Origin of the sequence: Caballeronia sp. TF1N1 (assembly GCF_022878925.1) — a bacterium.
Taxonomy (GTDB): Bacteria; Pseudomonadota; Gammaproteobacteria; order Burkholderiales; family Burkholderiaceae; genus Caballeronia.
Map to the genome: position 1 here is coordinate 575590 of NZ_CP084629.1, position 56897 is coordinate 632486.

The 56897-nt window shown below is 62.6% G+C and carries 51 protein-coding genes (2 of these 51 only partly in view); 20 read left to right on the forward strand and 31 right to left on the reverse strand.

What is annotated here, in order from left to right:
• Positions 1-385, reverse strand: partial view of a GntR family transcriptional regulator gene (locus LDZ28_RS28770; RefSeq protein ID WP_244831156.1) — the 5' end (the start) only. It extends 458 nt beyond the left edge of the window; only the first 385 of its 843 coding nucleotides appear in the window; it begins with the start codon at positions 383-385; the stop codon falls past the left edge of the window.
• Positions 386-697: 312 nt separating this feature from the next.
• On the opposite strand from LDZ28_RS28770, the gene LDZ28_RS28775 reads away from it, so the two are divergent.
• From LDZ28_RS28775 to LDZ28_RS28815, 9 genes are all read left to right on the forward strand, one after another.
• Complete coding sequence (locus LDZ28_RS28775) at positions 698-1642, forward strand: glutamate cyclase domain-containing protein (protein ID WP_244831157.1); 945 nt, start codon at positions 698-700, stop codon at positions 1640-1642.
• An 11-nt stretch (positions 1643-1653) separates the two neighbouring features.
• On the forward strand, positions 1654-2316 hold the full coding sequence (locus LDZ28_RS28780; RefSeq protein ID WP_244831158.1) for an aspartate/glutamate racemase family protein: 663 nt from the start codon (positions 1654-1656) through the stop codon (positions 2314-2316).
• Between the two features lie 16 nt (positions 2317-2332).
• The gene (locus LDZ28_RS28785; protein ID WP_244831159.1) at positions 2333-3037 is read left to right on the forward strand and encodes a substrate-binding domain-containing protein; all 705 of its coding nucleotides are present in this window, start codon (positions 2333-2335) and stop codon (positions 3035-3037) included.
• Between the two features lie 27 nt (positions 3038-3064).
• Positions 3065-3757 carry an amino acid ABC transporter permease gene (locus tag LDZ28_RS28790; RefSeq protein WP_244831160.1) on the forward strand — a complete coding sequence of 231 codons (693 nt, stop codon included), beginning with the start codon at positions 3065-3067 and terminating at the stop codon, positions 3755-3757.
• Positions 3754-4428 (forward strand): amino acid ABC transporter permease, encoded by a 675-nt coding sequence (locus tag LDZ28_RS28795; protein ID WP_244831161.1) that lies wholly within the window; start codon positions 3754-3756, stop codon positions 4426-4428. Before LDZ28_RS28790 ends, LDZ28_RS28795 begins: the two co-directional genes overlap by 4 nt.
• Positions 4425-5153, forward strand: coding sequence for an amino acid ABC transporter ATP-binding protein (locus LDZ28_RS28800; protein ID WP_244831162.1), 729 nt, complete (start codon positions 4425-4427; stop codon positions 5151-5153). Before LDZ28_RS28795 ends, LDZ28_RS28800 begins: the two co-directional genes overlap by 4 nt.
• A gap of 75 nt (positions 5154-5228) precedes the next feature.
• The gene (locus tag LDZ28_RS28805; RefSeq protein WP_244831163.1) at positions 5229-5996 is read left to right on the forward strand and encodes a transporter substrate-binding domain-containing protein; all 768 of its coding nucleotides are present in this window, start codon (positions 5229-5231) and stop codon (positions 5994-5996) included.
• Positions 5997-6008: 12 nt separating this feature from the next.
• Positions 6009-6428 (forward strand): RidA family protein, encoded by a 420-nt coding sequence (locus LDZ28_RS28810; RefSeq protein ID WP_244831164.1) that lies wholly within the window; start codon positions 6009-6011, stop codon positions 6426-6428.
• Positions 6428-7237, forward strand: coding sequence for a hydroxypyruvate isomerase family protein (locus tag LDZ28_RS28815; RefSeq protein WP_244831165.1), 810 nt, complete (start codon positions 6428-6430; stop codon positions 7235-7237). Before LDZ28_RS28810 ends, LDZ28_RS28815 begins: the two co-directional genes overlap by 1 nt.
• On the opposite strand, the gene LDZ28_RS28820 is transcribed toward LDZ28_RS28815, so the two are convergent.
• The 17 genes from LDZ28_RS28820 to LDZ28_RS28900 form a co-directional block, all read right to left on the reverse strand.
• Complete coding sequence (locus tag LDZ28_RS28820) at positions 7234-7953, reverse strand: GntR family transcriptional regulator (protein WP_244831166.1); 720 nt, start codon at positions 7951-7953, stop codon at positions 7234-7236. The genes LDZ28_RS28815 and LDZ28_RS28820 overlap by 4 nt on opposite strands.
• A 71-nt stretch (positions 7954-8024) precedes the next feature.
• The gene (locus tag LDZ28_RS28825; RefSeq protein ID WP_244831167.1) at positions 8025-8927 is read right to left on the reverse strand and encodes a polysaccharide deacetylase family protein; all 903 of its coding nucleotides are present in this window, start codon (positions 8925-8927) and stop codon (positions 8025-8027) included.
• 47 nt (positions 8928-8974) lie between these two features.
• A complete protein-coding gene (locus LDZ28_RS28830) occupies positions 8975-9733 on the reverse strand; it encodes an SDR family NAD(P)-dependent oxidoreductase (RefSeq protein WP_244831168.1) in 759 nt (252 codons plus the stop codon).
• Between the two features lie 23 nt (positions 9734-9756).
• On the reverse strand, positions 9757-10683 hold the full coding sequence (locus LDZ28_RS28835; RefSeq protein WP_244831169.1) for an NAD(P)-dependent oxidoreductase: 927 nt from the start codon (positions 10681-10683) through the stop codon (positions 9757-9759).
• Positions 10680-12347 carry an ABC transporter ATP-binding protein gene (locus LDZ28_RS28840; protein ID WP_244831170.1) on the reverse strand — a complete coding sequence of 556 codons (1668 nt, stop codon included), beginning with the start codon at positions 12345-12347 and terminating at the stop codon, positions 10680-10682. Before LDZ28_RS28840 ends, LDZ28_RS28835 begins: the two co-directional genes overlap by 4 nt.
• On the reverse strand, positions 12344-13195 hold the full coding sequence (locus LDZ28_RS28845) for an ABC transporter permease (protein ID WP_244831171.1): 852 nt from the start codon (positions 13193-13195) through the stop codon (positions 12344-12346). The genes LDZ28_RS28840 and LDZ28_RS28845 overlap by 4 nt, the downstream gene beginning before the upstream one ends.
• Positions 13192-14232: an ABC transporter permease gene (locus LDZ28_RS28850; protein ID WP_244831172.1), complete on the reverse strand. Its 1041-nt coding sequence runs from the start codon at positions 14230-14232 to the stop codon at positions 13192-13194. The genes LDZ28_RS28845 and LDZ28_RS28850 overlap by 4 nt, the downstream gene beginning before the upstream one ends.
• Before the next feature lie 73 nt (positions 14233-14305).
• Complete coding sequence (locus LDZ28_RS28855) at positions 14306-15946, reverse strand: ABC transporter substrate-binding protein (RefSeq protein WP_244831173.1); 1641 nt, start codon at positions 15944-15946, stop codon at positions 14306-14308.
• An 80-nt stretch (positions 15947-16026) separates the two neighbouring features.
• Positions 16027-17472, reverse strand: coding sequence for a dihydropyrimidinase (gene hydA, locus LDZ28_RS28860; protein WP_244831174.1), 1446 nt, complete (start codon positions 17470-17472; stop codon positions 16027-16029).
• Positions 17473-17682: 210 nt separating this feature from the next.
• The gene (locus LDZ28_RS28865; RefSeq protein ID WP_244831175.1) at positions 17683-18417 is read right to left on the reverse strand and encodes an aspartate/glutamate racemase family protein; all 735 of its coding nucleotides are present in this window, start codon (positions 18415-18417) and stop codon (positions 17683-17685) included.
• A 31-nt stretch (positions 18418-18448) separates the two neighbouring features.
• Complete coding sequence (locus LDZ28_RS28870; protein ID WP_370652271.1) at positions 18449-19684, reverse strand: ArgE/DapE family deacylase; 1236 nt, start codon at positions 19682-19684, stop codon at positions 18449-18451.
• On the reverse strand, positions 19684-21231 hold the full coding sequence (locus tag LDZ28_RS28875; RefSeq protein WP_244831177.1) for an amidohydrolase family protein: 1548 nt from the start codon (positions 21229-21231) through the stop codon (positions 19684-19686). The genes LDZ28_RS28870 and LDZ28_RS28875 overlap by 1 nt, the downstream gene beginning before the upstream one ends.
• A 35-nt stretch (positions 21232-21266) precedes the next feature.
• Positions 21267-22142: a carbon-nitrogen hydrolase family protein gene (locus tag LDZ28_RS28880; protein ID WP_244831178.1), complete on the reverse strand. Its 876-nt coding sequence runs from the start codon at positions 22140-22142 to the stop codon at positions 21267-21269.
• Entirely contained in the window at positions 22139-22969 is an 831-nt protein-coding gene (locus tag LDZ28_RS28885; protein ID WP_244831179.1) for an ABC transporter ATP-binding protein, read from the reverse strand. Before LDZ28_RS28885 ends, LDZ28_RS28880 begins: the two co-directional genes overlap by 4 nt.
• Position 22970: 1 nt before the next feature.
• Positions 22971-23882, reverse strand: a complete 912-nt coding sequence (locus tag LDZ28_RS28890) for an ABC transporter permease (RefSeq protein ID WP_244831180.1) — start codon at positions 23880-23882, stop codon at positions 22971-22973.
• The gene (locus LDZ28_RS28895) at positions 23879-24940 is read right to left on the reverse strand and encodes an ABC transporter substrate-binding protein (RefSeq protein WP_244831181.1); all 1062 of its coding nucleotides are present in this window, start codon (positions 24938-24940) and stop codon (positions 23879-23881) included. Before LDZ28_RS28895 ends, LDZ28_RS28890 begins: the two co-directional genes overlap by 4 nt.
• A gap of 33 nt (positions 24941-24973) precedes the next feature.
• Complete coding sequence (locus tag LDZ28_RS28900) at positions 24974-25861, reverse strand: ABC transporter substrate-binding protein (protein WP_244831182.1); 888 nt, start codon at positions 25859-25861, stop codon at positions 24974-24976.
• A 382-nt stretch (positions 25862-26243) separates the two neighbouring features.
• On the opposite strand from LDZ28_RS28900, the gene LDZ28_RS28905 reads away from it, so the two are divergent.
• The 3 genes from LDZ28_RS28905 to LDZ28_RS28915 all read left to right on the forward strand — a co-directional run bounded on the left by LDZ28_RS28905 (position 26244) and on the right by LDZ28_RS28915 (position 28446).
• Positions 26244-26975 (forward strand): GntR family transcriptional regulator, encoded by a 732-nt coding sequence (locus tag LDZ28_RS28905; RefSeq protein WP_244831183.1) that lies wholly within the window; start codon positions 26244-26246, stop codon positions 26973-26975.
• A gap of 180 nt (positions 26976-27155) precedes the next feature.
• On the forward strand, positions 27156-27968 hold the full coding sequence (locus LDZ28_RS28910; RefSeq protein ID WP_244831184.1) for a transglutaminase family protein: 813 nt from the start codon (positions 27156-27158) through the stop codon (positions 27966-27968).
• 85 nt (positions 27969-28053) lie between these two features.
• Positions 28054-28446 (forward strand): response regulator, encoded by a 393-nt coding sequence (locus LDZ28_RS28915; protein WP_244831185.1) that lies wholly within the window; start codon positions 28054-28056, stop codon positions 28444-28446.
• 14 nt (positions 28447-28460) lie between these two features.
• On the opposite strand, the gene LDZ28_RS28920 is transcribed toward LDZ28_RS28915, so the two are convergent.
• A complete protein-coding gene (locus LDZ28_RS28920; RefSeq protein WP_244831186.1) occupies positions 28461-29588 on the reverse strand; it encodes a sensor histidine kinase KdpD in 1128 nt (375 codons plus the stop codon).
• Positions 29589-30158: 570 nt separating this feature from the next.
• On the opposite strand from LDZ28_RS28920, the gene LDZ28_RS28925 reads away from it, so the two are divergent.
• The gene (locus tag LDZ28_RS28925; RefSeq protein ID WP_244831187.1) at positions 30159-31382 is read left to right on the forward strand and encodes a GAF domain-containing sensor histidine kinase; all 1224 of its coding nucleotides are present in this window, start codon (positions 30159-30161) and stop codon (positions 31380-31382) included.
• A 5-nt stretch (positions 31383-31387) separates the two neighbouring features.
• Here the strand turns inward: LDZ28_RS28925 and LDZ28_RS28930 are convergent, their stop codons facing one another.
• The 3 genes from LDZ28_RS28930 to LDZ28_RS28940 are packed head-to-tail and all read right to left on the reverse strand — an operon-like array spanning position 31388 to position 35598.
• On the reverse strand, positions 31388-32890 hold the full coding sequence (locus LDZ28_RS28930) for an efflux transporter outer membrane subunit (RefSeq protein WP_244831188.1): 1503 nt from the start codon (positions 32888-32890) through the stop codon (positions 31388-31390).
• 19 nt (positions 32891-32909) lie between these two features.
• Positions 32910-34478 (reverse strand): MDR family MFS transporter, encoded by a 1569-nt coding sequence (locus LDZ28_RS28935; RefSeq protein WP_244831189.1) that lies wholly within the window; start codon positions 34476-34478, stop codon positions 32910-32912.
• Positions 34471-35598 (reverse strand): HlyD family secretion protein, encoded by a 1128-nt coding sequence (locus LDZ28_RS28940; RefSeq protein WP_244831190.1) that lies wholly within the window; start codon positions 35596-35598, stop codon positions 34471-34473. Before LDZ28_RS28940 ends, LDZ28_RS28935 begins: the two co-directional genes overlap by 8 nt.
• Before the next feature lie 141 nt (positions 35599-35739).
• Here LDZ28_RS28940 and LDZ28_RS28945 point away from each other — a divergent pair, with 141 nt between their 5' ends.
• On the forward strand, positions 35740-36408 hold the full coding sequence (locus tag LDZ28_RS28945; RefSeq protein ID WP_244831191.1) for a TetR/AcrR family transcriptional regulator: 669 nt from the start codon (positions 35740-35742) through the stop codon (positions 36406-36408).
• Positions 36409-36796: 388 nt separating this feature from the next.
• Positions 36797-40000: an EAL domain-containing protein gene (locus LDZ28_RS28950; protein WP_244831192.1), complete on the forward strand. Its 3204-nt coding sequence runs from the start codon at positions 36797-36799 to the stop codon at positions 39998-40000.
• Positions 40001-40193: 193 nt separating this feature from the next.
• Here LDZ28_RS28950 and LDZ28_RS28955 read toward each other — a convergent pair whose 3' ends face one another.
• On the reverse strand, positions 40194-40982 hold the full coding sequence (locus LDZ28_RS28955; protein WP_244831193.1) for an SDR family NAD(P)-dependent oxidoreductase: 789 nt from the start codon (positions 40980-40982) through the stop codon (positions 40194-40196).
• Positions 40983-41040: 58 nt separating this feature from the next.
• The gene (locus tag LDZ28_RS32755) at positions 41041-41172 is read right to left on the reverse strand and encodes a hypothetical protein (protein WP_255784979.1); all 132 of its coding nucleotides are present in this window, start codon (positions 41170-41172) and stop codon (positions 41041-41043) included.
• 43 nt (positions 41173-41215) lie between these two features.
• Here LDZ28_RS32755 and LDZ28_RS28960 point away from each other — a divergent pair, with 43 nt between their 5' ends.
• Positions 41216-41821, forward strand: a complete 606-nt coding sequence (locus LDZ28_RS28960) for a septal ring lytic transglycosylase RlpA family protein (RefSeq protein WP_244831194.1) — start codon at positions 41216-41218, stop codon at positions 41819-41821.
• Between the two features lie 44 nt (positions 41822-41865).
• Here LDZ28_RS28960 and LDZ28_RS28965 read toward each other — a convergent pair whose 3' ends face one another.
• The 5 genes from LDZ28_RS28965 to LDZ28_RS28980 all read right to left on the reverse strand — a co-directional run bounded on the left by LDZ28_RS28965 (position 41866) and on the right by LDZ28_RS28980 (position 46971).
• Complete coding sequence (locus LDZ28_RS28965) at positions 41866-44073, reverse strand: TonB-dependent siderophore receptor (RefSeq protein ID WP_244831195.1); 2208 nt, start codon at positions 44071-44073, stop codon at positions 41866-41868.
• A gap of 225 nt (positions 44074-44298) precedes the next feature.
• Positions 44299-44697, reverse strand: a complete 399-nt coding sequence (locus tag LDZ28_RS28970; RefSeq protein WP_244831196.1) for a hypothetical protein — start codon at positions 44695-44697, stop codon at positions 44299-44301.
• Positions 44694-46253, reverse strand: a complete 1560-nt coding sequence (locus LDZ28_RS28975) for an FAD-binding oxidoreductase (protein WP_244831197.1) — start codon at positions 46251-46253, stop codon at positions 44694-44696. The genes LDZ28_RS28970 and LDZ28_RS28975 overlap by 4 nt, the downstream gene beginning before the upstream one ends.
• Positions 46254-46261: 8 nt before the next feature.
• Positions 46262-46393: a hypothetical protein gene (locus LDZ28_RS32760; RefSeq protein ID WP_255784980.1), complete on the reverse strand. Its 132-nt coding sequence runs from the start codon at positions 46391-46393 to the stop codon at positions 46262-46264.
• A gap of 101 nt (positions 46394-46494) precedes the next feature.
• Positions 46495-46971 (reverse strand): SgcJ/EcaC family oxidoreductase, encoded by a 477-nt coding sequence (locus LDZ28_RS28980; RefSeq protein ID WP_244831198.1) that lies wholly within the window; start codon positions 46969-46971, stop codon positions 46495-46497.
• A gap of 237 nt (positions 46972-47208) precedes the next feature.
• On the opposite strand from LDZ28_RS28980, the gene LDZ28_RS28985 reads away from it, so the two are divergent.
• Positions 47209-47994, forward strand: coding sequence for an alpha/beta fold hydrolase (locus tag LDZ28_RS28985; RefSeq protein WP_244831199.1), 786 nt, complete (start codon positions 47209-47211; stop codon positions 47992-47994).
• 6 nt (positions 47995-48000) lie between these two features.
• Here the strand turns inward: LDZ28_RS28985 and LDZ28_RS28990 are convergent, their stop codons facing one another.
• On the reverse strand, positions 48001-48915 hold the full coding sequence (locus LDZ28_RS28990; RefSeq protein ID WP_244831200.1) for a LysR family transcriptional regulator: 915 nt from the start codon (positions 48913-48915) through the stop codon (positions 48001-48003).
• A 73-nt stretch (positions 48916-48988) separates the two neighbouring features.
• The gene (locus LDZ28_RS28995) at positions 48989-50461 is read right to left on the reverse strand and encodes a winged helix-turn-helix domain-containing protein (protein WP_244831201.1); all 1473 of its coding nucleotides are present in this window, start codon (positions 50459-50461) and stop codon (positions 48989-48991) included.
• Between the two features lie 265 nt (positions 50462-50726).
• On the opposite strand from LDZ28_RS28995, the gene LDZ28_RS29000 reads away from it, so the two are divergent.
• The 3 genes in view from LDZ28_RS29000 to LDZ28_RS29010 are tightly spaced (at most 15 nt apart) and all read left to right on the forward strand, a layout consistent with a single transcriptional unit that may run on beyond the window.
• On the forward strand, positions 50727-51407 hold the full coding sequence (locus tag LDZ28_RS29000) for a response regulator transcription factor (RefSeq protein WP_244831202.1): 681 nt from the start codon (positions 50727-50729) through the stop codon (positions 51405-51407).
• Between the two features lie 15 nt (positions 51408-51422).
• Complete coding sequence (locus LDZ28_RS29005; protein ID WP_244831203.1) at positions 51423-56405, forward strand: AAA family ATPase; 4983 nt, start codon at positions 51423-51425, stop codon at positions 56403-56405.
• A 12-nt stretch (positions 56406-56417) separates the two neighbouring features.
• A protein-coding gene (locus LDZ28_RS29010) for a PAS domain S-box protein (RefSeq protein ID WP_244831204.1) crosses the window boundary here: on the forward strand, positions 56418-56897 show its start. 2463 nt of this gene lie beyond the right edge of the window; only the first 480 of its 2943 coding nucleotides appear in the window; it begins with the start codon at positions 56418-56420; its stop codon lies off the right edge, out of view.

Here is a 56897-nt window from a genome sequence, read left to right on the forward strand (position 1 = left end):
GCGCGACGAGAATCTCGCCGATCTCCTCGAAGTCGAGCCGGCGCACGAAGGTCCCGCCGCGGTTGGGCACGATATTCACGAAGCCTTCCGCGACCAGCCTGTTGATGGCCTCGCGCGCAGGCGTGCGTCCGAGCATGAAGTCGTTCAGCAGCATGGGTTCGTCTATACGGCTGCCCGGCGAAATCGTCAGATCGATGATGCGCGAGCGAATGGCGTTCACGGCCGAATCGGTTTGGCTCATCGAGCTTTCGGCGGCGACGGGTTCGGCTGCATCGAGTATCGATTGCGATGGATCGTCGGATGACACGAGCGCGGCTTTCGCCGACGTCTTGCGCGACACGGTTCTGCCGGCGGTCTTCGCGGCGGCGGTTTTCAGCTTCGGCATAGTCTCTCGTTTTCCCGCCCTGGCGCAGGCGCTCAATTTCGTATATGCGAAGTATATAGGATGTCGGCTATGACGCCTTCGCCTTGCTCAATAACGCTCTTGCGCGCGTGAACAACTATTTTTTTGAAAAGTATACGCGACGTATATTCACATGCTAAGGTTGGGTCGTTGCTCATCGACGAGCAATTCGAAGCACCCGGCTTCTTCACTGACGACCCAGGTTCCAAACACATTCTGGCGCTGACCCGGAAGGACCCTGGCACGCCTGCGAACAGGCCGTTCGTGCACGACACACCAATAAAGGAGAACGAGTTGAGCGACGCAATAGAAGGAATCGAAACGCTCGTCGGCCAGAAAGTACGGCGCGACATCAGCCGTCTGGTCGCCTTCGCGAAGGGCAATCTGGCGCGCGCCGCCGCGAGCATTGCGGGACAACGTGAGCCGCATATCGGCATCGTCTGCGGATTTTTCGTGCGTCATGCCGAGCCGCCTTCGCCCGAAACGGACGGGCTCAACGGCATGGCGCAACTGGCTGCGGGTTTTGTCGAAGCGGGCATGCGCGTGACTGTCATTACCGATGCGCCTTGCGCCAAGGCCGCATGGGCCGTGACGCGCGTGTTGCCGGGCAAGGTCGCGCTCGAAGTGGTCGATGTCGACGACACCGCCGTGCGCGATCTGCGCAGGCGCCTCGAAACGGCGGAGCATCCGATTACGCATCTGATCGCCATCGAACGTTGTTCGCTCGGCTCCGACGGGCGCGCGCATCGCGAGCATGGCTGGGATATCTCCGACGACACCGCCGCGCTCGACTACCTCTTCGCCGACGAAGGATGGCAGGCGCCGTGGAAGACCATCGGGATCGGCGACGGCGGCAATGAGATCGGCATGGGCGTGTTGCCGAAAGAGATCGTCGAAACAGACATCCCGAACGGGCCGCTCATCGCCGCGCGCACGCCGGCCGACTATCTGATCGTGTCTGGCGTCGCCAACTGGGGCGCGTATGGCTTGCTCGGCGCGGTCGCGGAGTTGAAGCCGGAGTTGGCACAGCCGCTTCTCGCGCATTTCAACGGCGCGTTCGAGAAGGAGGTGCTGGCGGCGGCCGTGGAGATCGGTCAGGCCATCGACGATAGCCGCGTGGATCGTCCCGGCAAGCTGCAGATGACCATCGACCGGTTGCCGCTGGAAGACCACGTTGCGATCATCGACGGCATTCAGGCGCTCGTCGCGCGTTCGTCTTCGCCGGGCGTGGCGCGCTAGGGGCTCGGGCCATGAGACAGGATCTTTCGATCGTATTGCTGCATGCCACGCCGGTCGCGATGGAGCCTATCCATCGCGCGTTCGCAGCGGACTGGCCCGAAGCGCGCTTGAGCAATCTGCTCGACGACGGTCTCACGGCCGCGCGCGCAGCGGACGAGCAACTCACGCCGGCGCTGATGCAGCGCTTCGTGAATCTCGTGCGCTATGGCTACGAAGCGGGCGCGGACGCGATTCTCGCGACCTGTTCGGCGTTTGGTCCGGCCATAGAGAAAGCGGATCGCGAGTTGCCGGTGCCGGTCTGCAAGCCGAACGACGCGATGTTTCAGGACGCGCTTGCCTGCGGCAGCCGTCTCGCGATGATCGCGACCTTCGCCCCGGCTGTGCCGACGATGGAAGCCGAGTTCGCCGAGGAAGCCGCGCGCATCAATCCGCAAGCGACGCTCGATACGTTCGTGGCCGCCGAAGCCATGACGAAACTGCGTGCGGGCGATGCATCGGCACACAACGCGCTCGTGGCCCAGGAAGCCGCGAAGCTGCATGGCTACGACGCGATCCTGCTCGCGCATTTCTCCACTTCGCGTGCGCAGGCGCTGGTGACGGAAGCGGTGCGCGTTCCCGTGTTCGCCGCTCCGCAAAGCGCGGTGCGGCGGCTCAAAAGCCGCCTTGGTCTCTGAGAGAAGGAGCTAACCGATGATCCACGAGACAAGGCCGCTTACGCTCATGAGCACGCTGGCCGTGAAAGGCGCGCTCACGGAAAGCGTGCTGCCCGCCTTCGAGAGGCACCACGGCTTGGCCGTGAACGCGACGTTCGATCCCACCAACGTGCTGCTCGAACGCATCGTGCGTGGCGAGCGTGCGAGCGTGATGGTCGCGGTGACCTCCGCCATCGACGATCTCATCGCGCAACGTGTTCTGAGCCCGCGCGGGGCGCGTGCAATCGTGCGCACCGGGATAGGTGTGGCGGTCGCGAGCGATGCGTCTGTGCCGCCGCTTCGCACCGTCGACGAGTTGAAGCGCTGTCTGCTAGCGGCCAAGTCCGTTGCGTATTCGCGCAGCGGCGCGAGCGGCGTCTACTTCGCGACCTTGCTCGGGCGGCTCGGAATCGCGCAGCAGATCGACACGAACGCGACCGTCATCCCCAAGGGATTCACGGGCGAATGCGTGACGCGCGGCGATGCGGATGTGGCCATTCAACAACTCAGCGAACTTGCGATGGTGTCGGGCGTAAAGATCGCCGGTCCGCTGCCCGAGGAAGTGCAGTCGTACACGTGCTTCTCCATCGCCGCCTTCGCGGGTGCCGACGAAACGCCTGAAACCGAAGCCTTGCTCCTCGCACTCGATTCGCCCGCCGCACGCGATGCCTACGAGAAGTTCGGCCTCGAGTGTCTCGATTAATTCAGCAGCCACAGCCTTCCGCCGGCCATGAACTATCAATTCGATTTCAGCTTCCTGCAGCAGTACTGGGGCGATCTGCTCTACGGCATCTGGCTGACGATACGCATGACCATCGTCGCGACCGTGCCAGGGTTCGCCTTGGGCGTGGCGCTCGCCGTGGGCCGTCTGCATGGCGGCGCCGGTCTTTCGCGTGCCATTCGCGCGTATGTCGAGGTGATCCGCAACACGCCGCTCGTGCTGCAAGTGTTCTGGATTTTCTTCGGGCTCGCGGCGATCAAGCTGCACGTACCCGCGTTCGAGGCAGCCATTGCAGCGCTCGTGGTCAACGTCAGCGCCTACACGGCGGAGATCATGCGCGCGGGGCTGGAAGCGGTGCCGCAAGGCCAGATCGAAGCGGCGTCGTGTCTCGCGATGTCGCGGCGGCAAGTGTTGTGGCATGTCGAGATTCCGCAGGCGGTGGAGAAGATGTATCCCGCACTCGTGAGCCAGTTCATCCTGATGATGCTCGCCACTTCCATCATGTCGCAGATATCGGCGGAGGAACTCACGGGCATTGCCGATCTGATTCAGTCGATCACGTTTCGTGGTTTCGAGGCGTACATGGTGATCGCGCTCGCTTATCTGGCGCTCGCCAGCGCGTTGCGCTGGGCGTTGCTTGCGGCAGGCGCGTTCATGTTTCCGCGTCTGGGTCTTGCGGGTGCGCGCGGAGGACGTTCATGATCTTCAACCTCACGGACGCCCAGCTCGCCTACATGCTCAAGGGCACGCTCGCCACCGTCGAATTGTCGGTCGCGGGAGCGGTGGGTGGCGCGATCATCGGCTTGCCCGTGGCGCTCTTGCTCGTGTCGGGACGCGGCATTGCGTTGAGGCTCGGCCGCGCCTACGTCACCGTGATGCAGGGCATTCCGCTGCCTGTCGCGATGTTCGTCGTGTACTTCGGCATCGGGCTCTTCGGCTTCGACGTGTTGCCGGTCATTGCCGCATCCGTCGCGCTCGCGGTCAACGCCGGCGCCTATCTCGCCGAGATATGGAAAGGCGCGATTCTCGCCGTGCCCGCCACGCAATGGGAAGCGGGAGAGTCGCTCGCGCTCTCGTATCTGCAGCGCATGGTGCACGTGATCCTCCCGCAAGCGCTGCGCATTTCGGTGCCACCGACAGTTGGCTTCGTCGTCGCGCTCATCAAGAACACGTCGTATGCGGTCGTCATCGGCATGAGCGAGCTGACCTACACGTCGCGCATGGTCAACAACACCACGTTCGAGCCGTTCGTCATCTTCACGCTCGCGGCTGGCGTGTATTTCATTCTCTGTTATCCCGTGGCGCGCATGAGTGTCCGGCTGGAACGCATGGGCCGCTTCGGTGCGAGACTCGGCAAGGATTCGACGCAATGAACAACATCGTCACTTTCAAGGGCGTGCGCAAGGCTTACGGTTCGACCGAAGTGCTGAAGGGTATCGATCTCGATGTGCGCAAGGGCGAAGTCGTCGCGCTCATCGGCCGCTCGGGGTCCGGCAAGAGCACGGCGCTACGCTGCGTGAACGGCCTCGAACGCATCACTGGCGGAACGCTGGAAGTATGCGGGCACAAGCTCGGCGATACGGAAGTGGACCTGCGCGCATTGCGGCTCGACGTGGGCATCGTGTTCCAGAGCTACAACCTGTTTCCGCATCTGACCGTCAAGCAGAACATCACGCTCGCGCCGCTCAAGGTGCGCCGTCTCGCGCGCGCCGCCGCTGAAGAACTCGCGGCACACGTGCTCGATCAGGTGGGACTCGGCGCGCGTGCATCGGCGTATCCGCATGAACTCTCGGGCGGTCAGCAGCAACGCGTGGCGATTGCGCGTTCGCTCGCCATGCAACCTGCCGTGATGCTGTTCGACGAAGTGACATCCGCGCTCGATCCCGAACTCACCGGCGAAGTGCTGCGCGTGATGGAACGGCTTGCGCGCGATGGCATGACCATGCTGATCGTCACGCACGAGATGGCGTTTGCGCGTTCGGTCGCGCAGAAAGTGGTGTTTATGAACGACGGCGTGGTTTGGGAAGCGGGTAGCGGCGCGATGCTCGAAGCGCCCAGAACCGCCGAGCTTCAAGTTTTCGTAGGCAACGGGCTGTAACCCTTTTACTCATCAAACTTTGAACCAGAGGCACGCGAAATGAACCTGAAGCGCGGCTGGACCCGATTCCTTGCAATGACCTTGACCTTATGCGCGCTTAATAGCGCGGCCAGCGCCGACACGCTCGCCGACATCAAGTCGCGCGGCAGCATCAACGTGGGTATCGACTTCACGCATCCTCCTTACGGCATGATCGACGCGAACGCCGTGCAGACCGGCACCGACCTCGATATCGCGCGCCTGATTGCGAACGACCTCGGCGTGAAGCTGAATATCGTCCCCGTGAACGGACCCAACCGCATTCCGTTCTTGCTGACGGGCAAGGCGGATATCGTCGTTGCGTCGTTCTCCGTCACCGATGAACGCAAGAAGGTGATCGGCTTCAGCCGCCCGTATGCCACCGAGCCGATCTTCGTCGTCGCGCCGGGCAAGAACACGCTGAAGGATGTCGAGAGTCTTGCCGGCAAGACGGTGGCTACGGCGCGCGGCACCACGGCCGATCTGGATCTCGTTGCGGCGATCAAGGACAAGGGCGTGAAGGACGTGAACATCGTCCGCTATCTGGACGAGGCCACCGAGCGTACGGCGGTGTCGTCGGGCCAGCAGAGCATCTTCGTGGCCGCGCTCGCCGATGCGCTTGCCGTCAAAGAGACGAGCCCCGCATCCAACTTCGAGTATCAGTTCCAGGTGGCCGAAGACCCGCTCGCCATCGGCCTCAAGCGAAACGATGCCGCCATGCAAGGCTGGCTCGATACGTGGGTTGCGAGCAATCTTCAGAACGGCAAGCTCAACGCGGTCTGGAAGAAGTATTTCGGAATCGATATTTCGCGCAGCGTTTATTAGAAGGGCGGTGACATGAATTCATCGAATGCTTCCACCCTGCTCACGCCGGTACGGCTATTCGGCAATCTTGCGTTCGTAAGCGGACAGCTTCCGCGCGAGGCGGGCGAACTGAAGTATCGCGGTAAGGTCGGCGAAGAGATTGCGATGCCCGACGCCGAAGCCGCGGCCGCGCTTTGCGCGCATGCGTGTCTCGCGGCGCTGGAGCGCGCGCTCGGCTCGCGCGAGAAGATCGCGGCCGTGCTCAAGTTGACCGGCTTCGTTGCCTGCTCGCCGGACTTCACGGCGCAGGGCAAGGTGATCGACGCGGCCTCGCGCGTACTCATCGACGCGCTGGGCAGCGAAGTCGGCGGCCACGCACGCAGCGCGATCGGCGTGCAGCAGCTTCCGCATGGCGCGCCGGTGGAAGTCGAGCTGATCGTCGGACTGAAGTGATGCAGACATCGAACGGTACTTCGCTCAGGTTCTGCGCAAACCTCAAGTGGCTCTTTACGGAGCTGCCCTTTCTCGAACGCTTCGAGGCGGCCGCAAAGCACGGCTTTAGCGCGGTCGAGTACGCGTCGCCTTATGAGTTCGAGCCTGCGATTCTCAAGGCGACGCTCGATGCCACGGGGCTTCGGCAAGTGCTGATCAACACGCCCGCCGCGCCGCCTGGAAGTATCGGCGGTAACGGGTTCGGATGCATTCCTGGCGAACGGGCGCGGTATCGCGATGGCGTGTTGCGTGCGCTGCATTACGCGTCGGCGCTGAAGTGCGGGCTCATTCACGTGATGGCTGGACTTGCGCCAGGCGGCGTGTCCGACGAACAGGCGCGCGATACGTTGCGCGAAAATCTCGCGTGGGCTGCGGAGGCGGCGCGCGATAGCGGCGTCACGCTGCTGCTCGAATGCCTCAATCAGATCGACGTACCGGGCTATGCTCTGCGCAGCCTCGAAGAGGCGCACGCGTTGATGAAGGAGATCGCGCAACCTAAGTTGCGCCTGCTTTTCGATGCCTATCATTGCCGCATGAGCGGCCTCGATGTCGTCGAGCAATTCGCGTTGTACGCGCCCGACGTCGCGCACATTCAATTCGCCGACGCACCCGGCCGCCACGAACCCGGCACCGGCGACATGCCGTGGAACGAGTTGATCGCGAGTATCCGGGCGCAGGGTTACGAAGGCTGGATTGGCTGCGAGTATCGGCCTCGTGAATCGACGGTTGCGGGGCTCGGGTGGCTCGATGCCTTCAAAGAAGCACCCTAGCGCTTGAATATCGCTTCCAGGTCCACTTCCTCCTCGACCACATCCAGATTGAGCGCGCTTTGAATGTGATCGAGGTGATGCAGCATCAACTCCGCCGCCTTGTCGCCGTCGCCCTTGGCGATGGCATCGACGATAGCGGTGTGTTCATCGGCGCGGCAACTCGACGTTATCGGCGCGTTATAAAGCAGGATGACGAGGCACGTCAGTGTCGATAGTTCGCGCACGCTGCGCGTGAACGACGAGTTACCCGCGAGCGTCGCCACGAGATTGTGAAATTCGCCCGAGAGCCGGATGACCGCGCGCTTGTCCGAACGCTCGCGCGCGTCCATTTCGAGCCGCAAGTGCTCGCGCATTTGCGCGAGCTTGTCAGGCGTGATGCTGCGCGTGAGCCGCGCAATGACCGCGGGTTCGATCACCCTGCGCGCTTCGAAAACATCGCGCGCCTGGTCCACCGAAGGCTTCGCGACGAACCAGCCTTTCTTCGGATACACCTCGACGATCTGTTCATAGGCAAGCCGGCTCAACGCGTCGCGCACGCGTGCCCGGTTCACGCCGAAGATACTGGCCAGACGTTCTTCGGCGAGCTTCGTGCCGGGCACGAGCCGATGCTCCAGTAGTGCGACGTAGATCTGTTCGTAAATCTCTTCGCTGGTGTTGTCGCCGTCGCCTGTCTTGCGGGGCTTGAGTTTCTGCGTTTCGCCGACGGTTTTTAGCATGTGCCGCGTCTGATGGATTGGCGCATGTCGAAAGAGACATGCCGATGGTCAGGCTCGCTTCGCCCGACCGCTTACCGCACGAACGGATGTTCCTTGATCCAATGGTTCGCAATGTCGATACGCCGCGTGACCCACACGTCCTCGTGCTTCATCACATGATCGAGGAAACGCTGAAGACCCGCCGCGCGCGCCGGATGACCGATGAGCCGCATATGCAGCCCGACCGACATCATCTTCGGTTGTGTCGCGCCTTCGCTATACAACATGTCGAAGCTGTCGCGCATGAATTCGAACCACTGATTGGCCGTGCCTACCGACCCGGCGAACTGACCGTCGTTCGTGGTCAGCGAGTAGGGTATCACCAAATGCGGCTGGCCCTGAACCACCTTCCAGAAGGGCAATTCATCGCCGTAGTAGTCGGAATCGTAGAGAAAGCCGCCTTCCTCGACGAGCAGCCTTCGCGTGTTTACCGAAGGCGAATAGCGGCAATACCAGCCGTACGGACGCTCGCCCGTCGTGCGCTTAATCGACTCGATCGCGCGGCGAATATGCTCGCGTTCCTCTTCCTCGCTCAGGTCGTAATGCTTGATCCAGCGCCAGCCGTGACTGCACACGTCGAAGCCTGAATGGCGTATGGCTTCCGCTGCCTGCGGATTGCGTTCGAGCGCCAGCGCGCAGCCATACACGGTGAGCGGCAGGCCGCGCTCCCGAAAAAGCCGCATGAGGCGCCAGAACCCCACGCGGCTGCCGTATTCGAAGAGACCTTCGGCTGCAAGATCGCGGCCGCGCACGCCGGAGTTCAAGCCGTGCGATTCGGTGAACCAGGTCTCGGTGGCGGCTTCGCCATCGCCGATGGAAGGCTCCGAGCCTTCCTCGTAATTCATCACGAAGTTGATGGCGATACGCGCGTTGCCCGGCCATCGCGCGTTGGGTGGATGCGCGCCATAACCGATGAAATCGCGATCGAGATCCATGCTGCACTCCTGTGTCGTGTCGTGGTGTTTCGAAAGGATGAGCGGGCTCAGAGCATCACGTCGCCGCCATTGGGCGAGAGCGTCTGACCGATGAAATACGCGCCGCCCGTTTCCGATGCGAGCAAGAGCGCGGTGGGGGCGATCTCGCCGGTTTCACCGAAGCGGCCGGCGGGAAGCTGCGCGAACTTCATCGCGCGCCATTCATTTGTGAAGCTCGCGAGCATCGCGGTTTCGACGGGGCCCGGCGCAATGGCGTTGACGGTCACGCCGTGCGGCGCGCCTTCGTAGGACAGCGCGCGCGTGAAGCCGACCACGCCCGCCTTCGACGCGCAATAGTGGCTCATGTCGTACGTGCCCTTGTACGCGAGTTGCGAGGCGATGTTGATGACGCGGCCGTACTTGCGCGCGATCATGTCCGCGAAAAACTGCTTGGTGACGAGGAACGTGCCGCGCAGATTCACGGCCATCATGCGGTCCCATTCGTCGATGGACAGATCGACGAACGGCGTCTCGCCGCTGATTCCCGCCGCATTCACGAGAATATCGACGGGGCCGAGATGCTCGCGGCTCCATGCGTTCAGGCGCGCGACGGCATTGGCATCGGTGACGTCGCATTCGGTCACGGCGGCTTCTGCACCGCTGGCGGCGAGTTCGTCGGCGAGTGCTTGCGCGCCGGCTGCATCGCCGATATGCGAAATGCCGACCTTCGCGCCCTGAGCCGCGAACAGTTGCACGATGGCGCGGCCGATACCCGTGTTGCCGCCGGTCACGAACGCCGTGCGGCCCTTCAGCGAGAACGATTCCATGCTGATGCTCCTCCTTGATTCGATCATGCGGTTTCGGCCGATGTTTCGGCGAGCCATTGCGCGTAAGCGCGAATGCCCGCTTCGAGGTCGAGGCGCGGCCTGTAACCCAAGTCCGTGGCCGCCGCCGAAATGTCGAAGCGTTCCTGATTCTCGTCGAGCGGATCGGGACCGGGCGCGAGTTCGATATCCGCGCCGGGCATCACGCGGCGTACGATATCCGCCACTTCGCCGAGCGTCGCGCGCACGCCACCGGTGATGTTGTAGGTGCGGCGCGGCAGCGACGGCGCATCGAGCGCGGCGACGAGCGCGGCGGCGGCATCGTCGACATGAATGTACTGGCGATGAAAGTCGAGGCCGAACGGCACGCGCGTCGGCTGCTTCGCCATGGCGTCGGTAAGCATGCGGCGGATCATGCAGTCGGTCGTGCGATGCGGGCCGTACACCCACGACAGCCGCAGACTCACGCCATCCACGCCGTATTGCCGCGCGTAGGCGCTGACGAGTTGCTCGCCGCAGACCTTGCTCGCGCCGTAAAGACTGGCGGGCGCGAGCACGACATCTTCGGGGACGGGACCAGGCGGCGTATCGCCATAAGCGCTCGTCGACGAGCAATACACGAAACGGCGCGCGCCATGTATGCGCGCTATTTCCAGCATGTTGGCCGTGCCGCCGATGTTCACGTCGAACATGGCGGCGGGGTTATCGCGCGCGACCATCGGCCCGGAAAACGCACCGCAATGAATGACGCCCGACACGCCGCCGCGCGCCAGCGCATGCAGTCCGTGCACGTGGCGCAGATCGCATTCGGCGACGGTGACATCGTCTATGCGCAGCCCGCCGCTGCGATCCATCGCGACGACTTCATCGCCACGCGCGTTTAAAAGCCGGACCACCGCGCGGCCCACGAGCCCCGCCGCGCCCGTTACGATGATTCTCTGCGGCACGCTCATTGTCTTTCTCCCGCGACATCGAGATGGTGAACCGTCTTTGCGACTTCCTCTATCGGCAACTCGGCCTTCAGGAGCTTGCGCGTGTACTCTTCGACCGGCCGCTCGAACACGGTTTCAGCCTCGCCGGTTTCGATGATCCGGCCGTTGCGCATGACCGCGACATAGTGCGCGAGTGAGCGCACGGAGTTCAGATCGTGCGTGATGAACAAGGCGGACAAGCCCATCTCTGCCTGCAGGTTACGCACGAGGTCGATGATCTGCGCACGCACGCGAATATCGAGCGCGGTCGTGCATTCATCGAAGACGACGAAGTCTGGATTGGCCGCGAGCGCCCGCGCAATGCCCACGCGTTTCTGTTCGCCCGCCGTCAACTCATGCGGATACGCAGTCGCGCGCCGTCGCGACAGATTCACGAGATCGAGCAGATGCAGCACGCGCGCCTCGCGGTCGGCGCGCGTGAGCTTCTCGCCGAGCGCGAACGGCTCCGCAATCAGATCGCGGACCTGCCAGCGCGGATTGAGCGATACATAAGGCTCCTGGAAGACCATCTGCATGCGCCGCCGCACGGCCCGGAACGCACGTTCCGACAGATCGAGCGTGTTCACGCCATCGAAGCGAATCACGCCGGAGTCCGCATCGAGCAGACGCAACAAGCATTGGCCGGTCGTCGTCTTGCCCGAGCCGCTTTCGCCGACGAGCGCGAGGGTCTCGCCCTTCGCGATGGCAAAGGACACATCGTCGATCGCGCGCACGACGGCATGATTGCGGTCCGAGACGAAGGTCTTCACCAGGTGTTCGACTTCGAGCAAAGGACGGCGCGCGGCGGCCTTGTCGGCGTCCGTGCGCAGATCGGGTTCGCGCGGCGCGGGGCGCGCTTTCGCGGCATCGAGCAACTCGCGGCTGTACGGTTCTTGCGGGCTGCGCAGAAAAGGTCCGACCGAAGCGAGCTCGATCAGCCGGCCGTCTTTCATGATCGCCACACGGTCGCAATAGTTGGCGACGACGCCGAGATCGTGCGTGACCATCACGACGCCGAGGCCCAGATCACGGCCCTTCTGCGCGAGCAGATCGAGCACCTGCAACTGGATTGTCGCGTCGAGACCGAGCGTGGCGTCGTCGGCGAGCAAGACCTTGGGCTGGGCGATCAACGCCATCGCAATGACCACGCGCTGCGCCATGCCGCCCGATAGTTCGTGCGGATACGCATGCGCGCGCGCTTCCGGATTCACGATCCCTACTTGCTTAAAGAGTTCGATCGCCTCGCGCCACGCCGCCTGACGTCCAATGCGTTTATGCACGCGCAACACGCGCACGATCTGCGCGCCGACCGTCTCCACTGGATCGAGCAGCATCTTTGCATTGGTGCCGATCAGCGCGACCTCGCCGCCGCGAAAGCGCCGCTTCTCGCGCGCGGGCATGTCGAGCACGGATTGCCCCGCGAGCATCACCCGCCCGCCGTCGATGTGTCCGCCCTCCGGCAACAGGTCGATGATCGAGCGCGCCAGCACCGACTTGCCCGCGCCGGTTTCGCCGACGATGCCGAGAATCTCGCCCTGGCGCAGCGTGAAGCTCACTTCATCGAGAACGCGGCGGGCGGGAGTATCGCCGAACGAGACGGTGAGCCGTTCGACTTCCAGCAGCACGGGTCGCGAAGACGCGTTCATTGCTTACCTCGCGAGACGGGTTCCGCAATACGTTTGACGGCATCGCCGAGAATGGCGAAGGTCAGCACGGACACGATGATGGCAAGGCCCGGAAAGAGCGCCGCCCACCACACGCCGAGAATCATTTGCTGCGCGCCGTTGGCGACCATCAAGCCCCATTCGGGCGTCGGCATGCGCACGCCCGCGCCGACGAACGAAAGACCCGCGGTTAGAAGAATCGCCATGCCGATGCTGATCGAAACCTGCACGATGGCTGGCGTGATCGCGTTCGGCAGAATGTGGCGGAACATGATGCCCGCGTCCGTCGCGCCGCTGCAACGCGCCGCGCTGATGAACGGGCGGTCGCGCAACGAGAGCACTTCGGCGCGGATCAGGCGCGCGAACATCGGAATGAAAAGCACGGCGAGCACGATCGCCACGTTCCAGATTTCCTGGCCCATGACCGACACCAGCGCCATGCCGATAACGAACACCGGAAACGACTGGATGAAGTCGAACACGCGCATCACGAGTGTGCTCAACATATTCCGGTAGTAGCCGATGAAAAGACCAATCGGCACGCCGATCACGAAGGCAATCGCCACCGCCGTCACGCTGATCAGCAGGTTGATGCGCGTTGCGTAGATCACGCGCGAGAGAATGTCCATGCCCGATACGTCGGTGCCGAACCAGTAGTGCCACGAAGGCGCCTTCAGAATATTGGACGGGTCCGCTTCTATTGGCGAATGCGGCGCGATGAGCGGCGCAAACACGATCAGCACGATCTGCAACACGAGCAGCGCAAGCCCGAAGATCAGCGCTTTGTCGAGACGCTGGCGAAAAGCGGAGAGCGCGTTCATCGGTGTCATATTTCGATCCTCGGATCGGCGAGTCCGTAGAGCACGTCCACCGCCGTGTAGACGAGCAGAATGAAGGCCGCCGCGACGAGCACGAAACCCTGCAACGCGGGATAGTCGCTGTTCATGACGGCCTGCACCGCGTATTGCCCGAGGCCGCCCCACGCGAAGATGGTCTCCACGAGCACGGCCGCGCCAAGCAGGAAGCCAAACAGAAAACCGATCATGGTAATGATGGGCGGCAGGCTGTTGCGCAGCGCGCTTCGCACGAGCATGGGCTCGGAAAGCCCGGACGCGCGCGCATGGCGGATGAACTCGCTGCGATAGATGCCCTCGAAAGTCGAACGCGTGAGCTTCATCAGGCCGCCCATGTTGACGATGGTGAGCGTGAGCACCGGCAGCCACAGATGCGCGACCGCCGAGCGCCACGCTTCCCAGTCGCCGGCAATCACGCTGTCGATGGTGTAGAAGCCGGTGACGGTGGGCGGCGGCGTGACGAATGAATCGACGCGTCCGAACGGCGCGGGCGCAATGCCCGCCATATGAAAGAGCGCGTAGATGAGGAGGAGCCCGACCCAGAAGTCCGGTATCGCGCCGGCGGCAAGTCCGTAGACGCGGCTCGCGCGATCCACCAGTCCGCCCGGCCGCACCGCCGAGGTCACGGCGATTCCAACGCCGAGCACGACGGTGAGGATCATCGAATAGGTGATGAGTTCGAGCGTGGCGGGCACGCGTTGCAGCAGATCCACGGTGACGGGGTTCGAGGTGAACATCGAGGTGCCGAGGTCGCCGTGCATCAACGCGACGAGATAGCCGCCGAATTGCGACCACACCGTGCCGTTGAGATGCAGCTTCTCGCGCAACGATGCAATGGCGTCTGGCGTCGCCATGTTGCCGAGCATGAGCAACGCGGGGTCGCCCGGCAGGAGGCGGATCAGCAGGAAGGTCGCGAACATCACGCCGAACATCTGCGGGATGAGAATGCCGATCCGCGCGACGACGATGCGAAGCGGTCGCGGCGCCGACCGCCACGCGGTGAAGAGGGACATCGCGAACTCCTTCAGGAGGATCGCGCCGCGAAGACGCCGCCGGCTTGCGCGGCGGCGTCACGGCGTCAGGACCTCAGTTCTTGGAAAAGTCGTACCAGGTATTGCCGTTGGTCGTGTTCCAGCTATAGCCCTTGATGTTGGCGCGCGTGGCAAGCTGATAACCCGGATTGATGAGGAACACCCACGGTGCTTCGCCCATCACGAGTTGCTGCACGCGCTCCATCGAAGTCTTGCGCTTGGCTTCGTCGGTCATCGAAAGACTGTCGTTGATGAGCTTGTCGACTTCCGCATTCTTGTAATGCGAATAGTTGATGAGCGACGCGCTGTTGAGCCAGAGATTCGTCACGTACGCGGCATCCGGCACGATAGCCATGTCGCGGAAGAAGTACATGGGAATGGTGCCCTTCGAATAGCGCTCGACGAGCGTCGATGCAGGCAGCTTCTGCAATTCCACGTCCACGCCGATCTTCGAGAAAGCCGTCTTCAGGATGATCGCCAGTTCTTCCTCGGTCTGGTCGCCGGTGGGATAGCCCAACTGCGTTTTGAAGCCCTTCTCGTAGCCCGCTTCCTTCAGCAAAGCACGCGCTTTTTCGAGGTCCTCGGTGTAGTGGTAGTACTGATCCGTGTACGCGGGATAGATCTCCGATACCGGGCTCTTGGTGGGCCGCGCCGTGCCGTAGAACACGGACTTGAGGATCTGCTCGCGCGGCACCGCGTAGTTCAGCGCCTGACGCACCTTGTCGTTGTTGAAGGGCGCAACGGCGTTGTTCATTTCCACGCGCTGAATGTAGTTGCCGTAGACCTTCCACACCTTCACGCCGGGCATTTTTTCGAGCGTGGCCTGTTCGCGCGGCGCGAGCCATTCGGCCACATCGACGGCGCCCGCCTGCAACGCCGCGAGACGGTTGGCCGACGTCGGCATCTCGCGGAACACGATACGCGTGAGCTTCGGCGCGCCGCGATAGTAGTTCTTGTTGCTCTCGTAGACCACTTCCTGGCCGGGCGAATACTTCGTGACCTGATACGGCGCGAACGATGCCGAATGGCTCGCGAGCCAGCGCGATCCCCACGGGTCGTCCGGCGTGATGTGCTTCTTGATCTCGACCGAATCGATGATGCCGAGATCGTTGTTCACCCACAGCCGTTCGATCAGCGGCGACGAACCCGGCAGCGTGACCTTCACCGTGTGGTCGTCTATTTTCTTGAAGGCCGTGTCGAAGTCGGTGATCTTCAGCACCTGCGTCATATACCAGCGGAACGTCGCCTTCAGATTCCAGCCGCGCTGGAAGGTCCACATGACGTCGTCGGCGGTGAGCGTGTTGCCCGCATAGCTCTTGACGCCGGGGCGCAGATGGAAGGTGATCGAAGTCTTGTCGGGCGAAGTCTCCCAGCTTTCGGCGAGCGCACCCTTGAGCTTGCTGAAGTCCTCGACGGTCACGCCGTTTTCACCCGGCTTCATCTCATAGGTGAGCAAGCGTTCGAACACGTTGCGGCGCGCCTCGTGACTGGCTTCGGTCGGCGGATATTCCTGATCCAGCGACTCCGGCGTGCGCGGCCCGGCCACGACCAGAACCGAATTGTTGTTCTGCGCGAAGGCGGGCATGGCAAGCGCGCCGATGCCGAGCGCGGCGGCCGCCGCGATAAGCCGCGCAAGCTGGATGGAACCCGCTCGCGTCAATGCGGACGCGGGCTTGGCGTCGTAGGTTTGCGACATGACACGCTCCTTGCGTGAAGATGAGACCGGTGGGATCGGATGGAACCGTTGATGCGAACTCGAAGCAGACGCGTCGCGCTTCATCGCGCCGCGCGGCCGGCAGGTTTGGCCGGAACGATGGTGGGCAGGCCGCGCGGCAAGAAGCGTCCGCGTCCCGGCGTGCCGAAGTAGCGCCTTCCGTCCCACACGACTTCGCCGCCCGCGATGGTGTAGGCCGGCCAGCAATCGAGCGAGCGGCCTTCGTATGGCGTGTAATCGACGGCGTGATGCAGCATGGCGTTGGTCAGGCGCACGGGGTCGTCGGGATGCTCGTCCCAGATCACGAGATCGGCATCCGAACCGATTGCGATGGTGCCTTTGCGCGGATGCAGCCCGTAGGTCTTCGCGGGGTTGGTCGCGGTGAGTTCGACGAAGCGGTTGATCGAGATGCGCCCGGTCATCACGCCTTCGGAATAGAGCAGCGGCAGTCTCGTTTCAATGCCCGGAATGCCATTCGGAATATACGGAAACGCGACTTCCTCGCCGCCGGGCTTCTTGCCCGTGGGACTTTCGAAGGAGAAGGGTGCGTGGTCGGACGAGAACACGGTGAACGTGCCGTCCGCGAGCGCGCTCCAGATCGCTTCCTGACTATCGCTGTCGCGCGGCGGCGGACTACACACACAGCGCGCGCCTTCGTAGCCGTCGTCCATGCCGAGGTCCTCGGCCGTGAGAAACAGATATTGCGGGCAGGTCTCGGACAGCACCTTGAGGCCGCGGCTTCGCGCCCATTGAATCTGCTCGACCGCGTCGCGCGCGGAGACATGCACGAGGAGCATTGGCACGTTGACGAGTTCGGCCAGGCTGATGGCGCGATGCGTGGCTTCGCGCTCCACGAGCATGGGACGCGAGGCGGCGTGATAGCGCGGCGCGGTGAGACCCGCGTCGAGCAGGCTTTCGGTGAGCCATGCAATGCACTCGCTGTTTTCCGCGTGGATCATCGCCATGGCGCCGTGCGCGCGGGCCAGCGCGAGCAGCCGCAGAATCTGGCCGTCGTCGAGCTTCATGTCGTCGTAGGTCATGTAGATCTTGAACGACGTGTAGCCTTCCGCGATGAGCTGCGGCAACTCATTCGCCATGACGTCCGGCGTCGGGTCCGAGACGATCAGGTGAAAGCCGTAGTCGATGCTCGCCCGTCCTTCCGCGCGCCGGTGATAGTCGTCTACGGCCGCGCGCAGCGTTTGCCCTTTTTGCTGCGCCGCGAACGGGATGATCGTCGTGGTGCCGCCGCAGGCCGCCGAGCGCGTGCCGGACTCGAAGTCGTCGGTCATGCGGGCGGGCGGCGCGATGGGCTGATCCAGATGGCAATGCGCGTCGATGCCGCCGGGCGTGGTGATGCGGCCTTGCGCGTCCACTTCACGCTTGCCCGCGCCGAGCGACAAACCCATCTGCACGATGCGGCCGTCCTTCACACCGATGTCGGAGAGGAACGTATCGCTTGCGGTGGCGACTTGGGCGTTGCGAATCACAAGGTCGAATTCTGCGTCCATGCATGCTCCGGTGTAGCGGGCGTTGTTGACATGTTCAAGTAAACTACACCGAAAAATATCGTGTCAAAAATACTTTTGTTGTTGACAACGTTGTTGACTAGATTTCTCGCCGATCAGCGGCAGCGCGCGCCGGGACGTTCAACGGTCCGGGCGCGCGTGGTTTTGTGAAGAAGGAAGGGTTTGAAGCGGAGGGCGTTGAGTCTTACCAGATCAAAGCGGACTAAATGCCGCGAGTTCCCCGACGTAGCGCTTGGCCAGCGGCCGTGCGAATTCCCCGCGCTTGGCGGTATTGAGCTTCAACGTGACGAGCGCCTCGCACCACTTGAGCGCGGCCGTCACACCGTCGATGACGGGCACGCCCAGCGTGTCCTGCAACTCCGCGCACAGATCGGCCATGCCCGCGCAGCCCAGCACGATCGCCTCGCTGCCGTCTTCGTCGAGTGCGCGCCGGCATTCTTCGAGGATCGTGGCGCGCGCGGCCGAACCGGGCGTTTCGAGTTCGAGCACGGCGAGTTCGGTCGCCCGCACGTTGCGGCAAAAGCGCTCCATGCCGTAGCGCTGCGCGAGATGCCAGGCAAGTCCGCGCGTGCGTCCGAGCGTCGTCACCACGGAAAAGCCCGGCGCAAGCACGCTCGCGGCATGCATCGCCGCTTCCGCGATGCCTATCACCGGTCCGCGCGCGAGTTCGCGTGCGGCGTAGAGGCCGGGGTCGCCGAAGCAGGCGATCACATACGCGTCGCAGCCTTCTTGCTCGCCGCGCGCCACTTCCATGAGGAGGCCGGGCGTGGCGAGCGCATCGTCGTAATGGCCTTCGATCGAAGGCGGGCCCATTGTCGGACTGACCGCCACGACTTCCGTGCCGGGCGAAGCGACCGCGCGCGCGCAGCGGGCCATCGCGTCGGTCATGCCTTGCGTCGTGTTGGGATTGATGAGCTTGATGCGCATGACTTCCTTTCGTTCAATTCGTGGCCTGAACTCAAGCGCCGCCCAAAAGCCGGGTCAGCGCGAGCGCGACGGTCTTCGTCGCAATACGCATGTCTTCGAGCTTGACGTGCTCGTCCGCGCGATGTCCGTTCGCTTCCAGCAGCGTGCGCGGCCCCGCGCCGTAGATCACGGTCGGCACGCCCGCTTCGCAATAAAGACGCGCGTCGGTATAGAGCGGCACGCCTTCGGCCGGTATGTCGATACCCATGATCGTGAGCGCCGCGTCCTGCAACGCGTGCGTGAGACGTTCCGCGCCCGGTAGCGTGCGCATGGGCGTCGCGGCCAGCACTTCGCGCGTGGTGATGGTGATGCCCGGCAGTTCGCGCGCCGCATCGCGCACGACGCTTTCCAGGCGTTCACGCGCGCGCGTCGGATCTTCCTCGGGCACGATGCGCCGGTCGAGCCGCAGCTTCACGCGGTCGGGCACGACATTGGTGTTGATGCCGCCTTCGATCAGCCCGACGACGAGCGTTGGATGCTCGATACCGGGCGTGGCCGAGCGAACCTCCTGCAACTCGCGCCGATGCGCATACAGCGCGTTCAGCACGACGGTCGCGGCTTCGAGCGCGTCGTGTCCGGTATCGGGCCGTGCCGCATGCGCCGATTTGCCGCTCACCGTGACTTCCAAATGCAGGCAGCCGTTGTGCGCAACCGTGATGGCGTAGCTGAAGCCCGCGCAGATGGCGTAATCCGGCTTGACGATGCCTTCGGCAAGCAACCATCCCGGCCCGAGCAGACCGCCGGTTTCCTCGTCGTAGGTGAGATGCAGCTCGATCGTGCCTTTGAGGTCAACGCCGCTTTCGACCAGCGCCTTCAACGCGAACGCATACGTGGCGAAATCCGACTTCGATACCGCCGCGCCGCGCCCGTATAACGCGCCCTCGCGAATCTGCGCGCCGTACGGGTCGCTCGACCATCCCTCGCCGGGCGGCACCACATCGCCATGCGCGTTGAGCGCGATGACAGGTCCAACGCCAAAGCGTTGCCGCACGACGAGATTCGTCACGCTCCGCATGCCCGCCGCCTCGACGAGCGTTTGCGGCACCGCGTGACGTTCGACTTCGAAGCCGAGCGCTTCGAGCAGCCCGGCAGTCATGTGCGCGTGCTGCGCGCAGTCGCCGGGCGGATTGTCGGAAGGTTTGCGCACGAGCGCCGCGAGAAATTCCACTTGCGCTTCGAAGCGCGTATCGATCGATTGTAAAAGCGCCTGCACGTTCGGTCTCCGCATCAGATGCGCGACGACGGCGCGTAAAACGGCTCGCGCGGCGTCTCGCTTTCGCCGGTCAGATAGCCATCATAGAACGCCTTGACGTGCGGAAACACGGCGCGCCCCAATTCGCGGCGCGCGGTCTCTTCCGGGCTGCGCGGCTGCGAGAGCGTACGCGCGATGTCTTCGAGCACCGCATCGCGATCCATACGCGTGAAGCGGCCTTCGCGATACACCACTTCGCCACCGATCATCACGGCATCGACGGCATTGGTCTTGGCGCGCATCATCAACGCGTCGAGCATGGGAATGTCGTCGTCCTGATACGGCCACGTCGCGGTCTTGTAGTTCATCAGCACGAGATCGGCGAGACGCCCCTCTTCGAGCCTGCCGATACGCGCGCCGAACGGCGTCGTACGCGCGCCGTCCTCGCTTGCCATCTTGAGAATCTGCGGGCATGTCGGCACGTCGTCGTCCATGCCCGGCGTGCGGTGAACGTTGAGCGCAAGACGCATCTCCTGAAGCATGTCGCGATCTTCGTTGATGCCCGCTTCGTCGAGCCCCATGCCGACCGTCACGCCATGCCGCGCAAACGCGTTGAGCGGCGCGACGCCGCTGCGCAGCCGGAAGTTCGAACTGCAGTTATGGCAGATGCAGGTGCCCGTATGCGCGATGGTCTCGATGTCCGCCTCGGTGAGCCAGACACCGTGGCCGAGCGTGAGCGAAGGACCGAGCAGGCCCAGATCGTTCAGATGGCCGACTGCCGTCTTGCCCGAGCGACGCCGCGCATATTCCTTTTGATACGCGGTTTCGACCAGATGCATGTGCATGGGCACGCCGTGCCGTGCCGACTTCTCCTTGAGCGCGAGCAGCGTGTCGTCGCTGCACCAGTGAAGGTTGGCCGGCGCGAGCTGAATGGCCGTTAGCGCATGGCCTTCGTTCTCGCGCGTGAGGGTATCGAAGAGTTGTAGGTAATCCGCGAGCGGAATGCGAAAACGCCGCAGATGCGCCCGCAGCTTATCGCCGGTTTCGGACGGCAGGCGGTTGCAAAAGTCGTCGTCGGCTTCGTAGACGAGCAGGTTCTGATCGCGCACCGCGAAGCTGTACGACGCGCGCATGCCGAGATCGCGATAAGCATCGAGCACGCGCGACGCGGCCCGATGGATGGCATCGAGCGGACCGGGACGCCAGCCGTGAATATGCTGCACGGTCGTGATGCCCGAGGCGATCATCTCGAAGGCGGAGTAGAGCGTGTCCAGATACAAGTCGATATCGCGTGCCCCCATGCGGCTCGCGAACCAGAGTTCGAGCGCATGGTCCGGCGAGCCGAGTTGCACCGGCGTGAGACCGACATGATGGTGGCTGTTGACGAAGCCCGGCATCAGCACCGTGTCGGGCGAACCGAGGCGCAGCGCGTGCGGATACTTCTGCACCATCGCATCGCGCGGCCCGATCTCGACGATCACGCCATCGCGTTGATACAGCGCCGCGTCGCGCACCACCTCAGCCGCATGCCGGTCGGCCGCGCCTTTCACAATCCATCCTGCCACGATCAATGATTCGGACATCGCGTTCTCTGCTCTCTCGAAGTGAATGGGGAAAATCAGAACGACGGCGTGCCGTATAGATCGGTCCGCCGATGCGCGTAATAATTGAGCCGACGCCGCGTGCGCGCGATATCCGCGTGCACGAGCGTCGCGCTCACGATGCCTGCGCCGAGCGCGCCGGACCGTCGCGCGAGCACCGCTCCATCGGCCGCGATCACACACGATTCGCCGAAGTTGTCGATACGCGCGTCATCGAGAAACTCGTCGCCGGCCTTGTTCGCGCACAGCACGGCGAGGCCGTTTTCGCGGGCATGCGTGCGCATTTCACCGACGAAGAAGTCCATGTCGTCGCCGCCGCTGCCCGCCACCGGCACGATCACGAGGTCCGCGCCTTGTGCCCGCAGCGCGCGCCAGCACTCGGGAAAACGCCGGTCGTAGCAAACCAGCACGCCCACGCGCCAGACACCGACGTTCACCACATGCAGACCCGAGCCGGGCGTGAAATGCGCGGGCTCGTCATAGCCGGGCGGGGGATCGTCGCCGACGGGCAAGTGCAGCTTGCGGGCAACCGGGCCTGCATTTGCACGCAACGTTAAGCCTTTGGCATCGAAGCCAAGCACAGCGTTGTGATAGCAACCGCTCGCGGGATCGTGCTCGTAGAACGGCACGATGAGCGCGGCATCGCATTCCTTTGCGAGCGCGGCCCACTTATCTGCGAAAGCGCCTTGCGCGGGATTCGCCCATTCGCGATAACGTCCCGCAGGCGAGCTCGCGAAATACGGCACCGTCGCGAGTTCCGGCAGCGCGATGAGACGCGCGCCTTCGTTTGCGGCGCGGCGCACCGCATCGAAAGCGATGGCCGCGTTGTGCGCGAGATCGGTGGTGCAGGGCGGCGATTGAATCGCGGCTACGCGAAGCACGTCGTCGGTCACTTGATGCGCTCCTGCTCCGCGAACGCGCGGTCAACTTCGTCGCGTAACAGGTCGGTCAATCGATCGGCGAGCGCGTGAAAGGCTGGGCTGCGTGAATCGCGTGGACGCGGCATGTCGACGGGAATGATCGTCTTGATCCGCCCGGGCCGCGCCGTGAACACGACGATACGATCCGCGAGCGCAATGGCTTCGTCGATATGATGGGTGACGAAGACCATCGATACGCCCGCTTGCCGCCACACCTGAATCAGAAAGTCCTGCATGCGGGCGCGCGTTTGCACATCGAGTGCGGCGAAGGGTTCATCGAGCAGCAGGATTTCCGGCTTGAGCGCAAGCGCGCGCGCCACGGCCGCGCGCTGCCGCATGCCGCCCGACAACTGATCCGGCCGCTTGTCGATGGCTTCGGAAAGTCCCACGCGTTCTAGAATCTCCTGCGCGACCTGGCGGCGGCGATCCTTCGGCACATGCTGCATCTTCAAGCCGAACGTGACGTTCTCGCCAACCGTGAGCCATGGATAAAGCGACGCCTCCTGAAACACGAGCCCGCGATCCGTGCCCGGCGCATGCACTTCCGCGCCGCCGCACACAATGCGGCCTTCGGTCGCCTGTTCGAGTCCCGCCATGAGAAAGAGCAACGTGCTCTTGCCGCATCCGCTCGGACCCAGAAAGACGACGAACTCGCCGCGCGCTACTTCGAGGTCGATGTCGCGTAAAGCCACGAACGGTTCGCCGTCCGTCTCCCACGTCTTGCCGACGCCCGTGCAGGTCACGAGCGGCGGCTGGCCGCGGCGCTTCGGTGCAACGTCGGCAAAGGCTTGTTCGGTCATGTCATTTCCTCAGGCCGCTTTCCGGCACCCAAAACAGCACTTTGCGCTGCACGATGCGCAACAGGTAATCGAACGCGAAACCGAGCACGCCGATCAGCGTCATCGTGAAGAACGAAAGGCTCGCGTTGAAGGTATTGCGCGAGAGCATCACCACTTGTCCGAGCCCGCTGCCCACGCCGGTCGCCTCCGCAATCAGCACGACCATCCACGCGCCGAACAGGTTCATGCGCAGCACCATGAAAAGCGACGGCAAAATCGCGGGCAGGATCACATGGCGAAACGTCTGCGCGCGCGTGGCGCCCATTACGGCGGCCACGTTCAGCTGCGTGCGGCTCACGCTGTCTATTTGTCCGATGGTCGATACCGTCATCACGAAGAAGAGCGAGATGAAGACCATGAACACCGCTGGCCCATTGCCGATGCCGAACAGAAAGATCGCGACAGGCAGCCACGCAATGGGCGAGATCGGCGCAAGCAGCGTAATGGTGGGCAGCGTGAGATTGCCGAAGAGACGAAAGTAACGGATGGCCACACCCATCGCCACCGCGCAAACGAAGCCGAGCGTGAGACCGGCGAGCACGCGCAAGGTAGTCGCGACGATGGTCATCGCCAGCGCGCCGAAGGCCGTGCCGCTCGACTGCTCGCCGATCACATCGCTCGACAAAAAGTACTGCGCCTGCGAGCCGAAGTTGCGCAAAAAGATATGCGGCGGCGGCAGCAAGAGTGGATCGGCCCAGTGCAGCGCCCAGGCCGCTTCCCACACGGCGATGAAGCACGCAAGCGAAGCGATGCCCCACAGAAGCGGCACGATGCGCGCAAGGAGCGGCGCGCGCCGCGCCCGCGCGCGTCCATCGGCGGTCTTGTCGCCCGCGCGCTTCAGGCGGGAAGTGGCGTATCCCATGAGGCTGCTCATGCGGTCTTTCGCTGCAATTGCGCGTACAGGTCGCCGTTTTCCTTGATGACTTCGGTGAGCGGCCCCCAGTCGAACATGTCCTTGCCTGGCAGCTTCTTGATGTAGCGAAGCTCCTTCAGATTTTCCGCGCGGCCGAGGATGAACGCTTCGTTGCCACGCTGATCGATCATCGGCGGCTGCTTGGTGGCGGCGTCGAGCGTGGCGTCGTAGCTCGTCTTGAAGTATTTGCCGACGGTGTCCTTCACGGCGGTCGCGCGATCCTGTTCTTCCTGATGCTGCGCGACCATCATGGCCTTGATGAGCGACTTCACGGCATCGCGATTCTCGTGCAGCAACTTCTCGCGCACCGCGAGCACGCAGTCGGAATAGTTCGCGCCGTACACATCGACGCCATTGGAAAGCATGACCGAACCCGCGCGCGACTTCAGCGCCTGCGTGGCATACGGCTCGATATGGCACATCGCATCGATATTGCCCGCGATGAACGCCTGCGCCAGTTCCGGCGACGTGCCGAAGTAGCGCACCTTGACGTCCTTGAAGCTCATGCCCGCTTTCTTCAGATAGTCGTAGGGCAGCATTTCGAGCGTATCGGCCTGGAACGTGCCGATGGTCTTGCCGCGCAACTGCTCCGCCGACGTGATGCCCGGCTGCGCGACGATCACGCAGCCCTGCACGCCCGATCCCGCGACGACCTTGATGGGCGCGCCCGCATCGTAGAGCGTCATGAAGTTGGTGTACGGCACGACGCTCACATCCACCACGCCCGCGCCGAAGAGCGCCGCGATGTCGGCGTTGGTCGGCGTGGTCACGAAATCGAGCGTCACGCCTTGCGCCAGATTGCGCTCCTTCACGAGAAAGAACGGGCAATTACAGAGGCCCGTGCCGTGCGTCGCCTTGAGCGTGAGACCGCCGGCCGCGCTGGCGTTGGTGAGCCATGCGCCGCCGAGCATCGCGCCGCCCGCCATGCAGGCACTGCGCGCAAGAAAGTCGCGCCGCTCGTGGCTGATTGCGCTAAGACGCAGCGATGCCGCGTTTTTATCGATGAATTTCCTGAACATCGTGATATCCCCGTCAAATTGAACAAAGGCGTTTCATTGGAAAATCGGTCCGGACTTGAGCAAGCCGTCGAGCAGATCGAGGGCGAAGATGTCGCTTAGGCGCGGCGTGATACGCATGCGTCCAAGCGCTTCGAGTGCCGATGCCCGCGCGAGCACGCTGGCGCGTAACGGCCGAATGTCGACGTCGGATGGCTGACGCGCCATGCCCGCGAGCAACTCGTCATGCGAAAACTCGGGCCATCGATGCGCACTCGCGCGCAACGCGGCGTGCGGATCGCGCTCGATGAGCGCTTGCGCTTCGAGCATGCCGGCGAGCACTTCGCGCACGATGTCCGGCTGTGCCACGAGAAAACTTTCACGCGCGACGAGCAGTGTGTCGGGATAGTCGCCGCCCCATGCTTCTATGCCGTCGCAGAGCACATCGAAGCCTTGCGCCACGAAGCGCGAGATATACGGTTCCACCAGCGTCAACGCGGCAATGCGGCCGGCGAGCAGATCGCCGGCGGCGGCGGTCAGCGAGCCGAAGTGCACACATTCGACCTCGCTCATGCCGACGCCGTAAATGCGCAAGGCGTCGTAGAGCAGGGCCTCCATGGGGTCGTCGGCGAAGGTGCCCACGCGCTGGCCGCGCAGTGCCTCGACGGTCAAACCGCCTTGCCCGACCAGCGCCATGCCGAGCTTGCCGCTGCCGCCGACGATGCGCAGCGGATCGGGCAACGCGTGATCGACTAACGCTTGCGTAAAGCCCGTGGTGCCCAGTTGCGCCGCACCGGTACGCAACAGCGCGGCCGTCGATTTGAATTCGGCCAGCTCTGGTGCTTCGGCATGAAGTCCGCGCGCTTCGAGTAAGCCCGTGTCGATGGCGACGAAGAGCGGCAGATTGGAAAGCGCACCTCCGTGCGCCAGCAACAACTTTCGCATCGTGTTCCCAGTGGTCGGGTTCGTTCCGTGAGACGTCGTGCAGCGCTTAGAGGCATCGCCCGAGAGCTTTAGCGAAGACCGTGCCACTTTTGCATACGTAAGTTGACGTTATCCGCGACGGCCTTTGTTTACTAGCGATGCGGATTATTGACTACAAAATCAGCTGAGTTTGTATACGAGACTTGCTGCGCTTTACTAGGACCATTTCGCACCATCGACGTGTAACGCTGCACCTTCGCGATGCTTTTCGGCACCAACAATGCTGCTTTTTGCTTGGCTTGTTCGGCGCTTCACAGTGCTGATACATACAATCCCGATTTGAATCGTATGCAATCTAAGCGGATAATCGCGCCAGGAATACCGCAGGACTCAGGAAGACCTCATGCCCACAGACAAGAAACGAAGCGCATCGAATGAACTCGACGTCAAAGGGTCATTCGACGGCGTTCAACGCAACCCCATCTACGAACGGTTGATGAACGCCATCGCCGAACATCGCCTGCATCCGGGGACGAAGCTCGCGGAAGACCGGCTCGCCGCCATCTTCGGCGTGAGCCGCACGGTGGTGCGCGCGGTGCTGCAACAGCTTTCGCATGAACTGGTGGTGACTATCGTGCCGAACCGGGGCGCGTTTATCGCGAGCCCGACGGTGGAAGAAGCGCGCGAACTTTTCGAGGCGCGGCGGCAGATAGAACTGCCCGTAATCGAGAAGGTTTGCCGGTCCGCGACGAAGAAGGACATTGCGTCATTGAGGGCGCATGTCGCGCGCGAGGAAGATGCACGCAAGCGCAATGACCGGCGCACCGCTGTGCGGCTCTCGGGGGAGTTCCATGTGTTGCTGGCGCAGCTTGGCGGCAACCGCTTCATCGAGCGCACCATGCGCGGCCTGCAGATGCTCACGTGTCTGACCATCCTGCTCTACAACGCGCCGACCTCGGAGGCGTGTCCGCACGACGAGCACGCGCGCCTGATCGATGCGCTCGAAGCCGGCAACGTCAAGCTGGCGCAAAAGCTCATGGTCGAGCATCTCGCGCACATCGAAGCCACTCTGCGGCTGCATACGGCGGAAGAAGAGGAGGACGATCTCGAAGCTATCCTGCTGCGTGGCGCGTAGCGTGCGATGTGTGCGATGCGTGCCGGGCGCGCGCTTTTGAACCGCGCGATACCGCACGCTCCACATTAATTTTCCGGCTTTAATGACTTCAGGGCGGCGCAGTATAGTGTGGCTGCAAGCGCCTCGCTTGCGGCGTCCGTCGAGACGCCCCACACGAATCATCACAGCAAAGGACGTCCGATGAGACTCCGCGTTGGCTACGATCTTGCCTATGAGTGTCCGCAGCCGACACCCATGATGCTGATGCTCAACACGCATTACTCGCATGCCAACGATGTGATCGTGGCGGACGTGCTTGCCACCAATCCGCCAGTGCCGATTACTCAGTATCGCGATGGTTTCGGTAATTTATGCAGCCGGATCGTGGCGCCGCCGGGGCGTTTCGAACTGTCGACTTCCGCATTGCTCAATGTATCGGGCGAGTTCGAAAAGCGTCCCATCGATGGCCGGCAACACGCGGTGGAAGAACTGCCCGACGAGTGCCTCGTCTTTCTCCTCGGCAGCCGGTACTGCGAAACCGATCTGCTATCGGAAGCCGCCTGGCAACTCTTCGGCAATTCCGCGCCGGGCGCGGCCCGCGTGCAGGCAATCTGCGACTTCGCGCATCATCACATCACGTTCGGCTATCACCATGCGCGCCCGACCAAGACGGCCTGGGAGGCTTACCAGGAGCGCGTGGGCGTGTGCCGCGACTTTGCGCATCTCGCGGTGACGCTGTGCCGCGCGCTGAATATTCCGGCACGTTACTGCACCGGCTATATCAGCGATGTCGGCCTGCCGCCGCCTTATGCGCCGATGGATTTCGCGGCGTGGTTCGAGGCCTATGTCGGCGGCACGTGGCAGGTCTTCGACCCGCGCAATAACGCGCCGCGCGTTGGCCGCGTGCTGATGGCGTACGGCCGCGATGCCGCCGATGTCGCGCTCAGCAACACGTTCGGGCAGACCACGCTCGTCAATTTTCATGTGGTTTGCGAGCCCGAGCAGGGCTATTAGAGGCGCGCCGCACGAATAGTCTGCATGGTCGGGAATGCTCAATGCTCGAATAGACGTATTAGCCATTAAAAAAGCGAGCACCATCATGCGCAAGCACCTGCCCCGTCTCCTTGTTGCGGACGACGATGCCGCCATTCGTGCGGCCTGCGCTTCAGCACTAACGCTCGAAGGCTACGATGTCCATACGGCCCAAAACGGTTGCGCCGCGCTGGCCGAGATTCGCCGCTGGCGCCCCGAGATTGCCCTGATCGATGTCGAAATGCCGCTCATGGACGGGCGCGAGGTTGCGCGTCAGTTGCGCCAGGCCGACGAGCACAAACTGACGCTTCTGATCGCCGTGACCGCGTTGTCTTCGATGGCGGAACGCGCGGCGTCGATACGCGCCGGTTTCAATTACCACTTCACGAAGCCGCTCAGGTTGAGCGCGCTACTCGAAACGCTGGCGCTTCACGCCAGTTCGCTAAAAAGCGCCCGCTGATTCGAGCGCCGTCGTCAAACCGAATGGCGCGCCAGGTTGATGGTGAAGATGCACCCGACGCCCGGTAGGTTCGCCACGCTCAGCACGCCGCCATATGTCTCGACGATCTTTTTGGATATCGACAAGCCCAGGCCCAAGCCGCTCTTGTCGGCGGACTGCTGCGTGAAAGGTTCGAACATGGTGAGCGTGGAGTCGGGCGGAAGTCCGCCGCAATGGTCTTTTACGTCCACTAGGATGCGGTCGGCCACGGCATAAGCGTTGAGCGACACGTCGCTTTGCGGGCGCGTGAACTTGAACGCGTTTTGCAGCAGATTGCCGAGTGCCGAATAAAGCGCATCGCGGTCGGCGCTGACGGCAAGCGTGCTGTCCACGGGAGACACCGTGAATTTCACGCCTCGCACTTGCGCTGCCAGTTCAGCCGCGTGCGCTACCTCGGTAATGAAGTCGGCCAACGAAAACGTCGCCGCCGACGTCCCGCCGTCCGCCAATTCCTTGACGTCCGCAATGGAGCCGTCGATTAGCGTGCGCAGCGAAGCCAGGCCGCGCTGAAGTACCGTTCCGGTGGCGCCCGTTAGGCTCAGATTTCCGGTTTTTGCGGCTTCGAAGGCCATTGTCGCGATGGACAGCGCGTTTCTCAGTTCGTGCGCTAGTTCGCCCGCCCGTTCCTGAGACACCCGCTGTTCTTCTTGGCTTGCGCTCTGCGCGCGTTGATAACTGAATTCGGTAACGGCCTTCGCAATCGCGTTGTCAAGACAGCGATTCAACGTTCGATATTCGTCGATCTGGAAGGGCACGTCGCGCTCGTGCGCCAGATCGGTGATGGCCTGACAAAGATCGCCGTAATCGTGCACGACCTGAGCGATCGTATAACCGAGCAAATGCAGCGCGTGACCATGCTGCCCCGCCGTTGCGCCCATCTCCGATTCCGTCATGATGCCGCCGGCCGCACCCGATACCGCGCGACTCGCGAGCGGATCGCTGCCTTGCTCGATGCGCAGCGTCTTGATCAATTGGTCGAGAAACATCGGCACGCCGTTTTTGAGCTGCGCATCGGAGGCTGCGCGCGTCGGGCGGCTCGCGACCTTGGCTCGACACCGCTCCACCAGCTCTGAGCGATTATTGGAGAGGAAGTTGTGCATCATGGCCTATGTCCTTGGCGCCACGCGCGTGACCGGCCGGCCATGTGGAGGAAGCAGCTATGCCAGTGAGAGTGAGAGTCAAAAGGCGCGATTGCTCGAACAAGACCGAGCGATCCGAGCCGAACCAAAGAGCGCCTTGCGCGCTCGCGCTGCAATGCTACGCAGCCGGTTCCCGAGAAAAACACATTTGATTCCGCGCGTCCAATGTTGCAAATCCGTGAGTGGATTCGCCGTGCGCTTTGCGAGGTCGATAATCGCAGCCGGCATTTCGTCGGCCCCAGATCGTTTTAGTTCTATGCATGAAGATTCATTATCATGCAACTCGCACGCCAGCCGCGCACCACGTCCCTCGCATCCTTTAAATAAGCGGGAATCACCTGTTATCCAGCACACAGCGTATTTATTCACGGCTTGCACGTTCAAACCCGCTGAATAACGTTTAACGCGCGATGCGCAAACCTTTGCGGTGCATGGCAGCGCAGATCGATCGGCTATTTGCCGCACGGTTATCCGTAAAACTTTGGTACCGCATGAGCGTGCTCTGTCACAATGTCGCGGATGAGGAGGGAAGCCGTGAATAGACCACTTTTACCGGCGGATTCGCGAGAGGCATTGGCGCGCGACATGGGCGCCGTGGCTGGAATCGGCGCGGTGCCGTCGATACTCAAGATGATCTGCGACGAAACCGGAATGGGTTTCGCGGCCGTCGCGCGCGTCACCGACTCGACCTGGACAGCCTGCGCCGTTCAGGACAACATCAATTTCGGACTGGTGCCGGGCGGACAACTCGAACTGCGCACCACGCTCTGCTCGGAATCGCGGGCCTCGCGTGCGCCGATCATCGTCGATCGGTTCAGCAGCGACACCACGTATCGCGATCATCACACGCCCGCCATTTACGGTCTCGAAAGCTATATTTCCGTGCCTATCGTTTTGCCGGACGGCGAGTATTTCGGCAACCTCTGCGCAGTCGATCCGCGTCCGGCGAAGGTATCCGAGCCGCGCGTCGTGCGCATGTTCGAGGTGTTCGCAAATCTCATCGGCATGCAGCTCGCCAGCGAAAAGCGGCAATGGTCCACTGAAGCGCAACTGTTCGACGAGCGCGAGACGGCGCATCTTCGGGAGCAGTTCATCGCGGTATTGGGTCACGATTTGCGCAATCCGTTGAGCGCCGTGAGCGCGAATGGCGAATTGTTGAGCCGGCGCAAGAGCGAGCCGGATCTCGTCGGTATCGGCAATCGGCTCAAGGCGACGGCGGCGCGCATGGCGCGGCTGATCGACGACGTGCTCGATCTCGCGCGCGGCCGTCTCGGCTCGGGCATGTCGGTTAGCATCGTCGCGGTGGATGACATTGCGCCTTACCTGCGCGCGGTCGTCGACGAGCTTTGCGTGGCGAACCCGTCGCGCGCGGTGAATCGCGCCATACAGGTTGATTCCGCGGTCAGTTGCGATCTCGTCCGCATTCAGCAGTTGCTTTCCAACCTGCTCGGCAACGCGATGACTCACGGCGGCGCCGATACGCCCGTCACGGTGGAGATTGCGGTAGAGCGCGATCACCTCACGCTGTCGGTGACCAATGGCGGCGAGCCTATCGCGCCGGAGACGCTCTCAAAAGTGTTCGAGCCTTATTGGCGTCCCGCGACGAGCGCGCCGGGCGGCGGGCTCGGACTCGGGCTTTATATCTGCAAGCAGATCGTCTCGGCGCACGACGGAACGCTCGGAGTGGAATCGAGCGCTGAGATCGGCACGAGATTCACCGCGCGCATTCCGGTTCGCGCACGAGACGCCGGCTTCTAAACGGCTCAATGCGCCGCCGCAAGCTGGTTCGCGTCATCTCCCTGTTGCCAGCCGAGGCCAAGACTCTTTTGTAGCGACACGAAGTCTTTGAGCAATTCGCCCTGCGCCGCAACCACGTCCTGCTGCGCGGCGAACTGCGTGCGCTGCGCATCGAGCAGATCGATCAAGGTCGACACGCCGGCCTTGTAGCGCTGACGCACGAGGATGGCGGCGCGCTCCGACGACGCATTGACCTCTTCGAGCCGCACTAGATGCTCGCGCTGATAGCCGTAGCGCGCGAGCGCCGAATTGGCGTCCTTGAGCGCGGCCAGCACGGTCTTTTCATAACGCGCCTCGGCTTCTTCGCGCGAGGCCTTCGCGGTATCCACGCTCGCCGCCGTGCGGCCGAAGTCCAGCACGTTCCATTGCAGATACGGCACGCCGAGCCACGAGAAATTCTGCTTGCGCAGTAAATGTCCCGGGTCCGACGCCGTGAAGCCGATATCGCCGAGCAACGTCACCTTCGGAAAATAGTCCGCGACATGCTCGCCGATTTGCGCATTGCTCGATGCGAGGCGCCGTTCCGCCGCGCGGATGTCCGGACGCTGTTGCAGCATCGCCGATGGCTCGCCAATAGCCACCGAAGCTGGCAGGTCGGGCAAGGGCGCGGCCTCACCGAGTTGCGCGTCCAGCGCGCCGGGCGCGCGGCCCGTGAGCACGGCGAGTTGATCCAGCGAATCGGTGATCTGCACCTGCAACGGCACGAGCGTCGCGCGCGTGGTATCCACTTGCGTCGTGAGGCGCTCGACATCCACGTCGGCCGCCGTGCCGCGCGCGCGGCGCTGCTCGGTGAGCGTGAGCATTTGCTGCTGATATTCGGCGGTGCTGCGGCCGAGCGCGAGACGTCGTTGCTGGTCGCGCAAGCCGACGTAGGTGGACGCGACTTCCGCCGCGAGCGACACCTGCGTGTCGGCGAGATCCGCTTTGACGGCGTCGGCTTCGTCGGATGCCGCTTCGACCGCGCGACGCGTGCCGCCGAAGAGATCGAGTTCCCACGAGGCATCGAAGCCGGCGGTGTAGAAGTCGAGCGGACCACGCCCGCTGGATGTCGCCGTGCCCTGATCCGAATCTCCCGCATTGGATGCCGCGAAGCTGCCGAGATCGGGCGAGCGCATACGCAACGCCGCCGCCGATGCCGACGCCTTCGGCATGCCGTTGGCCTCTTGCCCGCGCAATTGCGAGCGCGCTTGCCGCAGTTTCGCCTGCGCGATTTTCACATCGGGATTGCTGGAAAGCGCTGCATCGACAAGATCGTTCAGTTTCGGGTCGTTCAGCGCGAGCCACCACTTGGCGGGTGCATGCGAGACGTCGACGCCCTGCTGCGGCGTACGCACGAACGTCCCGCTTTTGAGCGATTCCGCCGCGATATCCGGCGCGCCACGGTAATCCGGGCCCACCGTGCACGCGGAGCAAATGAGCGCAAGCAAGAACGGCACGGCGCGCCGGCGACGGAAGGAGTTGAGAGACATCGTTGAATCAGTCATGACATTAGTGGCCGGCGGATGGCGTTTCGCCAGCCTGATGACGCGGCGTTTTGAGCAGAAGGGCGAGCGGTACGCAGGCCAGCAACGCGATCGCGAGGATGAAGAAGGTTTCGGAGTAGGTCATGACGATGGCTTGCTGGCCGATCTGCACGGACAATTGCCCGAGCGCCTGCATCTTGGCGTGCGCCATGTCGCCGCCTTGCGCGAAAAATCCCGCCGCGTTGGCCGCGAGCCGGTCCTGGCCGAGCACCGAATTGGCCGTGAGCGTCTCGCGGATGGCCTCGCCGTGAAAGTCGTTGCGCCGGTCGATGACCGTCCCGATGATCGCGAGCCCGACCGATCCGCCGAGGTTGCGCGCCATGTTGTAGAGGCCCGCGGCATCGCCGGATTCCTCGCGCGAGACCGCGGCCATGGAGGCTTGATTGAGCGGCATCATTGCGAGCATCTGGCCGAAGCCGCGCAAAATTTGCGAGGCGTAGAAGTCGTGTCCGACGCTTTGCGCCGTCAGCGATATGTCGAGCAGACAGCTCGCCGCGAAGAACAGCAAGCCGGTGATGACGAGCACGCGGAAATCGAACTTGCCGAGCAGACGCGGCAACACGGGCATGATGAGAAACGCCGGCACGCCTGACACCAGCATGATCGAGCCGGACTGCAACGCGTTGTATCCCGCGACGATGCTCAGGAACTGCGGCAGCAGAAACGACACGCAGTAAAGCCCCGCGCCGACCGCGAAGACAATGAGAATCACGCTTGCATAGCGCGGATTGCGCAACAGAGACAGCCGCACGATAGGCCGCTTCGCGAAGACTTGCGACAGCGCGATCAGCAAAAAGCCGAATGCGGTGACGCACGTGAGCAAGACGATCTCAGTCGACTCGAACCACTGATTGCGCTGACCTTCTTCGAGCACGACGGTAAGCGAACTCAGCCCGATGGCGAGTCCCGCGATGCCGAGCCAGTCCGCCTTGAAAAAGGCGTCCCACTGCGGCTTTTCCTGCGGCAGACCGGTGATCAGCAACGCTATCAGCGCGACGCCCACGGGGATGTTGAGAAAGAAGCACCACGACCATGAAATGTTCTCCGCGAGCCAGCCGCCGAGCACGGGACCGAGCAGCGGCCCGAGCAGCACGATCAGCCCGAAGATGGTCATGCCCACGGGCATCTGCTCGCGCGGCAGCCGCGTGCGAATGATGGTCTGCGCCGTGGGGATCATCGCGCCGCCGGTGAAGCCTTGGCCGATGCGGCCGGCGATCATCATGGGCAACGAGTGCGAGAAGCCGCACATCACCGAGAACAAGGTGAAGAGCGTTGCGTTGCTCAGGAGGAAGTTGCGCAGGCCGAAGACTCGCGTGAGCCACGCGGCGAGCGGAATCATCACGATTTCGGACATCAGATAGCCCGTCGAGATCCACGTGCCTTCGGTGCCCGTCGCGCCGATTTCGCCCTGAATTTGCGGCAACGCCGAGTTGGTGATGGAGATGTCGAGCGTGGCCATCAGCGCGCCGAGCGCGCCTGCCGTGACGGCGATCCAGTCGCCGGCGCTCGCGCGCGCGGCACGGGCCTCAGTCATGACTGTTCTCTTCGGCGATATGGCGGCTGTCGTCGGTGGCGGAGCGCGTGTCGACATCGACGGTGACGGACAGACCCGGCAACAGCACCTTGCGCGTTTGCGGACCCGTATCCACGCGAATACGCACCGGCACGCGCTGCACGATCTTCGTGAAGTTGCCGGTGGCATTTTCCGGCGGCAAGAGCGCGAACTGCGCGCCAGTGCCCGGCGAGAAACTCTCGACCACGCCATGCAGATCGGCGCCCTTGATGGCGTCGACATGCAGCGTGGCCGGCTGGCCTACGCGCATGCGGCCCACTTGAGTTTCCTTGAAGTTCGCTTCGAGATAGAGCGCTTCGACCGGGACGATGGTCATGAGCCGCGTGCCCGGCTGCACATACTGACCGACGCGCACGCTGCGGTCGCCTACGCGTCCCGCGAGCGGGCTATAAAGCGTGGTGTCGTGCACATCGAGGCTGGACTGATCCAGTTGCGCCTGCGCGGCTTCCATCTGTGCCTTCGCCTGCACGATTTGCGCTTCGGTCGCGCCGATCTGCGTGCTGGCCGAACGCGCCGCCGCAAGATTCGCGGCGAGCGTGGCGCGCGCCTGATCGCGCGTGCTGACGAGATTGGCAAGACGTTCGGCGGTTTCCGCGCCGCTCGCGGCAAGTGGCTCGTAGCGGCGCACGTCGGCTTCGGCTTGCCGCAAACTCACGCGCGATACCTCCGCTTGCGCCTTCGCCTGTTCTGCGTTGGCCTGCTGCTGTTTGACTTCGGCCTCGGCACGGAGGATGTCGGCGGCGCGGGCGTCGAGCGTAGCCTTGGCCTGATCGAGTTGCGCCTGATACTGCCGCGTGTCCAACCGCGCGACCGGCGCGCCGGCGGCGACAGTCTGATTGTCCGCGACGAGCACTTCGGTGACGTAGCCGCTCACCTTCGGCGCGACGGTCACGCTGTCGGCCTTGAGATAGGCGTCGTCCGTGGTTTCGATGAAGCGGCCGACCGTCCACCAGCGCACGCCCCATGCGATGCCGACCACCACCGCGACGATACCGACGACGATAAGCACGCCCTTGCGCGAAGGCTTGCGCGTGGTGGTGTCGTTGATCTTGCCGCTATCGGCGGGCGCTTCTGCTGCCATGTTTCTCTCCAACGTTTAACGCGACCGCGAGATAATTACGCGTGTAAGGCACGCAATCGGGGCCGCTGATACTAGACGATATCGTCTAGTATGACGCAAACTAGACGGACGCGTCCAGTTTCATCATGGAGAGGATTGACAATGAAGAAGCCATCGTCGCCACGGGAAGAAGCCACGACAGCGAGCGATCGCGGCAGCAGCGCGCGTGCGCCATTGCAGGCGCGTGGCCGCGCGCGCATCGAGACGGTGCTCGATGCGGCGGCTGAACTGATCGTCGAAAAGGGGCTGACGGGCGTGACCATGCACGGCGTCGCGCGGCAGGCACGCACGCCGATCGGCTCGATGTATCACTTCTTTCCGGACCGCGACAGTCTCTTGAACGCGCTGTGGGACCGCCATATGGCGGCGACCGACGAGATCGAAGCCGAGCTAGTCGGACTCGATACGGACTACTGGCGCGGTATTTCTGCGGAAGCGGTGATCGACCGCTTCATGACGCCGTATATCACTTACCTTGAGCAGCATCCCGACTGCCTGATTCTCATGTCGATCATGCCGCACGACGACGATCACAAAAACAAGCGCAAGGCGGGCACGTTGCGCAAGGTCCTCGACGCGCGCATTCCTGGCGTGAAAGCGTCCGAGCGCGCGTTGTATGTGGACATGCTGCATGCGCTCGCGACGGGCGCGCTTGCCATCAAGCTGCGTCCCGCCATGGGCGATGTGCAGCTTGCCGGCCGTTATCTGCGTGAAGTGAGGCGCGCTTTGTCGGCGTATCTCGCGGCGGTGGAGGCGTCGATTGCGGGGTGAGGTCGTTCGTTATTCGTCGATGTTGTCTTCGCGGGAGTAGAAGGGGCGCGACGAAGAGCAGAAAGAAACGTCGGAAGCCTTGCGATGGAGGAGGGCGTCGTCGAGTGTGGCCGAGGCGGCCGATGGGATGGCGTACACGAGTTGGATTGAGGATCGTGAACCGACACTAAGCACCTCGAAACGCAAATTTCCGCGCATCTTTAGCGCATTTTAAGCACCTCAATCGCCCACTCCAGCACCCGAACAGTGAACTTCGATCAATAACTAAAGTTCAATAACCTCCGGCCGTTAGCGCGTGATATCGGTCCGGCTCACATCGAGTGCCGGCGCGCCAACCATTGCACGAGGTTCACTTGATCCCGCTGAGTCGCGCGAAGCGAAGCGCTCCATGAAGCGCAATCCTTTCTTCCGGCTGCTCGCGCGCCTGCGGGTCGGGCACAAGCTGCTGCTCATCTATCTGCTCGACCTGAGCGCGGTGATCTACATCAGCGGCATCCTGATCCACGAAAAGTATCTCGCCATCGATTTCTCGAACAAGGAGATCGTCGGCAACGCCTATGTGCATGTGGTGAAAGACGCGCTCGTCGAAGTCGCATTCGCGGGCGCGGGGCAACGTCTGCCATCGGGTGCATGGCGCAAGTCCATCGACGATCTCGCGAACGCGGAAGCGCAATACGGCGAGCACATGAAGAGCGCCGAGCTCAACGGGACCTTGCGCGAAGCGCTCGACGCGCTCTCTCACGAAACGCCGCCCAAGCCCGCGACGACCAGCGCCGCGCTCGACGCCTGCCGCGAACTCATCACACGCATCGGCAATCAATCGAACCTGATTCTCGATCCCGACCTCGACAGCTACTACGCGATGTCGCAATCGATTCTGCGCTATCCGGCGCTGATCGATGCAGTCGATGGCATCGGCAAACATCTGCACGAAGGGCTCGATCCGGTACGCTCGCGCGAGGAAGTACGCACGCGCTATCTCGTGCTCGAAGGACAACTCGATGGCGTCATGCAAGGTCTGCGCTCCGACTTCGCTGAAGCAGGCGCCGCGAATCACGAACTCGATGCAGCGCTCACGCCTTCGTTTGCACGCATGCGTACCTCGGTCGAAGCGTTTCGTCACGCAGCGCGCATCGTCGTGGATGGCAACGCCGCGCCCGATCCCGCTGTCGTATCCATCGTCGATACCGCGCAGCAAGCGCTCGTCGCAAGCGCAAGCACGAGCTGGCGCGTGACAGGCACGCAACTCGACGAGCTGCTGCATGTGCGTGTACATATGCTGTTCTCACGCATGTGGCTGCATCTGGGCACCGCGCTCTTTCTCTTATGCGGCATTCTGGCGATGGTGTATTGCGTCGCGCAGCAGATCTCGTCGCCCTTGCGCAAGCTCGCGCGCGTGATGGATATCGTGCGGCGAACGGGCGATCATTCGCAACGTGCAAGCTGGCATAGTCAGGACGAAATCGGTCAACTGGTGCGTGGCTTCAACGAGATGCTTGCGCAACTCGACCACGAACGCGACGTGCAGAAGGAACTCGCGGCCACGACGCGCGCATCCGCCGCGCAATACGCACTCGTCGAAGCCACGCCCGTGCCGATGGTCGTCACCGCCGTTCCCGGCCACGAAGTGCTGCACGCGAATACGCCCGGCCTCTTCTGGCTCAACGGTTGCGCAACAGACCCGTGGGCCTTCGGTCTCGATTCATCGACGCGTGCACGCTTTTTCCAGCAACTGTCCGACCGCGAGGCTATCGACGAATTCGAGGTTCACTGGAAAGCCACGGCGCAACCCACGTGGGCGATGCTCTCCGCGCGCCGCCTCAATTTCCAGGGCCGCGACGCCATTCTCACGGCCTTTACGCCGATCAACCAGATCAAGCTGATGGAGCAACGTCTTGAGCTTTGGGGCAGGGTGTTCGAGGCATCGTCGGAGGCGATCGTCATTCTCGATGCCGACGCGCGGCTCGTCACCGCGAATCCCTCGTTCTATCGTGCAACCGGATATCGCAGCGATGACGTGGTCGGCAAGCCGCCCGCGTTTATCGCGGCACACGACGCAAGCGATGAGCGCGGCATCATCGCGCGGCTTGCGAATCGAATCGAACGCAGCGGTACGTGGAACGGCGAAGCGCAGGTGCGACGCAGGCAAGGCGGCGATTATCCAGCGTGGCTCATGGTCAGCACCGTGCGCGACAAGCATAGCAGCGTGTCGCACTATATCTGCACGTTGATCGACATCACGGACCGCAAGAAGAGCGAGGCGCGTATCCAGTTTCTGGCGGAGCATGATGTGCTCACGGAACTGCCGAATCGCGCGTTGTTCGGCACGCGTCTCGAAGTGGCGATCGCGCAAGCGCAACGCACGCGGCAACGCGTAGCGGTGCTGTTCATCGATCTCGACCGCTTCAAGAATATCAACGATTCGCTGGGTCATCATATCGGCGATGGTCTGCTGCGTTCGGTGTCGCGGCGTCTCCTCAAGGCTGTGCGCAGCAACGATACGGTCAGCCGTCTTGGCGGCGACGAGTTCACCGTCATTCTCAACGGCGTGACCAATGCAGCCGATGTGCTGCGTACCGTCGAAGAGCGTTTCTTCGCGCTCTTGCGTGAGCCGCATGAAGTGAGCGGCGTGACGTTGCAGGTATCGTGCAGCGTGGGCGTCGCGCTTTATCCGGAAGATGGCGCGGACATCGACACGCTCATGCAAAACGCCGACTCCGCGATGTATCAGGCCAAAGCGGCGGGGCGCAATCTCGTGAAGTTCTTCTCGGCCGACATGGCAGAGCACGTGCGTTATCGGCTCTCGCTCGAAGCATGTCTGCGTACCGCGATAGAACGCAACGAATTGCGCATTGCGTGGCAGCCTTGTCTCGATGCGCGCACCGGCATGCTGACGAGCGTCGAAGGCTTGTTACGTTGGGATAGTCCGACGCTTGGCTCCGTCATGCCTTCGCAGTTCATTCCCGTGGCCGAAGAGACGCGGCTCATCATTCCGATGGGCGCGTGGGTCATCGACGAAGCATGTCGTCAGATTGCAACGTGGCGTGAGCGCGATGGTCTGGAAATAAGCGCTTCCGTGAACGTATCGGCGATTCAATTGCGCGATCCCGAACTCGTGGGCGTGCTCGCGCGCAGTCTCACGAAGTATCGCGTGTTGCCGCAGTTCCTCGAACTCGAGATCACCGAAACGGTGCTCATGGATAACGCCGAGAGCTACGTCGCGGCTATCCGCGCGATTCGTGCGCTCGGCGTGAAGCTCTCGCTTGATGACTTTGGCACCGGTTATTCGAGCCTCAGTTACCTCAATCGCTTTCCGCTGGACCGTCTCAAGATAGATCGAGCGTTCGTGCACGACATGCTCGATGCGCCAGCCGATCTCGCTATCGTGAAGGCGATCATCGATCTCGGGCACGAACTCGGCTTGCGTGTGGTTGCGGAAGGCGTGGAGAGCGAACATCAGGCGGATACGCTGCGCGGCATCGGTTGCGATGAACTGCAAGGCTTTCTCTTCTCGCAAGCATTGCCAGCGAACGAGTTGCTTGCATGGGCCAGCGCGCTGGACGCAACGCCTGTACTTTCGATGGAGCCCTGAAAGCGCGTCCGGGCGACTTGTCGTCGAGTTGGTAGACGGTTGCCATGATGATCGACCATCGGAAGCCGGCGTATTGCCGACCTCTCTGTCAGGCGGTGAGGAAGCTCCGCGAAAACTTCATCGCAACGTGATCCGCTATACACCTCCACCGCTTGATACAGCGATTCCATAAAGCCGCGAACGTGCCATTCATCTACCGAACTCCAAGCCCCGCGAGCAACGCGCCATCGATCTTGTGATCCGAGCCGCTGATGAAAAGCGCGCGATCCGACACGAGGAACGCGACCAGTTCGGCCACTTCTTCGGGTTCGCCGATCCGCCCGAGCGGATGCGCTGCGCCGAATCGCGCGAAGGCTTCCTCGACGTTCGCGTCCGGTCCGTCGAAGGCTCGCGCGGCGAGTTCGAGAATCGGCGTGCGTACCGATGCGGGGCTCACCGACGTGACGCGAATCTTGTCGGGTGCGAAGTCGATTGCCATCGCTCGCGTCATTGCATGGATCGCGCCTTTAGATGCCACGTAGGCCGCGACGCCTGCCTGACAACTAAAGCCCTGGACGCTCGATATATTGACGATTGCGCCACCGCCGCGCTTGCGCAATTCGGGCACGCCGAAGTGTGCGGTCAGATGAATCGAGCCTACGTTCACGTTCATGCAGCGTGCAAACGTCTCGTGCGATGTCTCGACGAGATCGCCATAAGGATGAATGGCCGCCGAATTGACGATGATATCGAGCCCGCCAAATAGTTCGACCGTCTCGCGCATCGCCGCTTCGACTTGCGCCGGGTCCGACACATCCGCCTTGAGCACGGTCACTTTCAGCCCCGCATCCTCGGCGCGTCGACGCAAGGCGGCGTTCAACGTTTCATCGATGCCTAACGCCGCGACGTGCGCGCCTCCCGCAGCCATTCGCAAGACGACAGACGCACCTATTCCCGATGTTCCCGTGACGAGGGCGATTTTGTTGTCGAGATCATGGCTCATTGCGTGGACTCCGTCGTCGTTATCAAGGTCGCGCGGATCGCGCACCAAAGATCTTACGTTAGAGCGTGGTCCCATCAAGCGTCAACTTGTCGTTCGGGAGCGATTCGTGCATCCACGGCACGCGTAGCGAATGGATGGAAAGCACGTAGAGCATCGCATGCTCGTCGTACGAATAATCAAAATCAAACATACGAGGCGTCAATGGCTGCACAAAGCCCAAGGAGAAGAGACGAATGCGACTTCGTACGATGGGGAATGACACCCTCAGCACGATACATCTGAAGGAACGAGCGCGAAGATCGAAGATTCGAGCGCTTGTCTTCGTCACGCTGACGTGCTGGCTCAATGCCGCATTCCCGGCGGCGCAAGAAAAAACGCATACGCACACACACGCGCACGAGCGCGCGCAGAAGCATGCGCGTCATAGCCAGGAAAACGTGAATGCGACAGCAAAAGCGGCAGCCGCGGAACCCGTGAATCTCGACCGCTCCGGCAAGGAACGCAAGGGCAAGGCTTCGTATTACGGCCGAAACTTCTACAAGAAGAAAATGGCCGACGGTACGCCGATGAATCCGCAATCCAATTCGGCGGCAAGCAAGACGCTTCCGCTCGGTACGAAAGCGCGCGTGACGAATCTGGAGAACGGCAATAGCGACGTAGTCGAGATCAGGGATCGCGGTCCTTACGTGAAAGACCGGATCGTGGATGTATCGCCGAAAACCGCCGATAAGCTCGGCTTGAAGGAAAACGGCACCGCGCCCGTCGAAGTCAAACCCGTGGAAGTTCCACAGGCCGATGGTACGGTGAAGCCGGGCGCAGGCGCGACTTCCTCTAACTGAACCGGCGCGCGATCATCGGCGTAATGAAGATCGCGCGCGCGGCATCAAAAGTCCGCAGTCACCGACATCAGCAACGTACGCGGTTTTCCCATTGTCAGATAGGCGCCCGTCGTCGACGACCAGTACGATTTGTTCGTCACGTTTTCAACCGTGGCGCGCAGCGTCGTTACGTGCTTGAACACGGTCGTCGTATAGCGCGCGCCGAGATCGAAGCGGTCCCACGCGGGTATCGATAAATGGTTGGCCGCGTCCAGATACTGATTGCTCGTGTGGATCCACGCCGCGTTGAACGTCAGGCCGGGCACCCAAGGCAGATCGTATTCGCCGCCCAAATTGAAGAGATAACTCGGCACACCAATGGGCCGATAACCATCGGTTGCGCCGCCGTTCGTATCGAGTTGCTTCGCGTTCAGCAACGTCGCGCCCGCGAGCACGCGCACGCCCTTGAGCGGTTCGCCATACACCGACATTTCGATTCCGCGATGCCGTTGCGTTCCGTTCGTGGCGAAGATGTTGCTCGTGCTGTCCGTGTACGCCGTGGGCTGCTCGATCTGGAACAGCGCGAGCTCCGCGCCAAACCGATTCGTGTCGTACTTCGTGCCCACTTCGTATTGCTTCGTGCGGTTCGGCGAGAGCGTCTGCCCGACATTGGCGGCACCGAACGGCGCCGTCTGTCCTGCCGCGAGCGACTCGGCGCGATTCGCGAAGAGGGAGATCGTGTTGGTCGGCTTCACGACGAGACCGAAGATCGGCGTGTTGATCGACTGATCATAGGTGTTCGAGATCGCGTCCGTGCCGACCGTATAGTTGTTCTGATGCAGTTGCTGATGACGCGCGCCGATGGTGAAGAGCACGCGGTCGTTGAGAAAGCCGAGCGTATCGGATACTGCGAAACTGCGCGTGAGGATGCGGTCCGCGAGACCCGGATCGGAGAAACTGCCCGCGACGAAGCTCGTCGCCGCCGGTTCCGGCACGACGCCGCCGCCATAGAGCGTCGTCGGGAAGGGCCCGCTGAAGGCGAATGCCTCGCGGTCTTCGACGCTCGTGATGGCAAAACCCGCCGAGACGAGATGCGAGACCGGACCCGTCACGAAGCGGCCGCGCACGCCGGCTTCGCCGGACAGCGCGTCGGTGGTGCGCAATACGTCGCCGCGCGTGCTCGTGGTGCCCGTGAGCGCGTTGAAGGTCGGTGACGAATACGTGCCGTCCTCGTGTGTGCGCCGGATGCCGCCACTGGCGTATGCGGTCCATCCAGGCAAGAAGTCGTATTCCGCGCGCGCGATGCCTACCGTGTCTTCCAGCGTGCTATGCGTCCACGGCTGCGCGAAGTTGTGCGTGGCGGACAGCGGCTCGGGCACCACGTCGCCCGTGACGGAAACCGTCGAGCGGCCCTGGTCGATGTTCTTGCGCTGATAAAGGAAATCGCCATACAGCCGCAGCTTGTCGCCGCGCCAGTCGAGCGAAACGGCGGTGGTCTGGTTATGGCGGAACTCGTCGTCGATGCTGGTTTCGCCGCCGTCTATCGAGCCATTCACGCGAACGCCGAACTGTCCTTCGCTGCCGAAGCGCCGGCCTACGTCGACGTGCGTGCCGATCTGACCGGACGCGCTGCCATCGACGGTGACGCGCGTGAGCGGTTTATCGTCGGCGCGCTTGAGTTCGAGATTGATGCCGCCGCCGATTGCCGAGCCAGTCGGCGAGGCGCCGTTCAGGAACGCGTTGGCGCCTTTGAATACGTCGACGCGTTCCAATACATCAGGCGAGACGAGCTGACGCGGCGTGATGCCGTACAGGCCGTTGAGCGAGATGTCGTCGCCGTTGAGCTGGAAGCCGCGAATCACGAATACTTCAGAGAAGTTGCCGAAGCCGTAGGCGGGACGAACGGCGGGATCGTGCGCCAGCAGATCGCCGATGGTGCGCGCTTGCGAATCCTCGATCGCTTTCGCCGTATAACTCGTCATGCTGAACGGAACATCTATGAGCTTCTGACTGCCCAGCACGCCGAACTGGGCGCCGCGCGCAACCTGTCCGCCCGCGTATGCGGGTTCGAAATCGCCGGGAAGCGTTTCGGCGACGCCGCGCACGTTTACGGCGGGCAGCGCGGTGTCTGCATTGGCCGGCGATGCCTGCGGCTCCGTTTGCGCTCGTGCGGTGACACTTAAAGAGGCGGGCAACACGGCGCAGACAAAAAGTCGAAGAACCGCCGCATAAACTTTGCGAACGCGCGGGCGCGACAGAGCAGTTGCTGACATAGCGAAGAAAATCCGAAGGAGAACCGCTGTTAGAGGTGCTATGCGTTGCCACGTGTGGTGCTGAGAAGATGCGATGCGGTCGTCGCGAAAGGACGGATGCATGCGTGCTGCGATTCTAGTGAAATGCGAACGATTCGCATATACGTTTTTTCAAGCGCGTCGAACGGTGTTGCAGGTCGACAACCGAAAGCGTTTGCGTCGATCGATCGGCAGATAGACGGTGTTTCAATCAACAGAGGATTGCTTCAGTCGCTCCATGCGCCATGCGACGAGCGCCTCGGCATTGCATGCAAGCTTCGTCATGCGCAGGCCGCACGTCCATGCGAGACGCGAGAGAACGAAGGCATCCGCGTATGTCGTCAGACCGGCAAGGGGCACGCCGAGCGATGCATCCGGAAGCAAGCGTTCGTGCCATAGCAAGCCGGCATCGTTTCGCCATGCAACGACGCGCGCACCGTTCAAGCTCGCGCGATGCGCAAACGCGCGGCTATCCGAGCAACGTTCATCGCATACGACGAGGAGACGCATGCATGCCGCCTTCGTATCGCCGATGCTTTCGATGGCCCACGCATACGCCGCCGCCAGGGATACGCCAGTCAAGAATTCGCGGCGGGCGGGTCTCATCGAGCATCCTTCGACCAAGCGGCAGGCCAGATACCCTGCTTGCCGGGCGACAGAATGCCATTCGGATCGAGCGCGGTTTTCAGCGTGTTCGTGAGCCGCATCAACGCGTGATCGTTGAAGTCGTATTGCGAAGCCGCAAGGTCCATATACGCGAGATGCGTGCGATATTGGCCATAGCCGGCCTGGCCCGCATCCTCGATCAGCGTGCGCACCAGCGTGCCCGCAGCGTTTGTTCGAGCGCTGTCGTCGCGGTCGAAAATGGCCGCGAAGATGTGATGCATGTGCCGCCGTTCCGCCGTGAAGCCGCCGTAGTAATCGAAGCCGAACTGTGCGGCGCGGTCACGCACCATCATGTATTGCTTGGTTGCATCGGCGCCGGTTGGCGGGCATATCGGCGAGAAGTCGACATGCGCGCCCGAACCGCCACGCCAGTTCAGCATGTTGAACGCATCGAGTCCGGGAATGCCGACCTGACTGCGATCGCCGCCGCCTGTCGGTTCATCGGATGCGTCGCGATAGGGCATGTCGAAGAGGCGTGCATCGGCAATCGATGCAAAGCGCCGATGGATGATGTCGCGCCGCACGTTGACCAGTTCGCGCGGTCCATAAAGACAGAAGCGCAGGTTCCAGCGGCCGATGTCGATGTCGCGCGCCATTGCGTCGATGGTCGCTTCGGGCATCGCACCGGGGCCGTCGTACCACCGCTTGCGTGTCGATACGCCCGCCGCCCAGCGCACCGCGCTTTCGATGACAGCGCTGCTCTGTATCGTGTCGTCCAGCTTCAATGGCCGCAGCGTTTCGACGATCCGTTCGAGGTCGGTATCGCGTTTGAAGGCATAGCGCGCGATCATGTAGCCCTCGGGCTCGGGCATGAGCCACACGCCGAGCTTGGTCACGATGCCCAGATTCGACTGCGCGAACATGGCGTCATAAGAAGGACCGAAGCCGGGCTTGAACACTTGCCAGTCGCGGCTCGCGTTCATGGCGCCCATCCCGGTGCGCACGACATCGCCGTTTGCAAGCACCACTTCCATGCCGCATTGCATCGCGGCGTGGTCGCCATACGGCGTCGTGCCGTAACCGCGCTCGAGCGTATTGCCGATGACGCTGCCCCAGCCCGCCGCCGGCGGATCGAGCCATAAACGCGTACCACGCGCCTTCAATTCACGATACAGGTCGTAGTAACTCACGCCGGGTTCGACGAGCGCATAAGCCAGTTTTTCGTCGATCTCGAGTATGCGGTTCATGCGTTGCAGATCGAGCACGACGCTGCCCGCAAGCCTTGGCGCCGCGCCGCCGTAAGCGAAGTTGCGTCCCGTCGATACGCTCCACAGCGGCACTTTGAATCGGTTGGCCACTTGCAGGACCGCGCGGATCTGCTCCACGCTCGATGGCATGACGACCGCTGACGCTTGCCACATGCGGGCATCGCCGGGAGCGAAAGGATCGAGATAAGCAGGCTGCGCCTCATTCGACGAAAGCACGGCGGCGCGGCCAACTATGTCGATGAACGCAGTCAGCGCGCTTTCAAAGTCGCGCGGAGGCGGCGTCGCCACCGCGCGCGTCAATAGCCGCCGCTGCTGCCGCTGCTCGATGACGTGCCCGACGAGCTTGCACCGGCGCCGTCGGTCTGGCAGCCAGCGAGGGATAGGGCGAGCACGGCAAGCAATAGCGAAAACGCACGAACGAGTTTCATGGGTCACTCCAGGTCGAATAGCTACGAGGCGGCCGCAAGACACGGCATCCTCCATCTAAACGAACCGGGCGCGCGGAATATTCCCTTGGTTCTGCTCTCGCTTATTCGAGTACGGTGTTAGGCGTCGCGCTGAACGACATGAAGCGGGCGATGGACCATTGGCCGTCCGGTTGCCGCTGGAAAATGTCCATGCCTGTTTCTTCGGTCACGCTCTCTTTGTCACCCATGCGGGCGGTGAGCGTCCAGAACAATCGCACGATGGCGATATCGCCGGAAACGATGATCTCGCGAATGTCTGGGATGTCGTATTGCAAGCTTAGTCCGGGCTTCGCGAACAGCATCGCGAGCTTCTTGCAGATCGTGTCGCGATTGCCATCGAGCGCTTCCGGGACGGTCGAGACCAGGTCGGGCGCGAAAATATCGCAGACGCCTTTGGCATCGCGCGCGTTGAAAGCCTTTGACCATGCTTGCAGCCTTTGCGCGATCGCGGCCTTGTCGGCGTTTGCATCGGCGTGAGCAGGCGTCGTCACGACAATGCTCGCGAGCATTGCACCGGTTGTCAGCACTCTCTTGATCATGAAAACGCTCCAAGTCGACAAGACCCGATGGCGATTCTAAGTGAGATGCATGGTGTCGAGCGGCATCCGGGGTGCTCTGCTTCTTCCCTTACTTCCACGGTTCGCGCTGTCCGACGCCTTGCTACGGCAGCGAATTCAATCCCAGCGTGATCGAGTGACGATCATGTTGAGCGAATTATCAATCCATACGATCGCACCTAAGATGCTCTTTCGTCACTAAACCCGAGGAGCATCGCCATGAACATCGAAACACGCGGCGCGAGGATTCACGTCAAGGAACAAGGAAGCAGCGAGCCGGCACTCGTGTTTCTCCACTACTGGGGCGGATCGTCACGGACATGGGACGGCGTTATCGGCGCATTGTCGAACGCTCGACACACCATCGCGCTCGATCATCGTGGATGGGGCGAATCCAGCGCGACCGAGCAAGCCTACGCAATAGCCGATCTTGCAAACGACGCAGCAGACGTCGTCGAAGCACTGCACTTGCAGCGCTATATCCTGATCGGCCATTCGATGGGCGGCAAGGTCGCGCAATTGCTCGCATCGCGCAGGCCTCGCGGATTGCAGGGCGTCGTGCTTATCGCGCCATCGCCGCCCTCACCGATGCAGCTTCCCGATGCCCAGCGAGCCGCGATGGCCGCAGCCTACGACTCGCGCGAATCGGTCGAATGGGTCATGGATAACGTGCTCACCGCAAGTCCGCTTGCGCCCAAGTTGCGCGAGCAAGTGATTGCCGACAGCTTGCGTGGCGCGCCGCAAGCCAAGGCGGCGTGGCCGAACGCCGCCATGCTCGAAGACATCACGAATGATGTCGGGTCGATCAGTGTTCCCGTCACGGTGATCTCAGGCGAACTCGACCAGGTGGACCGCGTCGAGACCTTGCGGAAGGAACTGTTGCCTCGCATAGCGGATGCGCGCCTTCATGTCTTGCCCGGCGTCGGGCACTTATCGCCACTTGAAGCGCCAGCAGCCGTGGCTGCGCTTCTCGAAAAGTTCATCGACGAACTGCAAGCGCGTTGAACGGAATCAGCGTGACGTGCGGTCCCAAGGCGGCTCGTCGCCGAACGCGGCGACCAGACTATCGAGCAGAAGCCGCACTTTCAGCGGCATATGTCGTGCGCTCGGATAAACCGCCTGAATCGCCAACTCCGGCGTCCGATAGTCCGGCAGCAGCGCGACGAGATTCCCCCGCGCGATGTGTTCGCCGAACACGAAGGTCGGCCCATACGCGATACCCGCGCCCGCAAGCGCCGCAGCCAGCAGCATCTGCGTGTTGTTCGCGGCCATGCGGCATGGCCCGTCGATGACATGTGCGCGGCCTTTCGTATCGGCGAGCGTCCAGTCTCCCACCGACACCGCTTCGCTGAACGCGAGTCGCGGCGCTTGCCGCAAGTCGTCGGGGTTGCGCGGCGTGCCGTGTCGTTCGACATAGCCGGGCGATGCGCAGATGACCATTCGACACGGCGCGAGCCTGCGCGCGACGAGGCCGGAGTCGTTGAGGCGACCGATACGTATCGCCACGTCCACGCCGGCTTCGAGCAGATCGACATAGCGGTCGTTCAACGACACTTCTATCGTGACATGCGGATGCTGCTCAAGATATGCAGCGAGGACATCGCCGAGATGCATCGCTCCGAACGTGACGGGCGCCGCGATTCGCAACACGCCACGCGGCTTGTCCTGTGCGTCGCTCGCCTCGCGATTGGCCTCTTCGTAGGCTTCGAGGATGCGTTTGCATCGCTCGTAATAGTGTTGGCCGACCTCGGTCAGACTCAGCTTGCGCGTCGTGCGATGCAGAAGCCGCGCGTTCAGTTCGGCTTCGATTGCGCTCACGTACTTGCCGGCCATCGCGGGCGATAACCCGAAACGTCGCGCGGCAGCGGCGAAACTGCCGCCATCGACGGTCGCGACGAATACTTCGATGCCGGTCAGGCGGTCCATGCGTTCCTCGGCTTTCGTGGCGGGATTGACCTGGTGCCGCGTGATCTTCTCACGCTTCGCTTAACGTCTAACCTTACTCGACAACGAGACCTCGCGGGGTGTCGGGCTCATTCGCTTCGTCGGCACCGGAAAAGTCGACGCAATGTTCCAGATAACGCGCGAGACGCCCGGCGATTGCCGTGCTGTCGTCCTCCGCCGCGAGCCTTTCCAGCGCATACGCACGCATCGATTCCGATAACCGGTAGCGCACAACGGGGCCGTCATATTCGACGATCAACAGCGATTTCGCGGCGAGTTCGCTCGCGGCGTCGATCACGGTTGCGAGCGCGAGTCCGTCATCCCATGCGACAGCGCACAGGGCTTCGAACGAAAACGAGTCTTCGAAAACGGCCATCCTGCGCAGCAAGGTCTTCTCCTGCGCGGCGAGCGGCCCGTAGCTCCAGTCGAAATTCGCACGCAACGTCTGATGACGCGGCAGCGCGGTGCGGTATCCGCCAGCGAGCATGGACATACGGTCGTTCAGCCGCCGATGAATATCTTCGAGGCCGAGCGCGGCAAGACGCGCCGTCGCCAGTTCGATGGCAAGCGGATTGCCGTCGAGCCGCCGGCATATCGTCCCTATGCGGCCGATCTGCGCGCTGTCGTCGCCGAGATTGCGCTGCACGGCGCGGCCACGGCGGAGAAAGAGCCGCACGGAAGCATGTTCGAGCGCTTGCGCATCCGTCGATCCGGCGCGCGGCACGTCGAGCGGATCGACACGATAGAGCGTCTCGGACATGATGCGCAATGGCTCGCGGCTCGTAACCAGAACGCGGATGCCGTCATTGGCGGCGGCGAGCGCATCGACTATTTGCGCGGCATGCGCAATCACATGCTCGGCATTGTCGATGAACACGAGTCCACGCTCGGGCAGCGACGAGAAGTCGAGCGGCTCGTGTTCCGGCAAACCGCATGCGCGCGCGATGGCTTCTTGCACCGAGCGCGGGTGGTCGAGTCGCGCGAGATCGGCGAAGAAGATCGGCTCTGCGCGCGCCGCTGTCCATTGACGCGCCGCTTCGAGCGCGAGCGCCGATTTGCCGATGCCGCCTGCGCCCACGAGCGTGAGCACTTGCGTCGCGGCGAGCATCGTGGAAATACGGGCAAGCGCGTCTTCTCGTCCGATGAGTTCCGGTCGAGCGAAACGCGCCTCGGCATGCGGACACGAAGGTCTGACAGTTCGCCTTGTCAGTCTGTACCCACGGCCCGGCACGGTCACGATAATGTCGCGATCACTGCCCAGGTTTTTACGCAGGCTGGATAAGTGAACCTGGATATTGTTTTCTTCGACGACGGTGCGCGGCCAGACTGCGCTCATCAATTCGTCCTTGGTGACGAGGCGCCCTTCCGCTTTAGCCAGCACGACGAGAATATCGAATGCGCGCGAGCCCACGGACATGATCTCTCCTTGACGGTGCAAGGTACGCGCTTCGAGGTCGATCCGTATGCCGCCCAGATCGATAATGCCGCTGTGCGATCCGGGTAAGGGCAACTCGGCAATGGCGTTCATGGTGTCGTTCCGTTTGCGATGGATGTCCGATCACATAACCGATCCTATGCTTCCCAGCCTTTGCGCCCGATGAGAAAATCATTAAGCTTAGTTAACTCCGCGCCTTCATTTGTAATTCGTGAATGCCTTGCCATTTTCCGCGCGCACGTTAACTTAATTTAATAATGACCGGATTTATGCGCGGACCATGCGGGCGCATAATGCACGGCGGGAAGCCCTGTACTCGAAAATCAGAGTGCGCTTCGAGCCTGTTACGAGCCATAAAATGAAAATCCTGGTCATCGAAGACAACGAGCAAGTCGCCGGATTCTTGCGCAAGGGTTTGGCCGAAATGGGCCATGTCATCGATTGCGCGGACAATGGCCGCGACGGCATGTTTCTCGCGGCCGGCGAGACCTACGATTCGATCATCCTCGACCGCATGCTGCCGGGCGGTATCGACGGCCTCGGCATCATCTCGGCGTTGCGCGCGACCGGCAACAAGGTGCCTATCCTCATTCTGAGCGCGCTTGGCGAAGTGGATGAACGCATTCGCGGCCTCAAGGCCGGCGGTGACGATTACGTCGTCAAACCCTTTGCGCTGGGCGAAGTCGCGGCGAGGCTCGACGCATTGACGCGACGCTCGCAAGAAAACCTCGTGGACACGGCGTTGAAGGTAGGCGATCTGAGCATCGACCTGCTTTCGCGCAAGGTCGTGCGCGCGGGCAAGGCCATCGTGCTCAAGCCGCGCGAATTCAAGCTGCTCGAATATCTCATGCGCCACGCGGAACAAGTCGTGACGCGCACCATGCTGCTGGAAAACATCTGGGAATATCACTTCGATCCGCAGACCAACGTGATCGACGTGCACGTGAGCAAGCTGCGTCAGAAGATCGATACCGGCTTCGACAAGTCGCTGCTCCTGACCGTCCGCAATGCCGGCTATATGCTGACCGCAGAAGCGTAGCGGGAGGGCGCGAGCATGCTGGAACTGCGGAACTTCGAGCGGCGAACCCTGTGCGATGACGGCGAGTTCGTCCTGTCGCGGCTGTGGCGTCGCGAAGACGCGCAGACCTGGCTTGCCGTGGCGCTGCCTGTGGCGCACGTGGCGCAAGTCGTGGAGAGTCAGGCGCGGCTCACGCGTGCGTTCGAACTGCGCGCGCTACTCGACAGCCCGGTTCTCACGCGGCCGCATGCGCTGGTGGAGTTGCGTGGCGCGGCCACGCTTCTGCTCGAAGATCGTGGCGGTGTTTCGCTTGCATCGATATCTGCGGGAACACTCGGCGTGCATGAGAGCTTGCGCATCGCGGTGAATCTTGCAGCGGCGCTCAAGGTGCTGCATGCGCGTGGCGTCATGCACAAGGACTTGCGACCGGCCAACATACTCGTCGATGTAGCGAGCGGCGAAGTGGCGCTCACGGGTTTCGGACGCGCATCGAGAGCAACGCGCGAACGTCCCGCAACGGAACTCGCGCCCGTGACCCTGGACGCGCTCGCTTACCTTTCGCCTGAGCAAACGGGGCTCACGAATCGCGGTGTGGATTCGCGCTGTGACTTGTATTCGCTTGGCGTCGTGTTCTACGAGATGCTCGCGGGCAAGCTGCCGTATCGCGCCGCGTCGCCCGCCGAATGGCTGCATTGTCATATCGCGCGTCAGCCGATTCCGCTTGCCGAACAAGCGCCTCACGTGCCGCGACAGTTGGCCGCCATCGTCGCGCGGCTCCTCGCGAAAGCCGCCGAGGAACGCTATCAGACCGCGCTCGGGCTCGAACACGATTTGCGGCGCTGTCTCGATTCATGGCAACGCAGCGAGCGTATCGAAGCGTTCACGCCGGGCGAGCACGACGCGCCCGAGCATCTGCTCATTCCCGAACGCCTTTACGGACGCGAAGTCGAAAGCGCGGCGCTCGCGAACGCATTTCAGCGCGTGGCGCAGCAAGGTCGCTCGGAATTCGTGCTGGTGTCGGGCTACTCGGGTATCGGCAAATCGGCGCTCGTTGGCGACCTGCAAAAGAGGCTCGTGGCCGGTAACGGGCGCTTCGCATCAGGCAAGTTCGATCAATACAAGCGCGACATTCCCTACGCCACCCTCGCGCAATCTTTTCAGCAATTGATCCGCCAACTGCTCGACGATAAGGCCTTCGACCTGCCGTCATGGCAGACGCGTCTTGCCGATGCGCTTGGCGCGCATGCGCAACTCATCGTCGATCTCGTGCCGGAACTGGAACGTGTGATCGGTCCGCAACCCGCTGTGCCGGCGCTCGGGCCACGCGAGGCACATGTGCGTCTACAAGCGGTGCTCGCGCGTTTCATCGGCACGTTCTGTGGTCCAGGCGAGACGCTCGTGCTCTTTCTCGACGATCTCCAATGGCTCGATTCCGGCACGAGCAGCTGGATCGAATATATGGCGGCGTCCGCGGATACGCGTCACGTGCTCTTCATCGGCGCGTATCGGGACAACGAAGTGGGCCCCACGCACACGCTCTCACGCGTGCTCGCGACGGTGCGCGAAACCAGCACGCCGCTGCATCTCATTCTGCTGGCGCCCCTTGCGCCCGGCGATGTATCGAATCTGCTGACCGACACTCTGCATGCCGACGCCGCTGAAGCAGAACCGCTCGCCAGCCTGCTATTCGACAAGACCGGTGGCAATCCCTTTTTCGTGGTGCAGTTCCTGCGCATTCTCGAAGAAGAACGGCTGTTGCATTTCGACCGCGATACACGCGTTTGGCGCTGGGAAATCGACGTTATTCGTGCGGCGCGTTTTGCGGAAAGCGTCGTCGATCTGATGGTGGAGCGCATTGCGCGCGCGCCGCAAGCGACGCAAGACATGCTGAAGTGGTTCGCGTGTCTCGGCAACGCGGCAACGGATGCGACGCTCGCGCAAGTGTGTGCCGATGCCGTAGGCGACATCGACGCCGCGCTCGGCAATGCGGTCGAAGCAGGTCTCGTGTATAGGCGCGAGAACGGTTATGCATTCGTTCACGACCGCGTGCAGGAAGCAGCCTACGCGATGATTCCGCCCGGCGAGCGCGCGCTCGCGCACTTGCGAATCGCGCGAATGTTCGATGCGACCAAAGCGCATGACGCCGAGGCCGACATCTTCGAGATCGTCAACCAGTACGATCGCGCGATCGCATTGGTCGATAACGCGGCGGAACGGGAGCGAATCGTCGAGCTCAATTTGCAGGCGGGCAAGCGCGCGAAGGCTTCGTCGGCGTTCGGTTCCGCCTTGACGTACTTTTCGACGGGAAGCGATCTTCTCGATACCGCTCGATGGCACGACGACTATGCGCGCAAGTTCACGCTGGAAAGCAACCGCGCCGAGTGCGAGTTCCTGACAGGCGATACCCAAGCCGCGTGCAAGCGACTGACCGAACTCGCCGAGCGGGCAAGCACGCTGCCGGATCGCGCCATTGTCACGTTCCTGCGCGTCACGCTCTACACCGCGCTCGATCAGATGCAGCTTGCCGTGCAAACGTGTCTGGAGTATTTGCGGCACGTTGGTATCGAGTGGGAGCCGCATCCGGGACGAGCCGCCGCGCGCCTTGAATACGACGCGCTGCTTCGGCAGATCGGCTCGAAGCCGATCGAACGCCTGATCGACCTGCCCTTGATCGAAGCGTCCGATCTCGCCGCCACGCTCGATGTGCTCACGGCCGTGCTGCCGCCCGCGTTCTTCAGCGACGAAGACCTCGTCTGCCTGGTGCTGTGCCGCATGGCGAATCTGAGCGTGGCGCACGGCAACAGCGATGCATCGTCGCTCGGCTATGCCTATCTCGGCATGGTGACGGGTCCTATCTTCGGCGACTATCAGGCGGGGTTCGGCTTTGGACGCCTGGGACTTGCGCTCGTCGACGAACGCGCGCTCGACCGCTTCAAGGCGCGCGTCTACATGTGCTTCGCGTATCACGTCACGCCGTGGACGCGGCACATTCGCACGAATCTGCCCTTGTTGCGCCGCGCGTTCGATGCCGCGACGGAGAGCGGCGATCTGACTTATACGGGCTTCAGCAGTTGCACGTTGATCACGAGTCTGCTGGCTGCGGGCGAACCGCTTGCAGACGTGGAGCGCGAGGCACAAGAGCGGCTGTCGGTCGTGAAGAGCGCGAAGTTCGGGCTTATCGTCGATATCATTACTTCGCAGTTGCGGCTGATCGGTCACTTGCGTGGCGACAGCGTGCTTCTCGCGGGGTTCGACGAAGCCGAGTTCGAGCGCCGCCTCGAAGCCGATGCCAGTCTCGCGATTGCCGCATGCTGGTACTGGATTCGCAAGCAGCAATGGCTCCATTTCGCCGATGACATAGCGGGCGCCGCCGCCGCGGGCGATAAAGCCAGGCCGCTCTTGTGGACCTCCGCCGGCCACTTCGAAATGGCCGAATACTATTTTCATGCGGCGCTGGTGCTTGCACGCATGCACGATCCGCGCAAACACGATGTGTCGGCAACACTGGCGGAGTATCACGGCAAGTTGCAGGTCTGGGCCTATCACGGTCCGGCGAATTTCGGCTGCCGGGCGGCGCTCGTGGAAGGCGAAGTCGCGCGCATCGAGAACCGGCCGTTCGACGCGATGCGTCATTACGAAGACGCTATCGCGCTCGCACGCGAACATCGCTTTGTGCAGATCGAAGCGCTGGCCCATGAAACGGCCGCGCGCTTTTACATCGAACGCGAATTCACGACTATCGCTCATGTCTATCTGGGCCATGCACGGCGCGCGTATCTGCGCTGGGGCGCGATGGCGAAGGTTCACGCGCTGGAGCGGCTTCATCCGGAACTCGTCGAAAGCCCTGCGGAAAGCCTGACGGCAAGGAATGTCGTGGCGGAACGCTTCGATGTGGAAACCGTCGTGCAGGCGTCGCAGGCAATCTCAGGCGAGATCGTGCTCGAACGGCTCTTGCGCACGCTCATGACCATCGTGCTCGAACATGCGGGCGCGCGTCGCGCGGTGCTCGTCTTGCCGCGCGAAGAGAAACTTTGGATCGAGGCGCAGGCCGTATCCGGCAGGGACGGTGTGCAGGTCCGCATGGAAAGCGCTCCGATGACGCCGCGTGAATTGCCGGTATCCATCGTGCACTTCGCCATGCGCATGCGGGAGCGCGTGCATATCGACGACGCCACGTTGCCCAATGAATTCTCCGCCGACGAGTATCTGCGTTCGAGCGGCGCGCGCTCGGTGCTCGTCGTGCCCATCATCAAGCAGGCCAAGCTCAAGGGCGTGCTGTATCTCGAGAACGATCTCGCGCCCGGCGTGTTCACGGCAGCGCGTATCACGGTGTTGACACTGCTTGCGTCGCAGGCGGCTATATCGCTCGAGAACGCATCGCTCGAACAGAAGGAGGCCATGCTCGAAGAGAAGGAAGCGTTGCTTCACGAAGTGCATCATCGCGTGAAGAACAATCTGCAACTCATCAGCAGCCTGCTCAATCTGCAGGCTTCGCGTGTGGAAGACAAGGCGGTAGCCGAACTCTTCGCCGAAAGCCGCAACCGTGTGCGATCGATGGCGATGGTGCACGAAAACCTTTATCGTGCTGGCAATTTCGCTCGCATCATGATGGCGCCGCACGTGAGGAACCTGTGCAAGCATCTCGCGCAGGCTTACGACATGCGGCGTCTCGGCGTGGACATGGACGTGGTCGTCGACGATATCCAGCTCGACATGAATCGCGCGGTGTCGTGCGGGCTCATCATCAACGAGCTCGTGTCCAATGCGCTCAAACATGCGTTTCCGGAGGGACGCGGCGGACTGTTGCGTATAGAGCTTCGTATCACGGACAAGGACCGTTGCCGCCTCGTGATCGCTGACGATGGCGTGGGACTGTCGCCCGCGTTTTCGCTCGATCAGGCCGACACGCTCGGGCTGCAACTCGTGCATGATCTCGCGCATCAATTGCACGGCAATGTCGATGTGAACCGCGCAGGCGGCACGGTCTTCACCATAGCCTTCGAAGCCGAAGCAAGCTGACCTCAACGAACGATGGCACCTGCACGCATCCTGATTGTGGAAGACGACCGAGTGGTCGCCCGCGATATCGCCCAGCAAATGATCCGCAACGGTCATACGGTGGTTGGCTCGACCGCGCGCGGCGAAGATGCGCTCGTGCTGGCGAAGGAAGTGCGTCCCGATCTCGTGCTCATGGATGTGCGGCTCGAAGGCAAGCTCGACGGTATCGACGCCGCGCGGCTTTTGCGCGAGCAATTCAGGCTGCCGGTCGTGTTCCTGACCGCTTATGCCGACGAGGAAACCGTGCAGCGCGCCACCACGGCCGAGCCGTTCGGTTATGTGCTCAAGCCATTCGACGACACGCAATTGCGCACCGTGGTCGAAATGGCGCTCTACAAATACGCGGCCGAGCGGCGCATGCGCGAAAGCGACGAGCGCTATGCGGTGACGCTGTCGAGTATCGGCGATGGCGTGATCGCAACGGACCCGGAAGGGCGCATCGACTTCATGAAC

Excerpts from the sequence above, each read along its gene's own strand:
- LDZ28_RS28780 (WP_244831158.1), top strand. The coding sequence starts at position 1,654 with ATGAGACAGGATCTTTCGATCGTATTGCTGCATGCCACGCCGGTCGCG.
- LDZ28_RS28785 (WP_244831159.1), top strand. The coding sequence starts at position 2,333 with ATGATCCACGAGACAAGGCCGCTTACGCTCATGAGCACGCTGGCCGTG.
- LDZ28_RS28790 (WP_244831160.1), top strand. The coding sequence starts at position 3,065 with ATGAACTATCAATTCGATTTCAGCTTCCTGCAGCAGTACTGGGGCGAT.
- LDZ28_RS28795 (WP_244831161.1), top strand. The coding sequence starts at position 3,754 with ATGATCTTCAACCTCACGGACGCCCAGCTCGCCTACATGCTCAAGGGC.
- LDZ28_RS28800 (WP_244831162.1), top strand. The coding sequence starts at position 4,425 with ATGAACAACATCGTCACTTTCAAGGGCGTGCGCAAGGCTTACGGTTCG.
- LDZ28_RS28805 (WP_244831163.1), top strand. The coding sequence starts at position 5,229 with ATGACCTTGACCTTATGCGCGCTTAATAGCGCGGCCAGCGCCGACACG.
- LDZ28_RS28810 (WP_244831164.1), top strand. The coding sequence starts at position 6,009 with ATGAATTCATCGAATGCTTCCACCCTGCTCACGCCGGTACGGCTATTC.
- LDZ28_RS28815 (WP_244831165.1), top strand. The coding sequence starts at position 6,428 with ATGCAGACATCGAACGGTACTTCGCTCAGGTTCTGCGCAAACCTCAAG.
- LDZ28_RS28820 (WP_244831166.1), bottom strand. The coding sequence starts at position 7,953 with ATGCTAAAAACCGTCGGCGAAACGCAGAAACTCAAGCCCCGCAAGACA.
- LDZ28_RS28825 (WP_244831167.1), bottom strand. The coding sequence starts at position 8,927 with ATGGATCTCGATCGCGATTTCATCGGTTATGGCGCGCATCCACCCAAC.
- LDZ28_RS28830 (WP_244831168.1), bottom strand. The coding sequence starts at position 9,733 with ATGGAATCGTTCTCGCTGAAGGGCCGCACGGCGTTCGTGACCGGCGGC.
- LDZ28_RS28835 (WP_244831169.1), bottom strand. The coding sequence starts at position 10,683 with ATGAGCGTGCCGCAGAGAATCATCGTAACGGGCGCGGCGGGGCTCGTG.
- LDZ28_RS28840 (WP_244831170.1), bottom strand. The coding sequence starts at position 12,347 with ATGAACGCGTCTTCGCGACCCGTGCTGCTGGAAGTCGAACGGCTCACC.
- LDZ28_RS28845 (WP_244831171.1), bottom strand. The coding sequence starts at position 13,195 with ATGACACCGATGAACGCGCTCTCCGCTTTTCGCCAGCGTCTCGACAAA.
- LDZ28_RS28850 (WP_244831172.1), bottom strand. The coding sequence starts at position 14,232 with ATGTCCCTCTTCACCGCGTGGCGGTCGGCGCCGCGACCGCTTCGCATC.
- LDZ28_RS28855 (WP_244831173.1), bottom strand. The coding sequence starts at position 15,946 with ATGTCGCAAACCTACGACGCCAAGCCCGCGTCCGCATTGACGCGAGCG.
- hydA (WP_244831174.1), bottom strand. The coding sequence starts at position 17,472 with ATGGACGCAGAATTCGACCTTGTGATTCGCAACGCCCAAGTCGCCACC.
- LDZ28_RS28865 (WP_244831175.1), bottom strand. The coding sequence starts at position 18,417 with ATGCGCATCAAGCTCATCAATCCCAACACGACGCAAGGCATGACCGAC.
- LDZ28_RS28870 (WP_370652271.1), bottom strand. The coding sequence starts at position 19,684 with ATGCGGAGACCGAACGTGCAGGCGCTTTTACAATCGATCGATACGCGC.
- LDZ28_RS28875 (WP_244831177.1), bottom strand. The coding sequence starts at position 21,231 with ATGTCCGAATCATTGATCGTGGCAGGATGGATTGTGAAAGGCGCGGCC.
- LDZ28_RS28885 (WP_244831179.1), bottom strand. The coding sequence starts at position 22,969 with ATGACCGAACAAGCCTTTGCCGACGTTGCACCGAAGCGCCGCGGCCAG.
- LDZ28_RS28890 (WP_244831180.1), bottom strand. The coding sequence starts at position 23,882 with ATGAGCAGCCTCATGGGATACGCCACTTCCCGCCTGAAGCGCGCGGGC.
- LDZ28_RS28895 (WP_244831181.1), bottom strand. The coding sequence starts at position 24,940 with ATGTTCAGGAAATTCATCGATAAAAACGCGGCATCGCTGCGTCTTAGC.
- LDZ28_RS28900 (WP_244831182.1), bottom strand. The coding sequence starts at position 25,861 with ATGCGAAAGTTGTTGCTGGCGCACGGAGGTGCGCTTTCCAATCTGCCG.
- LDZ28_RS28905 (WP_244831183.1), top strand. The coding sequence starts at position 26,244 with ATGCCCACAGACAAGAAACGAAGCGCATCGAATGAACTCGACGTCAAA.
- LDZ28_RS28910 (WP_244831184.1), top strand. The coding sequence starts at position 27,156 with ATGAGACTCCGCGTTGGCTACGATCTTGCCTATGAGTGTCCGCAGCCG.
- LDZ28_RS28915 (WP_244831185.1), top strand. The coding sequence starts at position 28,054 with ATGCGCAAGCACCTGCCCCGTCTCCTTGTTGCGGACGACGATGCCGCC.
- LDZ28_RS28920 (WP_244831186.1), bottom strand. The coding sequence starts at position 29,588 with ATGATGCACAACTTCCTCTCCAATAATCGCTCAGAGCTGGTGGAGCGG.
- LDZ28_RS28930 (WP_244831188.1), bottom strand. The coding sequence starts at position 32,890 with ATGTCTCTCAACTCCTTCCGTCGCCGGCGCGCCGTGCCGTTCTTGCTT.
- LDZ28_RS28935 (WP_244831189.1), bottom strand. The coding sequence starts at position 34,478 with ATGACTGAGGCCCGTGCCGCGCGCGCGAGCGCCGGCGACTGGATCGCC.
- LDZ28_RS28940 (WP_244831190.1), bottom strand. The coding sequence starts at position 35,598 with ATGGCAGCAGAAGCGCCCGCCGATAGCGGCAAGATCAACGACACCACC.
- LDZ28_RS28945 (WP_244831191.1), top strand. The coding sequence starts at position 35,740 with ATGAAGAAGCCATCGTCGCCACGGGAAGAAGCCACGACAGCGAGCGAT.
- LDZ28_RS28950 (WP_244831192.1), top strand. The coding sequence starts at position 36,797 with ATGAAGCGCAATCCTTTCTTCCGGCTGCTCGCGCGCCTGCGGGTCGGG.
- LDZ28_RS28955 (WP_244831193.1), bottom strand. The coding sequence starts at position 40,982 with ATGAGCCATGATCTCGACAACAAAATCGCCCTCGTCACGGGAACATCG.
- LDZ28_RS32755 (WP_255784979.1), bottom strand. The coding sequence starts at position 41,172 with ATGTTTGATTTTGATTATTCGTACGACGAGCATGCGATGCTCTACGTG.
- LDZ28_RS28960 (WP_244831194.1), top strand. The coding sequence starts at position 41,216 with ATGCGACTTCGTACGATGGGGAATGACACCCTCAGCACGATACATCTG.
- LDZ28_RS28965 (WP_244831195.1), bottom strand. The coding sequence starts at position 44,073 with ATGTCAGCAACTGCTCTGTCGCGCCCGCGCGTTCGCAAAGTTTATGCG.
- LDZ28_RS28970 (WP_244831196.1), bottom strand. The coding sequence starts at position 44,697 with ATGAGACCCGCCCGCCGCGAATTCTTGACTGGCGTATCCCTGGCGGCG.
- LDZ28_RS32760 (WP_255784980.1), bottom strand. The coding sequence starts at position 46,393 with ATGAAACTCGTTCGTGCGTTTTCGCTATTGCTTGCCGTGCTCGCCCTA.
- LDZ28_RS28980 (WP_244831198.1), bottom strand. The coding sequence starts at position 46,971 with ATGATCAAGAGAGTGCTGACAACCGGTGCAATGCTCGCGAGCATTGTC.
- LDZ28_RS28985 (WP_244831199.1), top strand. The coding sequence starts at position 47,209 with ATGAACATCGAAACACGCGGCGCGAGGATTCACGTCAAGGAACAAGGA.
- LDZ28_RS28990 (WP_244831200.1), bottom strand. The coding sequence starts at position 48,915 with ATGGACCGCCTGACCGGCATCGAAGTATTCGTCGCGACCGTCGATGGC.
- LDZ28_RS28995 (WP_244831201.1), bottom strand. The coding sequence starts at position 50,461 with ATGAACGCCATTGCCGAGTTGCCCTTACCCGGATCGCACAGCGGCATT.
- LDZ28_RS29000 (WP_244831202.1), top strand. The coding sequence starts at position 50,727 with ATGAAAATCCTGGTCATCGAAGACAACGAGCAAGTCGCCGGATTCTTG.
- LDZ28_RS29005 (WP_244831203.1), top strand. The coding sequence starts at position 51,423 with ATGCTGGAACTGCGGAACTTCGAGCGGCGAACCCTGTGCGATGACGGC.